This window comes from Angustibacter sp. Root456 (assembly GCF_001426435.1).
Taxonomy (GTDB): Bacteria; Actinomycetota; Actinomycetes; order Actinomycetales; family Angustibacteraceae; genus Angustibacter.
Genome location: NZ_LMER01000019.1, coordinates 55,712 through 105,450, shown reverse-complemented (window position 1 = coordinate 105,450; position 49,739 = coordinate 55,712). Strand labels below are relative to the sequence as shown.

General features: G+C 73.6%; 40 protein-coding genes (1 of these 40 cut by a window edge). 17 read left to right on the top strand and 23 right to left on the bottom strand.

Annotation, left to right across the window (positions count from 1 at the left end):
- Window positions 1-571: 571 nt before the first annotated feature.
- The 8 genes from ASD06_RS13885 to ASD06_RS13850 form a co-directional block, all read right to left on the bottom strand.
- Window positions 572-2,338 carry a glycoside hydrolase family 15 protein gene (locus ASD06_RS13885; RefSeq protein ID WP_056678857.1) on the bottom strand — a complete coding sequence of 589 codons (1,767 nt, stop codon included), beginning with the start codon at window positions 2,336-2,338 and terminating at the stop codon, window positions 572-574.
- Window positions 2,335-3,468, bottom strand: coding sequence for an enolase C-terminal domain-like protein (locus tag ASD06_RS13880; RefSeq protein WP_056678854.1), 1,134 nt, complete (start codon window positions 3,466-3,468; stop codon window positions 2,335-2,337). The genes ASD06_RS13885 and ASD06_RS13880 overlap by 4 nt, the downstream gene beginning before the upstream one ends.
- Window positions 3,468-5,258, bottom strand: a complete 1,791-nt coding sequence (locus ASD06_RS13875) for a thiamine pyrophosphate-requiring protein (protein ID WP_056678850.1) — start codon at window positions 5,256-5,258, stop codon at window positions 3,468-3,470. The genes ASD06_RS13880 and ASD06_RS13875 overlap by 1 nt, the downstream gene beginning before the upstream one ends.
- Window positions 5,251-6,879 (bottom strand): GMC family oxidoreductase, encoded by a 1,629-nt coding sequence (locus tag ASD06_RS13870; RefSeq protein WP_369853757.1) that lies wholly within the window; start codon window positions 6,877-6,879, stop codon window positions 5,251-5,253. The genes ASD06_RS13875 and ASD06_RS13870 overlap by 8 nt, the downstream gene beginning before the upstream one ends.
- Window positions 6,880-6,950: 71 nt before the next feature.
- Entirely contained in the window at window positions 6,951-7,595 is a 645-nt protein-coding gene (locus tag ASD06_RS13865; RefSeq protein ID WP_056678847.1) for a gluconate 2-dehydrogenase subunit 3 family protein, read from the bottom strand.
- Window positions 7,596-7,598: 3 nt separating this feature from the next.
- Window positions 7,599-8,063 (bottom strand): hypothetical protein, encoded by a 465-nt coding sequence (locus ASD06_RS13860; RefSeq protein WP_056678844.1) that lies wholly within the window; start codon window positions 8,061-8,063, stop codon window positions 7,599-7,601.
- Window positions 8,060-8,401: a hypothetical protein gene (locus tag ASD06_RS13855; protein WP_056678841.1), complete on the bottom strand. Its 342-nt coding sequence runs from the start codon at window positions 8,399-8,401 to the stop codon at window positions 8,060-8,062. The genes ASD06_RS13860 and ASD06_RS13855 overlap by 4 nt, the downstream gene beginning before the upstream one ends.
- Entirely contained in the window at window positions 8,401-9,450 is a 1,050-nt protein-coding gene (locus ASD06_RS13850; RefSeq protein ID WP_056678838.1) for an SDR family oxidoreductase, read from the bottom strand. Before ASD06_RS13850 ends, ASD06_RS13855 begins: the two co-directional genes overlap by 1 nt.
- A 57-nt stretch (window positions 9,451-9,507) precedes the next feature.
- Between ASD06_RS13850 and ASD06_RS13845 the strand changes: the two genes are divergently transcribed.
- Window positions 9,508-9,990: a MarR family winged helix-turn-helix transcriptional regulator gene (locus tag ASD06_RS13845; RefSeq protein ID WP_200942214.1), complete on the top strand. Its 483-nt coding sequence runs from the start codon at window positions 9,508-9,510 to the stop codon at window positions 9,988-9,990.
- Here the strand turns inward: ASD06_RS13845 and ASD06_RS13840 are convergent.
- The 3 genes from ASD06_RS13840 to ASD06_RS13830 form a co-directional block, all read right to left on the bottom strand.
- Entirely contained in the window at window positions 9,987-11,114 is a 1,128-nt protein-coding gene (locus ASD06_RS13840; protein WP_056678832.1) for an acetate/propionate family kinase, read from the bottom strand. The two genes, ASD06_RS13845 and ASD06_RS13840, sit on opposite strands and share 4 nt — an antisense overlap.
- Complete coding sequence (locus ASD06_RS13835) at window positions 11,111-13,498, bottom strand: phosphoketolase (protein ID WP_056678829.1); 2,388 nt, start codon at window positions 13,496-13,498, stop codon at window positions 11,111-11,113. The genes ASD06_RS13840 and ASD06_RS13835 overlap by 4 nt, the downstream gene beginning before the upstream one ends.
- A gap of 81 nt (window positions 13,499-13,579) precedes the next feature.
- A complete protein-coding gene (locus ASD06_RS13830; protein ID WP_157371719.1) occupies window positions 13,580-13,936 on the bottom strand; it encodes an ANTAR domain-containing protein in 357 nt (118 codons plus the stop codon).
- A gap of 153 nt (window positions 13,937-14,089) precedes the next feature.
- Here ASD06_RS13830 and ASD06_RS13825 point away from each other — a divergent pair, with 153 nt between their 5' ends.
- Window positions 14,090-14,959: a glycosyltransferase family 2 protein gene (locus ASD06_RS13825; RefSeq protein ID WP_056678823.1), complete on the top strand. Its 870-nt coding sequence runs from the start codon at window positions 14,090-14,092 to the stop codon at window positions 14,957-14,959.
- Window positions 14,956-15,906, top strand: coding sequence for a UDP-glucuronic acid decarboxylase family protein (locus ASD06_RS13820; RefSeq protein ID WP_056678820.1), 951 nt, complete (start codon window positions 14,956-14,958; stop codon window positions 15,904-15,906). The genes ASD06_RS13825 and ASD06_RS13820 overlap by 4 nt, the downstream gene beginning before the upstream one ends.
- Here ASD06_RS13820 and ASD06_RS13815 read toward each other — a convergent pair.
- Genes ASD06_RS13815 through ASD06_RS13780 form a run of 8 tightly spaced genes read right to left on the bottom strand, consistent with a single transcriptional unit; the run spans window position 15,896 to window position 25,248 of the window.
- Complete coding sequence (locus ASD06_RS13815; protein ID WP_235502346.1) at window positions 15,896-16,882, bottom strand: glycosyltransferase family 9 protein; 987 nt, start codon at window positions 16,880-16,882, stop codon at window positions 15,896-15,898. The genes ASD06_RS13820 and ASD06_RS13815 overlap by 11 nt on opposite strands.
- The gene (locus ASD06_RS13810) at window positions 16,879-18,264 is read right to left on the bottom strand and encodes a PfkB family carbohydrate kinase (protein WP_235502345.1); all 1,386 of its coding nucleotides are present in this window, start codon (window positions 18,262-18,264) and stop codon (window positions 16,879-16,881) included. The genes ASD06_RS13815 and ASD06_RS13810 overlap by 4 nt, the downstream gene beginning before the upstream one ends.
- Complete coding sequence (locus tag ASD06_RS13805) at window positions 18,261-18,899, bottom strand: SIS domain-containing protein (protein WP_056678817.1); 639 nt, start codon at window positions 18,897-18,899, stop codon at window positions 18,261-18,263. The genes ASD06_RS13810 and ASD06_RS13805 overlap by 4 nt, the downstream gene beginning before the upstream one ends.
- Window positions 18,899-20,161 carry a glycosyltransferase gene (locus tag ASD06_RS13800; RefSeq protein WP_056679309.1) on the bottom strand — a complete coding sequence of 421 codons (1,263 nt, stop codon included), beginning with the start codon at window positions 20,159-20,161 and terminating at the stop codon, window positions 18,899-18,901. The genes ASD06_RS13805 and ASD06_RS13800 overlap by 1 nt, the downstream gene beginning before the upstream one ends.
- The gene (locus ASD06_RS13795) at window positions 20,161-21,120 is read right to left on the bottom strand and encodes a glycosyltransferase (RefSeq protein ID WP_056678815.1); all 960 of its coding nucleotides are present in this window, start codon (window positions 21,118-21,120) and stop codon (window positions 20,161-20,163) included. Before ASD06_RS13795 ends, ASD06_RS13800 begins: the two co-directional genes overlap by 1 nt.
- Complete coding sequence (locus ASD06_RS13790; RefSeq protein WP_056678812.1) at window positions 21,117-22,130, bottom strand: glycosyltransferase family 9 protein; 1,014 nt, start codon at window positions 22,128-22,130, stop codon at window positions 21,117-21,119. Before ASD06_RS13790 ends, ASD06_RS13795 begins: the two co-directional genes overlap by 4 nt.
- Window positions 22,127-23,608: an HAD-IIIA family hydrolase gene (locus ASD06_RS13785; RefSeq protein ID WP_056678809.1), complete on the bottom strand. Its 1,482-nt coding sequence runs from the start codon at window positions 23,606-23,608 to the stop codon at window positions 22,127-22,129. The genes ASD06_RS13790 and ASD06_RS13785 overlap by 4 nt, the downstream gene beginning before the upstream one ends.
- A complete protein-coding gene (locus ASD06_RS13780) occupies window positions 23,605-25,248 on the bottom strand; it encodes a carbamoyltransferase C-terminal domain-containing protein (protein WP_056678805.1) in 1,644 nt (547 codons plus the stop codon). Before ASD06_RS13780 ends, ASD06_RS13785 begins: the two co-directional genes overlap by 4 nt.
- Before the next feature lie 253 nt (window positions 25,249-25,501).
- On the opposite strand from ASD06_RS13780, the gene ASD06_RS13775 reads away from it, so the two are divergent.
- Together ASD06_RS13775 and ASD06_RS13770 are read left to right on the top strand one after the other, a co-directional pair.
- Window positions 25,502-26,281: a sigma-70 family RNA polymerase sigma factor gene (locus ASD06_RS13775; RefSeq protein ID WP_056678803.1), complete on the top strand. Its 780-nt coding sequence runs from the start codon at window positions 25,502-25,504 to the stop codon at window positions 26,279-26,281.
- A 3-nt stretch (window positions 26,282-26,284) separates the two neighbouring features.
- Window positions 26,285-27,919 carry an NAD(P)/FAD-dependent oxidoreductase gene (locus ASD06_RS13770; RefSeq protein WP_056678800.1) on the top strand — a complete coding sequence of 545 codons (1,635 nt, stop codon included), beginning with the start codon at window positions 26,285-26,287 and terminating at the stop codon, window positions 27,917-27,919.
- Window positions 27,920-27,933: 14 nt separating this feature from the next.
- On the opposite strand, the gene ASD06_RS13765 is transcribed toward ASD06_RS13770, so the two are convergent.
- Window positions 27,934-28,974, bottom strand: coding sequence for a YihY/virulence factor BrkB family protein (locus ASD06_RS13765; protein WP_056678797.1), 1,041 nt, complete (start codon window positions 28,972-28,974; stop codon window positions 27,934-27,936).
- The gene (locus ASD06_RS13760; RefSeq protein ID WP_056678794.1) at window positions 28,971-29,444 is read right to left on the bottom strand and encodes an SRPBCC family protein; all 474 of its coding nucleotides are present in this window, start codon (window positions 29,442-29,444) and stop codon (window positions 28,971-28,973) included. Before ASD06_RS13760 ends, ASD06_RS13765 begins: the two co-directional genes overlap by 4 nt.
- A gap of 218 nt (window positions 29,445-29,662) precedes the next feature.
- Between ASD06_RS13760 and ASD06_RS19445 the strand changes: the two genes are divergently transcribed.
- Genes ASD06_RS19445 through ASD06_RS13745 form a run of 3 tightly spaced genes read left to right on the top strand, consistent with a single transcriptional unit; the run spans window position 29,663 to window position 31,369 of the window.
- Entirely contained in the window at window positions 29,663-30,010 is a 348-nt protein-coding gene (locus ASD06_RS19445) for a DUF2795 domain-containing protein (protein ID WP_200942213.1), read from the top strand.
- Window positions 30,007-30,759 (top strand): SDR family NAD(P)-dependent oxidoreductase, encoded by a 753-nt coding sequence (locus ASD06_RS13750; RefSeq protein ID WP_056678791.1) that lies wholly within the window; start codon window positions 30,007-30,009, stop codon window positions 30,757-30,759. The genes ASD06_RS19445 and ASD06_RS13750 overlap by 4 nt, the downstream gene beginning before the upstream one ends.
- Window positions 30,760-30,817: 58 nt before the next feature.
- A complete protein-coding gene (locus ASD06_RS13745) occupies window positions 30,818-31,369 on the top strand; it encodes a hypothetical protein (protein ID WP_056678788.1) in 552 nt (183 codons plus the stop codon).
- Window positions 31,370-31,456: 87 nt separating this feature from the next.
- On the opposite strand, the gene ASD06_RS13740 is transcribed toward ASD06_RS13745, so the two are convergent.
- A complete protein-coding gene (locus ASD06_RS13740) occupies window positions 31,457-33,121 on the bottom strand; it encodes a RecQ family ATP-dependent DNA helicase (RefSeq protein WP_056678786.1) in 1,665 nt (554 codons plus the stop codon).
- A 200-nt stretch (window positions 33,122-33,321) separates the two neighbouring features.
- On the opposite strand from ASD06_RS13740, the gene ASD06_RS13735 reads away from it, so the two are divergent.
- The 9 genes from ASD06_RS13735 to ASD06_RS13695 all read left to right on the top strand — a co-directional run bounded on the left by ASD06_RS13735 (window position 33,322) and on the right by ASD06_RS13695 (window position 48,109).
- Complete coding sequence (locus ASD06_RS13735) at window positions 33,322-34,758, top strand: cytochrome ubiquinol oxidase subunit I (protein ID WP_056679304.1); 1,437 nt, start codon at window positions 33,322-33,324, stop codon at window positions 34,756-34,758.
- A gap of 25 nt (window positions 34,759-34,783) precedes the next feature.
- Entirely contained in the window at window positions 34,784-35,860 is a 1,077-nt protein-coding gene (cydB, locus tag ASD06_RS13730; protein WP_056678782.1) for a cytochrome d ubiquinol oxidase subunit II, read from the top strand.
- A gap of 1 nt (window position 35,861) precedes the next feature.
- A complete protein-coding gene (cydD, locus tag ASD06_RS13725) occupies window positions 35,862-37,526 on the top strand; it encodes a thiol reductant ABC exporter subunit CydD (protein ID WP_056678780.1) in 1,665 nt (554 codons plus the stop codon).
- Window positions 37,526-39,211, top strand: coding sequence for a thiol reductant ABC exporter subunit CydC (cydC, locus tag ASD06_RS13720; protein ID WP_056678775.1), 1,686 nt, complete (start codon window positions 37,526-37,528; stop codon window positions 39,209-39,211). Before cydD ends, cydC begins: the two co-directional genes overlap by 1 nt.
- Window positions 39,184-41,790, top strand: coding sequence for a cation-transporting P-type ATPase (locus ASD06_RS13715; protein ID WP_056678771.1), 2,607 nt, complete (start codon window positions 39,184-39,186; stop codon window positions 41,788-41,790). Before cydC ends, ASD06_RS13715 begins: the two co-directional genes overlap by 28 nt.
- Before the next feature lie 30 nt (window positions 41,791-41,820).
- Window positions 41,821-43,245: a DUF4389 domain-containing protein gene (locus tag ASD06_RS13710; protein ID WP_056678768.1), complete on the top strand. Its 1,425-nt coding sequence runs from the start codon at window positions 41,821-41,823 to the stop codon at window positions 43,243-43,245.
- Between the two features lie 38 nt (window positions 43,246-43,283).
- Window positions 43,284-44,339, top strand: a complete 1,056-nt coding sequence (locus ASD06_RS13705) for an alpha/beta hydrolase (protein WP_056678766.1) — start codon at window positions 43,284-43,286, stop codon at window positions 44,337-44,339.
- Between the two features lie 55 nt (window positions 44,340-44,394).
- The gene (gene ppdK, locus ASD06_RS13700) at window positions 44,395-47,136 is read left to right on the top strand and encodes a pyruvate, phosphate dikinase (RefSeq protein ID WP_082538049.1); all 2,742 of its coding nucleotides are present in this window, start codon (window positions 44,395-44,397) and stop codon (window positions 47,134-47,136) included.
- A gap of 70 nt (window positions 47,137-47,206) precedes the next feature.
- On the top strand, window positions 47,207-48,109 hold the full coding sequence (locus tag ASD06_RS13695) for a universal stress protein (RefSeq protein ID WP_056678764.1): 903 nt from the start codon (window positions 47,207-47,209) through the stop codon (window positions 48,107-48,109).
- 63 nt (window positions 48,110-48,172) lie between these two features.
- On the opposite strand, the gene ASD06_RS13690 is transcribed toward ASD06_RS13695, so the two are convergent.
- Window positions 48,173-49,739 carry the 3' portion of a bifunctional GNAT family N-acetyltransferase/acetate--CoA ligase family protein gene (locus ASD06_RS13690; RefSeq protein WP_056678761.1) on the bottom strand. It continues 1,136 nt past the right edge of the window, so the window shows 1,567 of its 2,703 coding nt (coding positions 1,137-2,703); the start codon falls outside the window, past its right edge; the stop codon is at window positions 48,173-48,175.

The window sequence follows — 49,739 nt, the reverse complement described above, 5'->3', positions numbered from 1 at the left end:
GCACCCCCACACCCCTGGACGCCGCCAGCGCCCGCGACCTCGCCCACCAGCAGCTCCAGCAGGCCAGCTGGGCCAGCTGGGCCAGCTGGGCCACGGCAGCGCCGTGCAGGTGCTCGTCATCGACGACACCGACGCCCTGACCCACGTCGCGCGCCTCACCGAGCCCGGCGTCGCGCGGAGCCGAGACACGCTCGTGGAGGCCGTTCGCGCCTCCCTCGCCCACCCCCCACCAACCAGCACCGACCGCTACCGCCACCCCACCATNNNNCATCACCCGCCACGTCCACGCCGAAGCCCCCACCTGCACCTCCTACGACTGCGCACGACCAGCCCGCACCTGCGACCTCGACCACGACGACCCCTGGCCCCGCGGCCCCACCGCCGTGGTCAACCTCGACCCCAAATGCCGACCCCACCACCAGCCCAAAACCCACCAGCTGGTGCGATCCCACNCTGCACACCGGCCCCGGCCAAGGACCCCGCCACACCACCTGGACCCTCCGCAACGGCCTGCAGGTCACCACCCGACCCGAACCCCTGCCCGGCTGCGAAGACGACGACTGCTGACCGGCTAACCCCTCGGGGGCGGCGGCCCGGCGAGCCGGCTGGACGTCTCGAGCAGCATGGCGTGCACGAACGCCTGGGGCAGGTTGCCGCGCAGCTGGCGCTGGACGACGTCGTACTCCTCGGCGTACAGGCCGGGCGGGCCGCACGCGGCACGGTTGCGCTCGAACCACCGGACGGCAGCGACCTGGTCGCCTTGGTGCCACTCCGCGAGCGCCATGATGAAGCCGCACAGGACGAACGCCCCCTCGTCGGAGCCGAGGTCGTCGTCCTGGTGGCGGAACCGGTACACGAAGCCGTCGTCGGTGAGGTTGTCGCGCACCGCCGCCAGCGTGGCGACCGTGCGGTCGTCGTCGGGCGGCAACGCACCTCGCACCGGCGGGAGCAGCAGGGAGGCGTCGACCCCACTGATGTCGGCGGCGCGGCGCCAGCTGCGGTCGGTGGCCTGGCAGCGCCGCGTCGTCTCGTCGAGGATCGTGCCCGCGAGGTCGACCCACTGGCGCGCCTCGACCGCGCTCGTCTGGGCCGCCGCCTGGTGCAGGCCGGCGACGCACGCCAGCCGCGAGTGCGTCCACCACCGGTCGTGCAGCTCCCAGATGCCGGCGTCCGGCTGCGGCCACCAGTCCTCGATGAGGCGCACGGCGAGCTCCATGGCCCGGCGGCCGTCGTGGTCGAGCCGGTCGTGCCGCGCCGCCACGGCGAACAGCTGCAGCAGCTCACCCAGGACGTCGAGCTGGCGCTGGCCCACCACCCAGTTGCCCACGATGTCGGAGCCACCCGGGTACCCCGGCAGGTCGAGCCGGCGCTCGTGCGGCAGGTCGGTGCCGTCGACCCGGTACGCCGGTGCGAGGCGGTCGCCGTGCTCGAGCAGCCGCGCGGTGGCGAACGAGACGGCGGCGTCCAGCAGCGGGAACGCACCGCTCACGGCTGCGGCCAGCCCGGCGTACGCCTGGTCGCGCAACCACACGTAGCGGTAGTCGTACGAGTTGTTCTTCTCCGCCCGCTCCGGGATGCCGAGCGTCGCGGCGGCGACCATGCCACCACCGGGCGACGTGAGCCCCTTGAGCACCGCGTAGGAGTGCTGCGCGTCGCGGGGAGCGAGCGTCGACTCGAACGCCGGGGCGTCGTCGCGCCACTCGCGCTCGGTGCGCTGCCAGAGCTCGTCGACGGGCTCGGGCTCCGGCAGCGGGGCGTCGCTGACCTCCAGTACCAGGTCGTGGTGCTGGCCGCCTGGCACCTTCAGGTGCGTGCGCAGCCGTCCGGCGTCGTCGACCTCGACCCGCTCGGCGCCACGCCAGCGCACCCAGAGGTCACCGGTGCGGGCGGTCCAGACGCCGTCGTCGCTGCGGTGCAGCTCACGCAGCGACTGCGCCCCGAAGTCCGTGCGCAGGTCGAGCACGACGCGCATCCGCGCCTCGTCCTCGACCGCGTCGACCCGACGTAGCAGCACCACGCGCTTGGCGTCACCGGGCATCGCGAGCGCCTCACGGCACTCGATGGTCGTGCGGGTGCTCACCCAGCGGCTGCGCCAGATGAGGGTGCCGGGCTCGTAGTAGCCGCCCCACACGAAGGGTTCGTCGGGCGTGACGGCGTAGATGCCGCCCCCGCCGATCAGGGAGGCGAACACCGCCGGGGAGTCCCACCGGGGCGCGCACATCCAGGCGATGTCACCGCGTGGCCCGATGAGGGCACCGCGGTGGCCGTCGGCGATCAGGGAGTACTCGCGCAGCACGTCCGGGGGGAAGTCCTGCCACAGCGGGGGATCGCCGCTCACTGCACGTCTCCTGGGGTCGGGACGACGAACCGCTCGGCGGCGTCGTCGTCGAAGGTGAGCCCGTGACCGGGCCGGTCAGGGTCGGGCGTGACGCTGCCGCCCTGCGGGTCGAGCGCACCGCGCAGCAGCAGCTGCTCGATCCGCACGTGGTCGTGGAACCACTCGATGTGCCGCAGGTTCGGTGCCGCCGCCGCGACGGGTGCGTGCAGGTTGGGTGCGCAGTGGGCCGAGACGTCCAGCTCGAACGACGCGGCGACCGCCGCCGCCCGCAGCCACTCGGTGTAGCCGCCGCAGCGCGTGGCGTCGGCCTGCAGGCAGTCGACCGCGCCGGCCACGCACATGCGCCGGAAGTAGCCGACGTCGGTGCCGTACTCCCCCGCCGCGACGTCGGACGTCGTGTGCTCGCGCACCAGCCGCAGCCCGTCGAGGTCGTCGGACGACACCGGCTCCTCGAACCACGTCACGTCGGCTCCGGCTTGCTGCGCGGCGTCGATGGCCCGCACCGCCTGCTTGGCGGTGTAGGCGCCGTTGGCGTCGACGAACAGCTCGGCGTCGGCACCGATCGCGTGGCGAGACAGCATCATGCGCTCGACGTCGCGCTGGTGGTGCACACCGCCGGGATGACCGATCTTGATCTTCACGCGGGGGATCTGCTGGTCGACCACCCAGCCGCGCAGCTGCTCGGTGAGCCGGTCGTCGTCGTACGACGTGAAGCCGCCGCTGCCGTACACCGGCACCTCGTCGTGGGCGCGGCCCAGCAGGTCGGCGAGCGAGGTGTCGAGCAGGCGCGCCTTGAGGTCCCACAGGGCGACGTCGACCGCCGAGATCGCGTAGCCGACCGCTCCGGCGCGCGTGGCGTTGCGTGCCCGGTGCACCATCGCGTCCCACGTGCCGGTCGCGGCCGCCACGGGCCGCCCGACCACGACCTTGCGCAGCAGCCCGTCGACGAGCGCACCGCAGGCGGCCGGGCCGTAGGTCCAGCCCAGCCCGGTGACGCCTTCGCTGCGCACCCGCACCACGACCATGGTCGTCGACGTCCACTGCGCCGTGCCGTCGGACTCGGGCGCGTCCGTCGGCACGGTCAGCACCGTCGTCCGCAGGTCCTCGACGACGGGCGAGTGCCCCGCCATCAGCTCGAGTGGTGGGGCAGGAGCTCCTGGGCCTTGGTCTTGATGCCCTCCTTGACCACGCCCCAGCGGTCCTCGTCGCCCTTGATCAGCGCCTCGGCCGTCGCCTTCATCTGCTGGAAGGTCGCGTGCGGCGGGATCGGCGGGATGTTGGGGTCGGTGTGGACGTCGAGCAGCGTGGGACGGTCGGCGGACAGCGCCTCGTCCCAGGCCGCACCCAGGTCGTCGGGGTCGGTGAGCGTCCGGCTGGCCAGCCCGAGGCTCGCCGCGAAGGCCGCGTAGTCGACGCTCGGAAGCGTCTGCGACTCGGGGAACTTCGGGGACCTGCCCATGGCGCGCATCTCCCACGTCACCTGGTTGAGGTCGTCGTTGTGCAGGACGGCGACGACCAGCCGCGGGTCCGACCACCGCTCCCAGTAGCGCTTGATGGTGATCAGCTCGGCCATGCCGTTCATCTGCATCGCGCCGTCCCCGGCGAACACCACGACGGGCCGGTCGGGGTGGGCGAACTTCGCGCCGATGCCGTACGGGACGCCGGGCCCCATCGTCGCCAGGTTTCCAGACAGCGAGCCGCGGATGTCGCCGCGGAACTTCAGCTGGCGGGCGTACCAGTTCGCCGACGAGCCGGAGTCGGCCATCACCATGAGGTCGTCCGGCATGCGCGACGACAGCTCGTAGAACAGCCGCATCGGGTTGATCGGGTCGGCCGACACCATCGCCTCGGCCTCCATGTCACCCCACCACTCGGCGACGTTCGACTCGATCTTGGAGCGCCACGAGCTCTCACCCTTGGGGGTCAGCAGCGGCAGCAGGGCGCGCAGCGTCGTGGCGGCGTCACCGACGAGGTTGACCTCGTTCGGGTACCGCATGCCGATGAGCTTGGCGTCGACGTCGATCTGCACGGCCCGCGCCTGCGACAGCCCGGGGTAGAACTGCGTGTACGGGAAGCTCGAGCCGACGATGAGCAGCGTGTCGGCGTCGTTCATCATCTCGTAGCTCGGCCGGGTGCCCAGCAGGCCGATCGAGCCGGTGACGTACGGCAGCTCGTCGCTGAGAACGTCCTTGCCCAGCAACGGTTTCGCGACGCCGGCCTGCAAGGCGTCAGCCACCTGCATCAGCTCCTGCCGCGCGCCCCGCGCACCCTGGCCGGCGAGGATCGCGACCTTCTCGCCGGCGTTGAGCACCTCGGCGGCGCGGCGCACGGCGGCGTCGTCCGGGCTCGTGGTGGGCCACTCGACACCGAGGGACGACGGCACCATCTTGAACTCGTGGCCCGGCGGCGTGTACTCCAGCTCCTGGACGTCGGAGGGGATGATCACCGCGGTGGGCGCCTGCTCGGCGATGGCCACGCGGATCGCGCGGTCGATCACGTTCGGCAGCTGCTCGGGCACGGTCACCATCTGCACGAACTCGGAGGCGACGTCCTTGAACAGCGTCTGCAGGTCGACCTCCTGCTGGTACGCCCCGCCCATCGCCGAGCGCGCCGTCTGGCCGACGATCGCCACCACGGGCACGTGGTCGAGCTTGGCGTCGTACAGGCCGTTGAGCAGGTGGATCGCGCCCGGGCCGGACGTCGCGACGCACACCCCGAGCCGGCCGGAGAACTTGGCGTAGCCCACCGCCTCGAAGGCCGCCATCTCCTCGTGCCGCGCCTGGACGAACTCCGGGTGGTCATCAGCGCGGCCCCAGGCGGCCAGCAGGCCGTTGATGCCGTCACCCGCGTACCCGAAGACCTTCTCCACCCCCCACTCGCGCAGGCGGCCTAGCAGGAAGTCGGCGACGGTCTCAGACATGGTTCCTCCCGGTGGTTGCGGCGGTAGGCGTTCCGGTGCGGATCAGGTGGTCGGCCGCGCGAGCGGCGACCGACATGATCGTGAGGGCCGGGTTGGCCGAGCCCTGGGTCGGCAGCGTGCTGCCGTCGGTGATCAGCAGGTTGGGGACGGCGAAGGCGCGGCCGTAGCCGTCGACGACGCCGTGTCGCTCGTCGGCTCCCATGCGGGCCCCACCGACCAGGTGCGCGTAGCGGTTGAAGGTGATGACCTCGTCGGCCCCTGCGGCGCGCAGGATCGACTCCATCACCTCGGCGGCGGCCTTCATGAGGGCGCGGTCGTTGTCGCACTGGCTGTACGAGAAGTGCGCAACCGGCAGACCGTGCCGGTCGACCTGGTCCGACAGCGTCACGCGGTTGTCGGCCTGGGGCAGGAACTCGCACAACGCACCCAGGCACGACCAGTGCACGTAGTCGCGCATGTACTCGCGCAACGACGGCCCCCAGTGCCCCTGGCCCGTGATGTGCTCGGCCCACGTGATCGGCAGCGGCGAGACGGTCTGGATCGAGAAGCCGCGCTGGTACGGCCGGCTCGGGTCGGTCTCGTAGAACTGCTCGGTCGACACCTCGGGGGGTGGCGCCTTGTACATGCGCACCTCGTCGTCGAACCGCCCGCCCGTCTGGGGTGCGCCCTGCACCATGAGGTAGCGCCCGACGAGGTCGAAGTCGTTGCACATGCCTTGCGGGAAGCGGCGGTTGGCCGAGTTCAGCAGCAACCGCGGCGTCTCGATCGAGTAGCCGGCCACCACGACGTGCGCGGCGCGCTGGAAGTGCTCGACGCCGTCCTTGACGTAGTGGACGCCGGTCGCCCGGCCGGTGCGCTCGTCGTACCCGATGCGCGTCACCATGCAGTGCGCCCGGACCTCCGCGCCGTGCGCGAGAGCGTCGGGGATGTGCGTGATGAGCGGCGAGGCCTTGGCGTTGACCTTGCACCCCTGCAGGCAGAAGCCGCGGTAGATGCAGTGCTGGCGGTGGCCGAACCGACCGTTCGCGATCGCCACCGGCCCGACGCGCGTCTCGACGCCGATCGCACGAGCCCCGCGCTGGAAGACCTCGCCGTTCCCGCCGACGGGATGGGCGTGGTGCGGGTAGGTGTGCGGGTCACCCCAGGGCCAGTCCTCGCCGGCCACCGGGAGCTCACCCTCGATCGCCTCGTAGTACGGCTTGAGGTCGGCGTAGGAGAACGGCCAGTCGGCCCCGACGCCGTCGCGCGTCTGCGTCTCGAAGTCGCTGGGGTGGAACCGCGGGGTGTAGCCGGCGTAGTGGATCATCGAGCCGCCCACGCCGCGCCCGGAGTTGTTGGAACCCAAGGGAACCGGGTCGGACCCGCCGATCTGGCGAGGCTCGGTCCAGTACAGGCCGTGTGAGCCGGCCTCGTCGGACACCCAGTCGCGAGCGGGGTCCCAGAAGGGCCCGGCGTCGAGGGTGACGACGCGCCACCCGGCGCGCGCGAGCCGCTGCGTCATGGTGGCCCCACCGGCACCGGCGCCCACGACGACCACGTCGACCTCGTCGTCGTCGTCGAACCGTCGCATGTCGTCGCGCAGCCGGTGGTCGACCCGCTCGTCACCGTTGAGCGGCAGCAGCCACGCCGAGGCGTTGCGCGCCCGGACGTCGTCGGCCGAGCCGTCGCGCAGCACACCCAGCAGCCGGCCGCTCACGAGTGCACCACCGGGTTCACGGGGCGCTGCTCGCGCACCTCCCACGGCTCCCGGCCGCCGACGTGCGCGTTCTTGTAGCCGCGCGGGTACGCCGGTCCGCTGAAGCCGATCTCGTTCCAGGCCCAGGGATGGGAGTAGAACGCCGTGCAGGCGTACCGCGTCCACAGGCTCCAGAGGCGGTCGGCGCGCAGCCCGTGCCACTCGCCGTCGGCCGCCTCCTGGACGCCCGCCACGATGCGGCTCTGGTCGTCCCACGAACAGTCGGCGAAGCAGCAGCCACGCGAGGCCTGCGCCTCGGCGTCGAGTGCCGCGAGGCTGCGGCGCCAGGCGTCGTCGTCGATGGGCATGTCGTCGTAGTGCCAGCCGTCGGTTTGGTGCTCGGCCAGCCGCGAGTCGACCATCTGCAGCACCGGCACGCGGGGCTCGCTGCGCTGGTCGAGCAGCTGGTCGAACAGCGCGGAGGCGGCGCGGGCCTCGGCGTCGGTGAAGAAGCGCAGGGGCCCGGGGGGACGCGTGCGGTCGAGCACCACGCGACGCGTCTCGTCGTCCCAGTGGTCGGCCTGCGAGAGGACGTCGAAGCCCGGGAAGTGCGTGTCGGTGCCACCGGGGGTCTGCCCAGTGGGCTCGCTGTGTCGCGGCACGGGTCAGCGCTCCCGACGCAGCAGCGACGCGAGCAGGCCCATGCCGCCGACCAGCGTGACGAGCAACGGGGCCAGCAGCGGTGGCCCCATCTCGACGTTGTACCGGGCGTTGTGCCAGCCGCCCGGCTTCTGGCCGATGCCGCGCACGTGCAGGAAGGTGCCCTGCAGGCCGTTCGCCACGATGGCGGCGGACGCGACCGGCAGCACCGTGTGGGCGGCCTTGGCGTTGAGGGCCCCCGCGACTCCTGCGGCCGTCCCCACCGGGCCGAGCGCCACCGGCAGCCACATGAGGCGGTTGCCGAAGGACGCCTTGTCGTGCTCGAAGAAGATCTCGGCCGCCGTCACGGCTGCACCGACGCCCATGAGGGCCGAGAGCGAGCGCTCGAACCGGCCGTGGCGGATGTCGGTGACCGCGCGGTCGACGACGGACTCGACCGTCGCACCGTTCGATCGCTTGAACCAGCTCATGATCGCGCTCCTCTCAGCTCGAGTGCCGCCAGGACGACGGCGACGGCGCCGCTCGTGGCGGCGACGCGGCGGTACCTCGGCGACGTGGCCAGGGCGGCCATGGTCAGGGCGTGCAGGAGGTCGGCGGCGCCGCCGACCCGTCCGGCGACCCGTGGCCAGCGGGCGATGGCCGCGGCCTGCACCAGCTGGCGTGCGCCGAGCACCTTCGCCACGGTCTGCTCGGTGGAGTCGGCCGGGGGGCCCTCGAGCCCGCGCAGCACCAGGTCGGGCCGGGCGGTCAGCACCGTGCCCCAGGCCGCCCCCAGCGTCGTCGCGAGAGCCGTTGCGCCGCTGGGCATCAGTGGCTCCGGGCCGCGTGCCAGGCGTTGCGCAGGCCCGCGACACCAGCAGCCAGTGCACCGGCGGCGACGCCGGCGACGACGCCGTGGTGCTGGCTCGCCCAGAGCTGGTACGACCGGGTGGTCGACTTGTTGTCGAACACGCCGTGCGCGCCGAAGTCCTTGCCGTCCAGGCCGTCTGCCGGGTCCCACAGGTTCACCGGCTGGTCGGGGTCGCGCGGCTGCGACGTCTGCTGGGAGTCGTAGCCGGTGCGGGCGAGGTAGCGGTCGAGCAGCCCGGGTGCGATCGCGTTGGCCACGAGCGTGCCCATGGTGCTGCCGCCCACCCAGTACTCGCGGCGACGCGGGTGGTCGGCGGCGAAGACGACGGCGTCCGCAGCCACCTCGGGCTGGTAGATCGGCGGCACGGGCTGCGCGTGCCGCGGCAGCCGCGACAGCACCCAGGAGAACTGCGGCGTGTTGACCGCCGGCATCTGCACCATCGTCACGCGCACGTTGCTCTTGTCGTGCAGCAGCTCGCAGCGCAGCGACTCGTTGAAGCCCTGGATCGCGTGCTTGGCGCCGCAGTAGGCGCTCTGCAGCGGGATACCGCGGTAGGCCAGCGCCGAGCCGACCTGCACGATCGTGCCGCGGTCGCGCGTCTTCATCCGCTTCAGCGCGGCCATCGTGCCGTAGACGTAGCCGAGGTAGCTCACCTCAGTGACCCGGCGGAACTCGTCCGCGCTGATCTGGTCGAACGGCGAGAACACCGAGGTGAACGCCACGTTGACCCACGTGTCGATCGGGCCCAGCTCGGTCTCGACCCGCTCGGCAGCCGCTTCGACGGCCTTGGCGTCAGCGGTGTCGACCGGGATCGTCAAAGGCGTTCCCCCGGCGCGGCGCACCTCCTCGGCGGCACCCTGCAGGCCCTGCTCACCGCGCGCCAGCAGCGCGACGGTGGCGCCACGGCGGGCGAAGGCCACGGCGCTGGCGCGGCCGATGCCACCGCTGGCCCCCGTGACGACGACGATCTCGGACCGGTTGCGTGAGGGAGTGTGGTTGGCGTCCATGTCCTCCATTCAGCGGCATCAATTGCCGTTGCGCAACTTATGCGCCAGGATGAGCAAGTGAGCCCGAGCTCTGCGCGCACCTCAGGCCGCGGCCCGTCCCGGTCGCAGGTCCGCGCCGTCATGGACGCCTCGCGGGTCCTCGTCGCCCTCATCGCGGAGTCGGTCGCGGAGGTCGACGACCACGTGACGCCGACTCAGATGCGCATCCTCGTGCTGGTGGACCGGTTGCCGGGCGCGAACCTCTCCGCGGTCGCCGAGGCGCTCGACGTCCACCCGTCCAACGCGACGCGGGCCGTCGACCGGCTGGTACGCGCCGGCTTCGTCGCGCGCACCGAGTCCGAGCGCGACCGGCGCAACCTCGAGCTGTCGCTCACCGACGAGGGGAGCGCGCTGCTGCACCGGGTGATGGAGCACCGACGCCGCGCGTTCGAGCGCGTGCTGCGGCAGATGGAACCCGGCGACCGGGAGTCGCTCGCCGGCGCGCTGGACGCTTTCGCCCGCGCCGCAGGTGAGCCCGAAGACAGCCGCTGGGCGCCCTAGCCGGCCACGACCCGCCGGGCCTCCTGGGCGATCTGCAGGTCCTCACGCGCAGCGACCACGTACGTGCGCACCGCCGCACCCGGCGCCGTGACGTCGGTGTCGCCGTCCGCGGAGTCGTTGCGGTGCGCGTCGAGGGCCACCCCCAGGTAGGCGAGCCGTTGCGCCACCCGGCTGCGCACCACCGCGTCGTGCTCGCCGACGCCACCGGTGAAGCCCAGCAGGTCCAGACCGCCGAGCGACGCCGTCATGGCCGCGACCGAGGTCACCAGTCGGTGCACGTAGACGTCGAGGGCCAGCGCCGCCGCCTGCGGGTCGGGACCATCACCGTCGACCAGGTCGCGCAGGTCCTTGCTGCCACCGAGGCCGAGCAGCCCGGACTCGTGCTCGAGCCCCTCCTCGAGGTCGTCGAGCGACAGCCGGTCGTCGCGCAGCAGCCAGAGCACCAGGCCCGGGTCGACCGAGCCCGACCGCGTCGCCATCACCAGGCCCTCGAGCGGTGTGAACCCCATCGTGGTGTCGACCGACCGACCGCCCTTCACCGCGCACAGCGACGCCCCCGCGCCCAGGTGGCAGACCACGGTGCGTAGGGCGGCAGGGTCGACGTCCAGGCCGTCGGCTCGCGCGAGCTCGGCGACGTGGCGTGAGGCGTAGGCGTGCGACAGGCCGTGGAAGCCGTACCGCCGGATCGGCCAGCGCCGCAACCACTCTCGCGGCAGGGCGTAGGTGAACGCCGCCGGGGGCAACGTCGTGTGGAACGACGTGTCGAAGCACGCGACCGACGCGACGTCGGGCAGCACGTCGTGCACCGCCTCGATTCCCTTCAGGGCGGCCGGCTGGTGCAGCGGGGCGAGCTCGACGAGGCGACCCAGCTCGGCGACCACCTCGTCGTCGATCAGCGTGGGGTCGGTGAACTGCGTGCCGCCGTGCACGACGCGGTGCCCGACGACGTCCGGCCGGTCACCGTGCAGGAACACGCGCAGCTCGTCCTCGTCGAAGCCGTGCCGGTCGGCGTGCAGGTCGGTGGTGGCCAGCACCTCGTCGTCCGGCCCGAGCAGCCGCAGCTTGATGCTGCTCGAACCCGCGTTGACGACCAGGACGCTGAGCCCGTCGCCGGCGCCGCTCATGCCTCGGCGTCGTCGTCGGGCAGCTGCCAGCCGGTGACGTCGGCCATGTCCTCGCCGTGCTCGCGGGTGTAGGCGCGGTGCCGCAACCGCTCGTCGACCATGCGCTGGCGCAGCCGGGCTGCGCGCGCGCCAAGCTGCGGCACGCGGTCGATGACGTCGATCACGAGGTGGAAGCGGTCGAGGTCGTTGAGCATCACCATGTCGAACGGCGTGGTGGTCGTGCCCTCCTCCTTGTACCCGCGCACGTGCAGGTTGTCGTGCCCGTGCCGGCGGTAGGTGAGGCGGTGGATCAGCCACGGGTAGCCGTGGTAGGCGAACACGACCGGCTTGTCGGTGGTGAAGATCGTGTCGTACTCCTGGTGCGACAGGCCGTGCGGGTGCTCGTCGGGGTCCTGCAGGCGCATCAGGTCGACGACGTTGACGACGCGGATCCTCAGGTCGGGCAGGTTGCGCCGCAGCAGCTGCGCCGCAGCGATGATCTCGAGGGTCGGCACGTCCCCCGCGCACGCCAGGACGACGTCGGGCTCGCCGCCGTCGTCGGTGCCGGCCCAGTCCCAGATGCCGATGCCCCGCGTGCAGTGGTCGACCGCGTCGTCCATCGACAGCCAGCTCGGCGTCGGCTGCTTGCCCGCGACGATGACGTTGACGTAGTCCTTGCTGCGCAGGCAGTGATCGGCCACCGACAGCAAGGTGTTGGTGTCCGGCGGGAGGTACACGCGGATGATCTCGGACTTCTTGTTGACGACGTGGTCGATGAAGCCCGGATCCTGGTGCGAGAAGCCGTTGTGGTCCTGCCGCCAGACGTGCGAGCTCAGCAGGTAGTTGAGCGAGGCGATCGGACGGCGCCACGGGATGTCGCGCGTCACCTTGAGCCACTTCGCGTGCTGGTTGAACATCGAGTCGATGATGTGGATGAACGCCTCGTAGCAGTTGAACAACCCGTGGCGGCCGGTGAGCAGGTAGCCCTCGAGCCAGCCCTGGCACAGGTGCTCGCTCAGCACCTCCATGACCCGGCCGTCCGGGCCGAGGTGGTCGTCGGCGTCCGAGTGCGCGTCCAGCCACGTGCGGTCGGTGACCTCGAACACCGCCTGCAGCCGGTTGGACGCCGTCTCGTCCGGCCCCATGAGCCGGAACGACTCGGGGTTGCGGACGATGACGTCGCGCAGCATCCGGCCGAGGGCGCGGGTCGGCTCGCTCGTCTCGGCGCCCGGTGAGGTGACCTCGACGGCGTAGTCGCGGAAGTCGGGCATCGCCAGGTCGCGCAGCAGCAGGCCGCCATTGGTCTTCGGGTTGCCGCTCATACGGCGCTCGCCCTTGGGGGGCAACGACCTCAGGGACTCGACCAGGGCTCCCGACTCGTCGAACAGCTCCTCGGGCCGGTAGCTGCGCAGCCAGTCCTCGAGCAGCTTGCGGTGACCGTCGTCCGTGCGCGTCTCCGCGAGCGGCACCTGGTGCGAGCGCCAGGTGCCCTCGACCTGCTGGCCGTCGACGACCGCAGGGCCGGTCCAGCCCTTCGGGCTGCGCAGCACGATCATCGGCCAGCGCGGCCGCTCGACCTGCTCCCCCGACCGCGCGGCCCGCTGGATCTCGGCGATGTCGTCGAGCACCTGGTCGAGCGTGCGCGCCATGAGCGCGTGCATGGTCATCGGGTCGTCGCCCTCGACGAAGTACGGCCGGTGGCCGTAGCCGACGAGCAGCGCCTCGAGCTCGTCCTGCGGCAGACGCGCGAGCACCGTGGGGTTCGCGATCTTGTAGCCGTTGAGGTGCAGGATCGGCAGCACCGCGCCGTCGCGCGCGGGGTTGGTGAACTTGTTCGAGTGCCAGCTGGCCGCCAGCGCGCCCGTCTCGGCCTCGCCGTCGCCGACGACGCACGCGACCAGCAGGCCGGGGTTGTCGAACGCCGCGCCGTACGCGTGCACCAGCGCGTAACCGAGCTCGCCGCCCTCGTGGATCGACCCCGGCGTCTCGGGGGCCACGTGGCTCGGGATGCCCCCGGGGAAGGAGAACTGGCGGAACAGCGCCCGCATGCCCTCGACGTCCTGCCCGACGTGCGGGTACGTCTCGCTGTAGGTGCCCTCGAGGTAGGAGTTGGCGACCAGCGCCGGGCCGCCGTGGCCGGGGCCGGTGACGAACATGGCGTCCAGGTCGCGCTGCACGATCGCGCGGTTGAGGTGGGCGTAGAGGAAGTTCAGGCCCGGCGTCGTGCCCCAGTGGCCGAGCAGCCGCGGCTTGACGTGCTCGGCTGCGAGCGGCTCGCGCAGCAGCGGGTTGTCGAGCAGGTAGATCTGGCCGACCGACAGGTAGTTCGCGGCGCGCCAGTAGGCGTTGATCCGCTCGAGCTCGGTGACGTCCGGGGCGGGCCGCGAAGGGGAGGACGGGGACATGGCGCTCCTCAGGCTGGTCAGGCGCCCACCCTAGGGGCGTCCTGACGCCGGGCGCTGCCCCCGAGCGGGACGTTCGTCCCCTCAGTTCGTGCTGGTCTCCGCGGTCGCGCCGTCGGTGGGCCGCACGGGGTTCACCCCACCGGGCAGGTGGGTCACCCATCGCTCGGCCACCAGCAGCGCGATCTTCATCTCGCGGTCGTCGACCGGCGCCGTCCGGATGCCCTCGGCGGCGTAGCGGGCCAGCGCCTGGGCGAGGTCGTGCACCTTGATGTTGTGGTTGCGCGACATCTCGGCCAGCTCGGCGTAGGCGTCGTCAGGGCTGCACCGGCGCAGACCCATGATCACGCCCTTGGCCTGCTCGATCGGGCCTCGCGTGCGCAGCGCTTCCCTCAGCTGCCCCGCCTCTTCGGCCAGATCCATCCACTGCTGTTCGTCCAACGCTCGTGCCTCCGGGGCAATGAACACCTCGAGGGCACCCTGCTTCTAGAGGGCCCGAGTTCTCCGGCGATGATAGACGACGGCGAAGGCGCTTCAGGCAGGGCCACGGCGGTGCGCACGCGTGCCGCTCCGACTCCTGGGTAACCCCCCGACATGCCCCAACTCGCCACCACCACCGTCGTCATGACCCGCAACCGACGCGACGAGCTGCTGCGCACCGTGCAGCGGCTCGAGGGGCCGGTGATCGTCGTCGACAACGGCTCCACGGACGGCACGGCCGGCGCGGTGGCGTCGCTGCGGCGTCCGGACGTCGAGGTGCTGGCCCTGGGGCGCAACCGCGGTGCCGTGGCCCGCACGATCGGCGCGGCCCGCGCCCGCACGCCCCTGGTGGCCTTCGCCGACGACGACTCGTGGTGGCACCCGGGGGCGCTCGCCGTCGCCGCCGAGGCGTTCGCCCAGCACCCCCGCCTCGGCCTGCTGGCGGCGCAGGTGCGCGTGGGAGACGACGAGCGCGTCGACGCCGTGAGCGCGGCCATGGCGAGCGCGCCGCTGGGTCAGGCAGCCGACCTGCCCGGGCCCGACGTCCTCGGCTTCATCGCCTGCGCGGCGGTCGTGCGGCGCGAGGCGTTTCTGGGCGTGGGCGGTTTCGACGACGTCGTGTTCTTCGCCGGCGAGGAGGAGCGGGTCGCGCTCGACCTCGCGTCGTCCGGCTGGGGACTGGCGTACGTCGGTGACGTCGTGGCCCACCACCTGCCGTCACCCGTGCGCTCGACGCCGGTGGCGCGCCAGGCCCTTATCGAGCGCAACCTCGTGCTGACGGCGCTGATGCGTCGCCCGTGGCCGGTGGTGCGCGAGCGGTGGGCTGCGCGCTCGGCGGCTCGGCAGGAGGGCTGGGGCACGCTGTCGCGCCGGGCCGGCCGGGCGCTGGCCCGGCGGCACGTCGTCCCGCCGCACGTCGAGGCGCGGGCCCGCCTGCTGGAGCGCGGTTTGAGCACGCCGACGGTGGGTATCGACTACCCATGAGCGCGAAGCGAGTCGTGGTGACCGGCGGGGCAGGGTTCATCGGCAGCCACCTGTGCGAGGAGCTGCTGCGCCGCGGGGACGAGGTGGTCTGCATCGACAACTTCCTCACCGGCGGCCCGCAGAACGTGGCCCACCTCATGGACCACCCGCGGTTCACCCTGCTGCGCTGCGACCTCGTCGACTTCGTGCACGTCGGCGGCCGGGTCGACCTGGTGCTGCACTTCGCGTCCCCCGCCTCGCCGATCGACTACCTGAAGCTCCCCCTCGAGACGCTCAAGGTCGGCAGCGTCGGCACGTGGCACGCGCTCGGCCTCGCCAAGGCCAAGAACGCGCGCTTCCTGCTCGCCTCGACCTCCGAGGTGTACGGCGACCCGCAGGTGCACCCGCAGCCCGAGGGGTACTGGGGGCACGTCAACCCCGTGGGCCCGCGCGGCGTCTACGACGAGGCGAAGCGCTACGGCGAGGCGCTCACCATGGCCTACCACCGCGCCGAGGGCGTCGACACCGCGATCGTGCGGCTGTTCAACACCTACGGCCCGCGCATGCGGCCCAACGACGGCCGGGCCATCCCGACCTTCGTGCGGCAGGCACTGGCCGGTGAACCCGTGACCGTGGCCGGTGACGGCTCGCAGACCCGCTCGGTCTGCTACGTCGATGACACGGTGGCCGGGATCCTGGCGCTGGCCGACAGCCACGAGCAGGGTCCGGTCAACATCGGCAACCCCGACGAGCGCTCGGTGCTGCAGATCGCGCACGACGTCATCGACGCCGTGGGGTCGCGCTCGAGCATCGAGTTCATCGACCGCCCGGTGGACGACCCGGGCGTCCGGCGTCCGGACACCACCCTCGCCCGCGAGCGCCTGGGCTGGGAGCCCACCGTCACGTGGGCGGCCGGGCTCGGTCGGACCGTCGCGTGGTTCCGCTCGCTGGCCGCCCTCAGCGCCTGACCGGCGCCGCGAGGTGCTGGGACGCGGTCAGCACCTCGTCGACCGTGACCTGCAGCAGGTGGGGATCGGGTGCCGCACCGTGCGGGTCGCCGGTGCCGTCGCCGTGCCAGAGCACGGTGTGCAGGTCGGCGTCGATGGCCGGACCCCACGCGGACGGCGCCACGGGGCCGAACAGCAGCACCGACGGCACCGCCAGAGCAGTGGCCAGGTGCGCGATACCGGTGTCGCCGCAGACGACGAGGGCGGCGTCACGCACGAGCCCGGCCAGCTGCGGCAGCTCGAGGGTTCCGGCTGTGCTCGCGGTGGCCGGCAGGTCGGCCAGCTCAGCGACCTGGGCGCACAGGGAGCGCTCGGTCGGGCCGCCGGTGATCACGACGTCGTGGCCGCGGGCCGCGAGCTCACGGGCGACCGCGGCGAAGCGATCGACCGGCCAGCGGCGCGAGCCGTAGGCCGCGCCCGGGTGCACGATGACGCGCCCAGTGGCCGGCTTCGGCCGGTGCGGCCCGTCCGGACGCGGCAGCAGCCGCAGGTCGTCCACGCTCGCCTCGGCGCCCCAGGCCCCCACGAGCCGGATCCACCGGTGCACCTCGTGCTCGTCCGGCGTCCACTCGACCCAGGTCTGCGGCACCTCGGCCGCCGGGTCGGGCGGCGCGAACGACAGCACCTGGCCGGGCCGGGCGGCGGTGAGCAGGTCGCGGCTGAGCGGCCCGTTGCCGTGCAGGTCGACGGCGTCGTGCGGGCCGAGTGCGAGCCCAGGTGGCTGGTCGTCGAGGTCGCGTGTGGGCACGTAGCCGTCGACCACCCCCAGGTCCGTCATCCACCGGCCGAGCGCGGCCGGCGCGGCCAGCAGCACCGGGCGCGGCGCGAAGCGACGGCGCAGGCCGCGCAGGGCCGGGACGCCGGTGAGGGCGTCCCCCAGGCCGATGGCCCGCAGCGCCAGCACCGGCTCGCTCTCGCCGACCACCGGCGCCGTCACCGCCGCGCCGCGTCGGCCCGGGCGAGCACCGTCGTGGTCGAGCGGCCGTCGAGCAGCGGGACGATCTCGATCCGGCCGCCGTACGCCTCGACCACGCGAGCCTCCGGGAGGTCGGCGGGCGCGTAGTCGCCACCCTTGACCCACACGTCGGGCCGCAGGCGGCTCAACGTGGCGCTCGGGTCGTCGTCCTCGAAGACGACGACCGCGTCGACGCACCGCAACGCCTCGAGCAGGCGGGCCCGGTCGGCCACGGAGTTCACCGGCCGGGTCGGTCCCTTGAGTCGCCGCACGCCGGCGTCGGAGTTGAGCAGCACGACGAGCTGGTCACCGAAGCCGCGAGCCGCCTCGAGCAGCGCCACGTGACCGGCGTGCAGGACGTCGAAGCAGCCGCCGGTCGCCACGACGGTGCCGCCGCGCGCCCGGACGTCGGTGGGGGCCGGCGTCCCGCCCGGGTGGCACGTCGCCACTCCCCCGGCCGCGAGCCAGGCCGCGACGTCGGTGGAGGCGGCGCGCACGGCGTCCACGAGCTGTGCACCGCGGGCGAGGCCGAGCGCCACGGCCCCGGCGAAGCGATCGCCGGCCCCGCAGGTGTCGACGCCGTCGGCGCACTCACCGGCCGGGGTGCGCACCGGGTCGGCGTCGCCGTCCACGACCACGGCACCGCGATCGCCGTCGGTGACGACCACGGCCTGAGCGTGCCAGGCGTCGCGAAGGCTCTCGCCGACGACGTCGAGTGGGCTGCTGGAGTCGCGCGCGAAGCCTTGGGCCTCAACGTGGTTGGGCGTGGCGGCGCGGACGCCGGGCACCGGAGTCTCGCCGCGCGGGTGCGGGTCCCAGACGATCGGCAGCCGGTGCGCGACGCGCTGCAGCACCGACCGGACGGCGGGGTGCCGCGTCACCGGGCCGCCGTAGTCGGCGACGAGCACCGCGTCGCAGGAGCGCACGAGCCGCTCGAGCGCCACCTCGTCGACGGCGTCGCAACCGTTGTCTCCCAGCTCTTCCAGTGGGTCCACCCCGCCCAGCAGGTGACCGGCGTCGTCGATGCGCACGAGCGACTGACCCTGCGCGCGCACCCTCGTCTTGCCGATCGTCGTGGGCGGTGACAGCACCGGATGCACCCCGACGTCACCGAGCAGCGCGCGCAGGCGGTCGCCGGCCGCGTCGGTACCGATGCCGGTAGCGAGCGTGACGTCGACGCCAGGTCGGGCCGCGAGCAGCGCGGCCAGGCCGGCGCCACCCGGCCGCTCGCTGACCTCGCGGACGTCGACCACCGGCACCGGCGCGTCGGGGGCTACGCGCGCGACGTGGCCGTTCACGTCGCGATCGAGCAGCGCGTCACCGATCACCAGCAGGCGCACCGTGGGCGCTGGCACGTCGCTCACAGGGCGGCGCCGGCGGTGTGGGCGCGCAGGTCGACGGTGTGCGCCGGCTGCTGCGCCAGGGCGCGCTCGACCGCGGCGCACAGGGCGTGCACCGCCACGAGGTGTCCCTCCTGGATCGCCGACGTCGACTGCGCGTCGACGCTGATCACGCGATCGGCCATGCGCGCCAACGGGTTCGGTGTCGGGCCGGTCATCGCCCACACGTCGACGTCGGCGCCGCGCGCGCGCTCGGCGGCGCGCAGCAGGTTGGCGCTGCGCCCGCTGGTCGACAGCAGCAGCAGCACGTCACCCGGGCGGCCGTGCGCCTCCACCTGGCGGGCGAAGACCTCGTCGCCGCCGTAGTCGTTGCACACCGCCGTGACCGTGGAGGTGTCGCCGTGCAGCACGATCGCCGACAGCGGGCGACGCTCACCCTCGAAGCGGCCCACGAGCTCGGCCGTCAGGTGCTGCGCCTCTGCCGCGCTGCCGCCGTTGCCCGCCACGAGCAGGCGGCCGCCGTCCAGGCAGCGCGCGAGCCGGCGTCCCCACTCCTCGACCTCGCGCTCCTGCCGCACCAGGTCAGCCAGCCCGCTCGACAGGTCGTCGAGGTGGTCGCTCAGCGTGCCGTAGGACGAGGTGGTGCGAAGGGTGCTCATCAGGCCTCCTCGGGAGTCGTGCGGTCGAGGCCGCGCGCTCGGATGAGCGCCGGCTCGCGGACGTCGACGGACGACGGCAGCAGCCGCGCGTACACGGCTTCGGTCTCGGCCGCGACGTGCGACCACGCGAACTGGCGACGCACCCGATCGACGCCGGCGCGACCGAGTCGGTGCAGGCGGTCGGGGCGCGACACGATGCGCCGCACCGCCTGCGCCACCGCGGCCGGATCGCGCGGCGGTACGTGCTCTCCGGTGACGCCGGGCTCGACGGTGTCGAGCATCCCGCCGACGGCGGACGCCACCACGGGCGTGCCGCTCGCCATGGCCTCCAACGGCACGATGCCGAACGGCTCGTACCAGGGGACGGCGACCACGACGTCGGCCGCACGCAGCAGGGCGGCGGCGTCGTCCTGGCTCACCGCGCCGAGCAGGTTCACGCGGTCGCCGACGCCGCAGCGGGCTGCGTGCGCGCGCAGCCGGCGCACGTCGGCGTCCTCGCGGCCCGCCGGCGGGCCGCCCGCGACGACCAGCTCTGCGTCCGGCAGCTGCTGCAGCGCCTCGATCGCGGTCTCGATGCCCTTGCGCTCGACCAGGCGGCCCAAGCACAGCAGCCGGGTGGTGCCCGACGTCCACGGCGAGCGCCGCGACCCCTGGGGCGCGAACCGGTCGAGGTCGACGCCGCAGGGCACGACGTGCAGGCGCTGGGGGTCTGCGCCGAGGTCGAGCAGCTCCGACACCTCGTCACGGCAGGTCGCGATCACGGCGTCCAGGTCGTGGACGAGCCGCCGCTCGATGCCGAGCCGTTGCGGAGGGCTGGTGTCCTGAGCGCCCTGGTGGCGGCGCTTGACCACGCCGAGAGCGTGGAAGGTCACGGCGGCCGGCGGCGGGTCCTCGTGCACGCGCAGGGCGTCACGGGTGGCGAGCGCCGACATCCAGAAGTGCGCGTGCACGACGTCCGGGCGCCGTTCACCGGTCCACTCGCGCCGCAACCACAGTGCCAGGTCGGCCATGTAGGGCAGCAGGTCGTCCTTGGGCACGGTCTCGGCGGGGCCGGCCGGCACGTGCACGACCTCGACGCCGGGCGCGAACGCCTGGCGCTCAGGCAGATCGGGGTCGTCGCGGCGCGTGTACACCGTCACCTCGTGACCGCGGCGAGCCAGCTCGGTCGACAACGCGGCCACGTGCACGTTCTGGCCGCCGGCGTCCTCTCCGCCGAGGACGGCGAGCGGGCTCGCGTGCTCGGACACCATCGCGATGCGCATCACAGCATCCCCTCCAGCAGGTCGTCCCAGTCGGTCAGGAAGCGCTGCACGCCGTAGTGCGCCAGCACGTGGTCGCGGGCGGCGCGGCCGCGCTCGGCGGCTTCGGCGGGGTCGTTCACGAGGCGGCGGGCGGTCGCGGCCAGCAGGTCGACGTCGGCGGTGACCAGGCCGGCCTCGGGGGGCACCGCGGTGGGCGCCTCCGTGGCGGCCAGCGCCAGTACCGGGCTGCCCAGCACCATCGCCTCGAGCAGCGACAGGCCCAGGCTGGTCCAGCGGTAGGTGTGCAGGTAGGCGCGGTGCTGCGCCATCCGCTGGTGCAGCTGGTGCTGCGGCAGGTCGTCCTCGTGCCGCCCGTCCGCGAACGCCGCGTCGCGAGCCGCCAGACCCTCGACGCCCATCCCGTAGACGTCCACCGGCACCTGCTCGGCAAGGCGCGCGGCGAGGTCCATGCCCGCCACCCGCCAGCGCCGCACGGGCTCGTTGACGCTCATCGACAGCCGGGGCAGCTCGCCGGTCCAGATCGGGCCGGGATCGAGCACCCCGTGCTCCACGACGTGCACGGGCGCGCGGCCGGTGTCCCACATCGCGCGGTTGAAGTGCGTCACGTGCGCGATCGGGACTCGGGTCTGGTCGGCCAGTGGGTGCCGCCACTCGTCGACGTCCCCGCGGGGGGTGTTGTGCTCGACGTAGACGGCCGGCACGTCGACACCCGCCCGCAGACCGGTCCAGTCCTCGAGCAGCTTGAGGTCGTCCGGCCGCTGCAGCACCACGACGTCCGGCCGCGGGTCGGCGAGCTGCTCGGGCGGCAGCTCGACGACGGACGCCGGCCAGTCCCAGGTGCGCGCGCGACCGAGCCCGTCGGGTCCGCGGTCGGGCAGCACCGGGACGACGTACTCGTGCCGCCCTTGGACGAACGCGGTCGTCCACGAGCCGTGCACGTGCCAGAGCAGGATCCTCATGCGGCGACCTCCCGACGCAGCTGGCGGACGGCGCTGACGACGTCCGCGGGTGAGATGACGGCTAGGCAGGGGTGGCCCTCGACGGGGCAGGTGCGGGCCCGGGTGCCGGCGCAGGGCGCGCGCTGGTCGCCGAGCACGACCGTGGGAACGCCCCAGGGGCGCCAGGCCTCCACCGGCACCACCGGCGCGAAGAGGCTGACCACCGGCGTGCCCACGGCGGCGGCCAGGTGCGCGGGGCCGGTGTTGACGGCGACGGCGCACGCGGCGCCGGCCAGCACTGCGGCCAGCTCGGCGAAGGTGGTGCGACCGGTGAGCGAGACGACCTCGTCACCGAGCGCGTCGGCCAGGGGGCGGTCGACGTCGGTGCCGGTGAGGACGACGGTGTGGCCGTCGGCGCGCAGCGCGCGGGCGACCGCGGCCGCGTGCGCGGGGGCCAGGCTGCGGGCCGGCACCGATGCCGTGGGGTGCAGCACGACGTACTGCTCCACGCCGGCGAGCTCGCGGGGTCGCGGCGGCAGGTCCGGGCGCAGGGCCAGCCGGCCGGTGTCGCCCGCCGACGGCGCGAAGCCCGCGGCGGCGACGAGCGAGAGGTTGCGCTCGACCTCGTGCGGGCCGCCCGGCGGGTGCCGGACGTCGAGCAGCGAGCCCGGGTAGTCGTGGCTCGACGCGACGACGCGGGGCACACCAGCGAGCCGCAGCAGCAGGGCCAGCGGCAGCGGGCTCTGGTGGTCGGAGGTCAGCACCACGGCGACGTCGGCCCGGCAGGCGCGCAGCCGCTCGACGAAGGCCAGGACGGCGGCGCCGTCGAACGGCGGCGGGACGAAGCCGGTCCACGGGCAGGCCCAGGTGAGCACCTCGTCGACACCGGGCAGCAGGCGCGCAGCCTGCTCTCCGGACGGCGCGACGAGCAGGGTCACGTGGTCGCTGGTCGCGGCCGCGGCGCGCACGGCGGGACCGGCGAGCAGCACGTCGCCGTCGCTGTCGAGCCGGGCCACCAGGGTGCGTGTCATGAGCGGCTCCCCAGCAGCAGGTCGACCGCCTCGGTGAGGGTGGCGGCCCGTAGCGGCGCGGCCTCGACCTCCTCGGCCAGGGTCACGGGGGTGGGTACCAGGACGGCGGCGCTACCGGCCGCACCGGCTGCCTCGACGTCCGAGCCGATGTCGCCCACCACGGCCAGCTCGTGCGGCCGCACGCCCAGCTCGCGCGCCGCGGCCTGCACGAGGCCCGGCTGCGGCTTGCGGCACGAGCAGCCGTCGGCCGGATCGTGCGGGCACACCTGCCAGGTGTCGAAGGGGCCGAGCAGCTCCTCGACCCGCGCGTTGACGGCGTCGACCTGTTCGCGGGTGAGCAGCCCACGGCCCACCGCCGACTGGTTGGTGACCACTCCGACGGCGATCCCGTTGTCGCGCAGCCGCTTCAGCGCCTGCGCCGCACCCTCTACCGGTCGCACCTTGTCGGGGTCGCCGTTGTACGGCACGTCCTCGACGAGCGTGCCGTCGCGGTCGAACAGCACGGCCTTGAGCGGAGCGCGCCACGGCGCGGCGTCGCGGTGGCGCCACTCGCCCGCGGCACGGTGCCAGACCGCGGCGAACGGGATGGCTACCGAGGTCAGGAGCATGCGGCGCACCTCCTCGCCGGTGCGCGGCCCCGGCGCGATGCGGCGCCAGGCGAACTCGGCGGTCAGAGCAGCCCACGCCGCTGCCGCCGCGCCCGCCACGCGGCGGTGGCCCGTCGCTCCGGCGAGCAGGGCTGCTCCAGCGACCGCCACCGTCGTCACGTGCTGACCGAAGCGTCCAGGTGGGCAGATCGTGTCGGCGCGCCAGGTCGGGCCGTGCAGCCGGCGCATGAGCGCGTCGTCGGCGTTGCCGCGCTGCTGGTGCAGGCTGGCCCACGGGCCCGTCGGGCGCACGGGGTGCACCACCTCGCGGGTGCCCTTCACCAGCATGGGGCCCTGCTGCGTCACCCGCCACGCCAGGTCGGCGTCCTCGCGGAACGCGCGCGGGAATCGCTCGTCGAAGCCGCCGACCTCGACCAGAGCCGTTCTGCGGTAGGCCATCTCGGCCGTGATCCACGACGCGGTCGCGAGGCCGGCTGTGCCGCGTTCCCAGTCGGTCGGACGCCGACCCGCCGGCAGCGGGACGTGCAGCCGCGCCTGGCTGCCGGCGACGTCGGTGCCGAGCCCGTCGAGGTCGGCGAGCAGGCGCTGCGACCAGTCCTCAGGCAGCAGCACGTCGTCGTCGACGAACACGACCCATTCGGTGGTCGCCGCCTGCCAGCCCACGTTGCGCGCGTGCGCCGGGCCGCGGCCGCCACCGACCAGCGCGCGCGCACCTGGCATCGCGGCCAGGTCCAGGGGGCTGTCGGGCTGAGGACGGTCGTCAACGACCAGCACGGCGTCCGGCTGGTGCGGTTGCGCGGCAAGGGTTTCCAGCAGCGCGGCCAGGCTCGGGCGGCCAAGGCTGGGGATGACGACGGACCAGCCGCTCACTGCGCCGCCTGGGAGTACAGGTCAGCGCGACGCACCACGAAGGGGCCGAGCACCAGGACGTCGACCGGCGCCGAGCCGAACAGCTCGAGGGCGTCCTGCGGGCTGTCGACCATCGGGCGGCCGGCGGTGTTGAGGCTGGTGTTCACCAGCACCGGGAGGCCGGTGCGGGCCTCGAAGGCGTCGAGCAGCGAGGCGAGGAGCGGCTCGTCGCGCCGGTCGACGGTCTGCGCCCGCGCCGTCCCGTCGACGTGCACGACAGCCGGGATGCGGTCGGCCCAGTCGTCGTGCACCTCGTGCACGAAGAGCATGTAGGGGCTGGGCACCTTGCCGTCGAACACGTCGTGGGCGCGCTCCAGCAGCACGAGCGGCGCTACCGGGCGGAACTGCTCGCGGCCCTTGATGTCGTTGAGCAGCTCGAGGTTCTCCTTGAGCCCGGGGTGCGCCAGCAACGAGCGGTGACCCAGCGCCCGTGGGCCGTACTCGCTGCGCCCCTGGAACCACGCGATGACCCGGTTCTCGGCGAGGTCGTCCGCCACGGACGCGGCCAGGTCGTCGGGCCGCTCGTACGGCACGCGCGCCGTCCGCAGCACCTGCTCGAGCTCGTCGTCGCTGAACCCGCGGCCCAGAGCGGCCGAGCCCATGGGATCGCCGAGAGCGTCGTGCTCGCGGGCGGTGTGCAGCGCGGCACCCAGCGCCGTGCCGGCGTCACCAGCCGCCGGCTGCACCCAGATGTCGTCGAACGGCCCCTCGCGCAGCAGCACCGAGTTGGCGACGCAGTTCAGCGCCGTGCCACCGGCCATCGTGAGGTACCGCTCGCCGGTCGCGTCGTGCAGCCACGTGGCGAGCTGCAGCAGCACCTGCTCGAGCCGCTTCTGCACCGTCGCGGCCAGGTCGGCGTGCACGCTCGTGAGCTGCCCGTCGCCGCGGGGGGCGTAGGCCTCCCAGTCGACCTTCTCGGTGACGAAGCCGCCGTCGTCCGTGACCCGCACCAGGTCGGTGAAGTCGGAGAGGTGGCGCGGCTCTCCGTAGCTCGCGAGGGCCATGACCTTGTACTCGTCGCTCGAGCGGTGGAAGCCGAGGTGCTCGGTGAGGTCCTCGTAGAGGAACCCGAGCGAGCTCGGCAGCGACTGCGCCGCGAGCACCTCGAGGGCGCCGTCGACGTAGTGGCCGGACTGGTGCGAGGCTCGCTCACCGCGGCCGTCGAGCACCAGCGAAGCGCACGTGCGGTACGGCCCCGCCAGGGCCGCGCTCGCCGAGTGGGCGGTGTGGTGCGGCACGAAACGCACCTTCGCGGGGTCCAGCCCGGGCAGAGCGTCGGCGAGCAGGGTCGGGGTGCGGCGGGCGAACTCGACGCGCAGGTGGTCCCAGGGGTCATCGAGCGAGAGCTCGTCGGGCGACGCGGTCAGCGCGGGGTCGAACGAGCAGGCGACGACGTCGAGGTCCTCCGGGTGCAGGCCGGCCTCGCGCAGGCACCACGCCGCCGACAGCACCGGCATCTCCCACGCCGAGAAGGGCACGTTCGGCTTCCCGTGCTTGCACCGGTTGAAGCGCTCCTCCTCGGCAGCCGCCACGATCCGGCCGTCGACCACCAGCGCAGAGGCCGGGTCGTGGAAGACCGTGTTCACACCGAGTACTCGCACTGCGCGCCTCCTGAGTCGGGTCGAGGACGTGGTCTGTCACTCGCATACCCGCGGAAGCGCTTGTTACACGCCAAGTAGCGCTTCTCGATGGGCTGCCGCCCGGCCCGGTCGCACTCCGGTCACCACTGACCACGCAACGTCACGCCACTCGTTGAAGGAGCCGCTCCAGTGGCCGGGCGTGGCGGCCCGTGTTGCACTGACAACCCCGGATGGTTCAGCAGCTGCCATCACGCCTTCGACCCACGGAGGACCGATGGACTTCCCCAGCGCGAGCGCCGACGACGTGATCAACTCGCCGGCCGACGTCGACCGCCTCGTCCGCGAGAACCTGCGCCTGGCCCGAGGCGTCGCGGGGCGCTACCGCGAGCGCGGCGAACAGTACGACGACCTGGTGCAGGTCGCGTGCCTCGGCCTGGTGAAGGCCGCCCAGAAGTACCGGCCCGAGGCGGGTTTCAACTTCGCCGCGTACGCGGTACCCACGATGACCGGCGAGCTGCGCCGCCACTTCCGCGACCGCGGCTGGGACGTGCGCCCGCCGCGCCGGCTGCAGGAGCTGCGCGGCCGGCTGCGCGACGCCGAGGACGTGCTGAGCCAGCGCCTCGCCCGCCGCCCCACCACGGGCGAGATGGCCGAGTACCTGGCCGTCGACAGCGACGAGGTCGACGAGGCGCGCATGGCCTCGGAGGGGTACAACGCGATCTCGCTCGACGCGCCCCCGCCGGGCACCGAGGCCTCGGACTGGGCCGGTGCCGACTCGGCAGCCGACGTGCACCTCGCGCACGCCCAGGGCGAGGCGTCGCAGATCGACGACCTCCTCGACGCGACGGCCGTGCGGCCGCTCATCAACCAGCTCACCGAGCGCGAGCAGCTGATCCTCGCCCTGCGGTTCTACGGCGGCGCGACGCAGCAGCAGATCGCCGACCGGATCGGCGTCACGCAGATGCAGGTCTCGCGCCTGCTCTCCCAGCTGCTGCAGCGACTCCGGCTCGCCGCGCTCGGCGAGCAGCCGCTCGCCGGCAGCGGAGTGCGGTGACGCGTGCCTGCACCTGAGCTGGTCGACGCCGTCGTCGTGGGCGGCGGTGTCAACGGGCTCGTCGCCGCCGCGACGCTGGCTGACCGCGGGTGGGACGTCGTGCTGCTCGAGGCGCACGAGGTGGGTGGCGCGGTGCGCTCGCAGCAGCGCGGCGACGCCGTCGTCGACCTCTTCAGTGCCTTCTATCCCCTGTCGGCCGGATCGCCTGTGCTGCAACGGCTTGAACTCGAGGCGCACGGTCTGAGATGGCGACGGGCGGACGCCGTCGTCGCGCAGCCGATGTCACCCGACGACGAGCGCGGCGCCGTCATCGAGCACGACCCGCAGCGCACGGCCGCCGGGCTCGACGCGTGGTACCCCGGCGACGGCGACCGCTGGTTGGAGCTGGTCGCCGAGTGGCGCCGCCTGCGCGGGCCGATGCTCGACGCGCTGCTCGGCCCGTGGCCCCCGGTGGGCGCGGCCGCGCGTCTTGCACGCGCCATGGGCGTCGCGGGCGCGCCACGCATGGCGCGCCTGCTGGCGCTGCCGGCCACCCGCATGGGTGAGGAGCTCTTCGGCGGCGAGGCGGCGCGCCAGCTCATCGTCGGCAACAGCCAGCACGCCGACATCCCACCGAATGCCGCCGGCAGCGGCGCGTTCGGCTGGCTGCTGTGCATGCTGGCCCAGGACGTCGGCTTCCCGGTGCCCGAGGGGGGCGCGGGCGAGCTCGCGCAGGCGCTGGCGCGGCGAGCACGCGCAGCCGGTGCCCGCGTGGAGGAGCACGTGCCCGTCGAGTCGGTCGAGGTCAGCGCAGGGCGCGCGACCGGCGTCCGCACCGCTGACGGGCGCGAGATCCGCGCCCGCCGCGGGGTGCTGGCCGCGCTCGACGTCGAGCTGCTGCTCGGCCACCTCGTCGGGCACTCGCACCTGCCGCGCTCCGCAGTCGACGACCTGCGCCGCTTCGAGCGCGACCTGCCCACGCTCAAGGTCAACTGGGTGCTGCCCCACGCCGTCCCGTGGCGGGCCAGCGCTGCCCGGCGGGCCGGCACCGTGCACGTCGGGCGCACGGTCGGCCCGTCCGTGCGGTGGGCCGCCGACCTCGACTCCGGTCGCACTCCCGACGACCCCTTCCTGCTCACCGGCCAGATGGCCACCGCCGACCCCACCCGCGCACCGGCAGGGCACGAGGTGCTGTGGGCCTACACGCACCTGCCGCGAGCCCTCGTGCACGCCGACGCCGCCACGCTCGAGCGGGTCGCGCGCGAGCACGTGCACCGGGTGAGCGACGTCATCGAGCGATACGCCCCCGGCGCGCTCGACGGCGCGTACGACCACTTCGTGCAGACGCCGCACGATCTGCAGGACGCCGACGCGAGCCTCGTGCGCGGAGCCCTCAACGGCGGGACGGCGCAGCTGCACCAGCAGCTCGTCCTGCGCCCGCTGCCCGGGACGTGGGGGGCCCGCCTGCCCATCGAGGGCCTCTACCTCGCCGGCGCGTCGGCCCACCCCGGGGGCGGCGTCCACGGCTCGTGCGGCCACAACGCCGCCGTCGCGGCACTGCACGACGCCGGGCTGCACGGGCGGCTCACCGCTCCCGTCCGCCGGGCGGCGCGGCGGCGGCTCTTCCCCGACCGCCAGGTCGGCCCGCCCGTCCGCTGATCGACCGAGGGGCGTCAGCGCTCGCGGACGTCGACGGCCTGCTCGCGCAGGGCGCGGGCCTGGGCCACCTGCTCGCGCTCGCGCTCGCGCTTCTTCTCGATGCCCCGGTCGTCGCGCACAGGGAGCTGCAGCTCCTCCGCCGCAGCCATCCCGGCCTGCAGTTGCCGGCTGCGCTCGATCTCCGAGTTCACCTCGGCTCCCAACAGCAGCGACAGGTTCGTGATCCACAGCCACAGCAAGAAGATGATCACTCCCGCTAGCGCCCCGTAGAACTTGCCGTAGTTGCTGAAGTTGGAGACGTAGATGCCGAAGCCGACCGACGCGACGGCCCACACGACCAGGGCGACGAAGGCGCCGAGGCTCATCCAGCGGAACTTCGGCTGCTTCACGTTCGGCGTGGCGTAGTAGAGGATCGCGATGATCACGACCGCCAGCGCGACGATCACGGGCCACTTGGCGACGTTCCAGACGGTGACGGCTACCGAGCTGAGGCCCAGCAGACGGCCGAGGGCCGCCGCGAGCGGACCGGTCACGACCAGGCCGAGCGCGATGAGCACCACGAGCAGCACGGCGACCAGCGTGATCAGCATCTGCAGCGGACGCAGCTTCCAGAACGGCCGACCCTCGTCGATCTCGTAGATGCGGTTCATCGCGCGGCCGAACGCGCCGACGTACGTCGACGCCGACCAGAGGGCGACGAGCACGCTCACGACCAGCGCCGGGCCGGCGGTCGTCGAGGTGCTGAGCTGGGTGAGCGGTCCGCGCACGGCCTCGGTGATCGAGCCCGCTCCGACATCGGACGCGACGCCCAGGAGCGTGTCGACCGTCTGCGGCCCCTTCCCGAACACGCCGATCAGGGACAGCACCGCAGTGGCCGCCGGGAAGATCGACAGCACCGCGTAGTAGGTGAGGGCGGCCGCGAGGTCGGTGCAGTCGTCGTCCATGAACTCGCGGAAGGCGTTCTTGGCCGCGAACTTCCACGAGGACTTGTGCAGGTCGGTGGGATCGGAGGGCTTGCGGGGGCTGTCGGGGTCGCCCGGGCGGTAGCTACTCACGAGTCGTCCTCTCGCTCGGTGCCCGTCGCGGCGCCGCGGCCCTCGGCGATGGCAGCCAGGCGGCGCAGCGACTCGACGTTGCGGTGGTGGAGCAGCGGGTCGATGACGGCGTCGGGCACCTTCGACAGCAGGCCCTCGTACATGTGCTCACGCATCTCGACGGTGCAGCGGCGGTCGCCCGCCGGCTCGATGGTCAAGGTGACCCGGCCGCGTCCCAGCGACAACACCGCCACGTCGAGCTCGATGCTCTCGTTGCGCGACCTCGCGATCACCGTGGTCTTGTCGTTGACCAAGAACGGCCAGGCACCGATGGAGTGGTGGATGCGCGCGCCCTCGTCGGGCCACGTGTCGTCGACGTCACGCACCCGCGAGGCCCCCACGACCCAGGCGGCGTAGCTCCAGCCGTCGGCGAGGACGTCGTACACGTGGGAGGCAGGCGCCTCGACGGTGTAGCGCGTGACAGCGGTCATGGGATGGCCTCAGCTCGGGACGGTGGACAGACGACGGACAGGGACCCTGGCAGCATCCCTGACCCCCTGCTACCCCGCGACCCAGCACGCAAACCGGGCCACCGACGCGACCCACCGTGCAGATCGTGCTGCAGCCGTGACCGGCGTCTCCCGACGACCGCGCATGACACGTCGCGCAGCGGGTACCACCTCAGGAGCCGACAACAGGAGGCGATGACGTGTCAGAACAGCAGTCCGGGCCCGTGGGGCCGCGCGAGGATGACGAGCTCAAGCACGACCACGAGGGGCTGCGTGGCCCCGGCACAGAGGGCAACGAGTGGCGCGAGCAGGGCACACCGCCCGGCATGACGCCGGCCGACGTCGAGGAGCGCTCGCAGCTCGCGCGCTTCCTCGACCCCTCGGCCTTCCCGGCGTCCGGCGAGGAGCTGGTGGCGGCCGCTCAGGCCAACCAGGCGCCGGACGTCGTGGTCGACCGGCTGCGCCGGCTCCCTGCCGGTGAGCAGTTCGAGAACACCCAGGACGTAGCCCGGGCCGCCGGGCTCGGGACGGAGGAGCGACGCACGTGAGCACCCACGACGACATGACGGGACGGGTGGCCGTGGTCACCGGCGGCGGCAGCGGTCTCGGCCGGGCGACGAGCATCGAGCTCGCCACCGCCGGGGCGCACGTCCTGGTGGCCGACGTCGACGCCGACGGCGCGCGGACGACGGTCGACCAGGTCGCGCAGGCCGGCGGCAAGGCGGAGGCGGTGCAGCTCGACGTCACCGACTCGGGCGCGGTGGACTCCTTCTTCACCGAGGCCTTCACCCAGCACGGCGCCGCCCTGGACTGCCTGGTCAACAACGCCGGCACCGACCGCGGCGCCAACGTCACCGAGGTCAGCGACGAGCAGTGGCACCAGGTCTTCGCCGTCAACGTGCACGGCCCGATGTACACCTCGCGGGCCTTCCTGCGCGGTGTGCTCGAGGCCGCGTCCGAGCGCGAGCGGCCAGCCGACATCGTCTCGGTGGTGTCGATCTCAGCGCTCACGGTGGGGGCCGGGGCCGGTGCGTACAACTCCTCGAAGGCCGCGCTGCTCAAGCTCACCGAGGTACTGCAGACCGAGGTGCGCGAGCAGTCGATGCCAGTGCGGGTCTGCGCGCTCAACCCGGCGGCGATGCACACGCCGATGATGGACCAGTGGAACCTGCCGGCCGAGCGGATGATGGAGCCGTCGGTGGTGGCAGGCCTGGTCCGCACGGCCGTGACGCTCGACCCGCGCGTCGTGCTGCAGACCGCCGTACTCACCCCGCGCGTGGAGTACTACCCGCGCTGATGGCGCTCGGCCACCGAGCCGGCCGCCGTCCCTTCCCCACCAACGTCTGGAGATCCCCTTGTCTCGCAACACCATCAGCCGCTCGCTGCACGACCTGGGCCTGTCGGCCTGGTTCGGCGGCACGCTGGCGAACGCCGTAGCCCTCAACGACGCCGCCGGGCACGCCGGTGACGACTCCGCGTCCGGCCGCGTCGCCAACGCCGGATGGGACGCCTGGACGCCGGTGAACGCCGCCGCGATCGGCGCGCACCTCATCGGCTCCGTGGGCCAGGTGGTCGGCAACCGCGGACGCATCGCCGGGCAGCGGGGCGTGGGCACCATGTCGGTGGGCAAGACGGCCCTCACCGCCGCTGCGCTGGGCGCCACCGCCTACAGCCGGGTGCTGGGCCGGCGCGTCTCGCACCAGCGCGACGTGCCCGTCGGTGACGGCACCAACCCGAGCTTCCAGACGCCTGAGCCGGTGGCCAAGGCTCAGCAGCAGCTCAAGATCCTGCAGTGGGTCGTCCCCGCGCTCACCGGCGCGCTCGTCGTCGTCAGCTCGTTCGCCGGCGAGCAGGAGCGGCCCAGCGAGGTCTCGCGCGGCCTGCTGGGTCGCGTCACCCGCCGCTGACCGTCCCCCTGCGGCAAATTCCCCGGAACTTGCACGCCTGCACCCCCTCAGGCGTAAGAGTTCCGGGGATCTTGTCGTGTCGGGCGGTCAGCCGGCGTCGGTGAGCAGACCCTGCGTGGCGACGGTCTCGCGGTCGAGGGTCTTGTAACCCTCTGAGTCGAAGAACACCGTGAGCCGGTCGGCGTCCAGGCTCATCACCGTGCCGCCACCCCACTCGGGGTGCTCGACCCGGTCGTCGACGGCGAGGTCGTCGTCCGGTCGAGCGACCTCGGCCCCGTGCGTGCGCGCCGCTGAGCCGCGGCGGCAGGTGTCGCAGTGGCCGCAGTCGGCATCGAGCTGCTCCCCGAAGTAGCCCAGCAGGTAGCGCCGTCGACAGCCCGTCGTCTCGGCGTAGCCGCGCATCATCTCCAGTCGCGAGCCCGCTCGCCGCCGTCCGGCGTCCGACTCCTCGGCCGCGCGCCGGACGGCGTCCCGCACCGTGACAGAGTCCTCCACCAGGTGCACCTCGCGCCCGTCCAGTTCGAGGATCCCGCTGTCCTGCAGCAGATTGAGGGCTCGCACGACGCGCCGACGGGTGGCGTCGACCTGCCCGGCCAGCTCGGCCACCGTCAGCGGTCGCGTCGCCTTCACCACGGCGGCGACCACGGCGCCCAGCAGCGCCGTGTCCGGTCGACCAGCGGACTGGAACCTGCGCAGCCCGAGGTCCTCGGCGCGGTAGAACAGGACGGCCTCGGCCGGCTCGCCGTCCCGGCCGGCCCGGCCGATCTCCTGGTAGTAGCTGTCGACGGAGTCGGTCACGTGCGCGTGGACGACGTACCGCACGTTGGGGGCGTCGATGCCCATGCCGAAGGCCGAGGTCGCGACGACGACGTCCAGGGCGCCGTCGAGGAACGCCTCGTGCACCGCCGTCCGGTCGACCGCCTTGCGGCCGGCGTGGTACGGCTGCACGCGAAGGCCCCGCTCGTGCAGGCCGTCAGCGAGCTCGAGCGTGTCCTTGCGGGTCGAGGTGTAGACGATGCCGGGGCCCGGCGCCGACGTCACGTGGTCGAGCATCGCGCTGCGCTGCCGGTCGGCGTCGCTGAACAGCTCGACCCTCAGGTCGATGTTCGGGCGGTCGAACCCGGCGACGACGACCGCGGGGTCACGCAGCCGCAGCCGCGCGCGGATCTCGTCGCGCACCGGCGGGCTCGCAGTGGCCGTGAGCGCGACGACGGGCGGGTCGCCCAGCCGTGAACGCAGGTCGCAGAGCCGCAGGTAGTCGGGACGGAAGTCGTGCCCCCACGACGAGACGCAGTGCGCCTCGTCGACGACGAGCAGCGACGGGCCGGAGTCGGCGAGGCGCGTCACCACGTCGTCGTCGGCGAGCTGCTCGGGTGACACGAAGGCGAACTCGACCTCGCCGTCCCGCAGCCGCCGCCACGACTCGCGGACGTCGGCCGCCCGGCGCCCGGAGTTGATCGCCACCGCCTCGACGCCGTGCGACCCGACGCGCTCGAGGGCGCCGACCTGGTCCTCCTGCAGCGAGATGAGCGGGCTCACGACCACGGTGGTGCCAGCCCGGGCCAGGCCCGCGACCTGGTAGACGGCCGACTTGCCGTGCCCGGTCGGCATGACGACCAGCGCGTCGCGGCCGGCGACGGCGGCCGTCATCGCCTCCAGCTGGCCGGGGCGCAGGTCGGTCCAGCCGAAGGTCTCACTGGCGATCTTCTGGGCGCGCGAGCGCGCCGACGAGAATGAGGTGACGTCGGACACAGAGGCCTTCGCTTCAGGTGGCCCACCGGGGGCGTGGGATCCGCCGGGGGCTGAAGCGGCCTGCCTCCGAGCCTCGCACGCCCCCGCAGCTGCGGCGACCGCAAGTGAGGACCAACGTCCCTGGGCCGGCTCAACCCGGCGCTCCTACGGTCGAGCCGGCGGCCGGACCGGGCCGCCATCGGACTGTGGAGGAGCACCTCGTGGACGCGCTGGACCTGGCCCGGTGGCAGTTCGGGATCGTCACGGTCTACCACTTCATGTTCGTGCCGCTCACGATCGGCCTGGCCCCCCTGGTCGCGATCATGCAGACGATCTGGGTGCGCACGAACGACGAGCGCTGGCTGCGGCTCACCAAGTTCTTCGGCAAGCTCTTCTTGATCAACTTCGCGATCGGCGTGGCCACCGGCATCGTGCAGGAGTTCCAGTTCGGCATGAACTGGAGCGAGTACTCGCGCTTCGTCGGCGACGTCTTCGGGGCCCCGCTCGCCATCGAGGGGCTCGCGGCCTTCTTCATCGAGTCGACGTTCCTCGGCCTGTGGATCTTCGGTTGGGACCGCCTGCCACGCAAGGTGCACCTCGCGACCATCTGGCTAGCCGCCCTGGGCACCTGGCTCTCGGCCTACTTCATCCTGGCCGCCAACTCGTTCATGCAGCACCCGGTGGGCGTGCGGTTCAACCCCGAGTCCGGCCGGGCCGAGCTGACGAGCATCTGGACGCTGCTCACCAACTCCACGACCCTCGCGACGTTCCCGCACACCGTGTCCGGCGCGCTGGTGGTGGCCGGTACGTTCGTCGCCGCCATCGCCACCTGGTGGGCGGTGCGGGCTCACCGGCGGTCCGACCTGCACGTGGCGGACACGTTCCGCGTCGCGATCCGGCTGGGTCTCGTCGCGCTGATCGTCGGCGGCGTGGGCACCGCCCTGTCCGGTGACGCGCAGGCCAAGCTGATGTTCAAGCAGCAGCCGATGAAGATGGCCGCCGCCGAGGCGCTGTGCCGCACCGAGGACGGCGCCGGCTTCAGCCTCTTCGCGGTCGGCGACGTCGAGAACCGCTGCGACGTCCGGCAGGTCACGATCCCCGGTCTGACGTCGTTCCTGGCCACCGGGTCGTTCGACTCGACCCTGAAGGGCGTCAAGGACCTCCAGACGGAGTACTCCGCCAAGTACGGGCCGGGCAGTTACGTGCCGATGCTGCCGGTCACGTACTGGTCGTTCCGGCTCATGATCGGGTTCGGCGCCGTGAGCGCCCTGCTCGCGCTGGCCGGCCTCTGGACGACGCGCCAGGGACGCACTCCCACGGACGCTCGGCTGGGTCGCCTGGCCCTGTGGGCGATCCCCGCACCGTTCCTGGCCAACGCGTTCGGCTGGATCTTCACGGAGATGGGGCGCCAACCCTGGGTCGTCGCACCCAACCCGTCGGGGGTCGACGGCGTCCGAATGCTCGTGCGCGACGGCGTCTCCAAGGTGTCTGCCGGCACGGTGCTCACCTCGCTGGTGTCGTTCGCGGTGGTCTACGGCGTGCTCGCCGTCGTGTGGTTCGGGCTGATGCGCCGCTACGCCGCCGAGGGCCTGCCCGACGTCACCACGACGGAGGTCCGCGACGAGGACTCCGACAAGCCCCTGTCGTTCGCCTACTGACGCAAGGAACCTGGAGCTCACGACCATGGAACTCACGACCGTCTGGTTCCTCCTCATCGCCGTGCTGTGGACCGGCTACCTGGTGCTCGAGGGCTTCGACTTCGGCGTCGGCATGCTGTTGCCCGTGGTGGGCCGCGGGGCGGACTCCGCCGGCACCGACACGCACCGACGGGTGCTGCTCAACACCATCGGCCCGGTCTGGGACGGCAACGAGGTGTGGCTGCTCGTGGCCGGTGGCGCGACGTTCGCCGCCTTCCCCGAGTGGTACGCCACCTTGTTCTCCGGTTTCTACCTGCCACTGCTGCTGATCCTGCTGGCGCTGATCGGCCGCGGCGTCGCCTTCGAGTACCGCGGCAAGGTCGACGACCCGGCGTGGCGCCGGCGGTGGGACCTCGTGATCATCGTGGGCTCGTTCCTGCCGTCGTTGCTGTGGGGCGTGGCGTTCGCCAACATCGTGCGCGGGGTGGCGATCGACGCAGACCGCCAGGTCACGTCGTCGCTGTTCGACCTGCTCAACCCGTACGCCCTGCTGGGCGGCCTCACGACGCTCACCCTCTTCGCGCTCCACGGCGCGGTCTTCCTGGCCCTGAAGTCCGGTGGTGCGGTGCGCGAGCGGGCCGGCCTGGTCGCGGCCCGGCTCGCGCCCGTCGCGCTCGTCGTCGCCGGAACGTTCGCCGTCTGGACCCAGCTGGCCCACGGCAAGGGGTGGACCTGGGCCGCCGTGGTCGTCGCCGCCGTGGCCCTCCTCGGTGCGGTCGCCGCCACCCGGGTGCGGCGCGAGGGCGTGGCCTTCGTGCTGACGACCCTCGTCATCGTCGCGGCGGTGGTGCTGATCTTCGGCAGCCTGTTCCCGAACGTCATGCCGTCGACCACCGACCCGGCGTTCAGCCTGACCACCAGCAACGCGGCCTCGACGCCGTACACGCTGAAGGTGATGACCTGGATCGCCGTCGGCCTCACGCCGTTCGTGCTGCTGTACCAGGGCTGGACCTACTGGGTCTTCCGCCAGCGGATCAGCGCCGAGCACATCCCCGCGCACACTGGCCTACCCGGACGCCGACGCCTTCCCGCCCAGCGGGGCGTCCCCACGCAGCGACACTGACATGCGCCCCCTCGATCCCCGGCTGCTCCGGCATGCGCACGCGGCGCGCGGGTACGTCGCGCTGACCGGCGGACTCGGGGTCGCGACCGCCGGACTCGCTGTGGCGCAGGCGTTCCTGCTCGGTGGCGTGATCAGCGCGGTCGTGGCGGGCGCGTCGACGGCCGAGCAGACGCGGTCCCTCGCCTGGCTGGCCGCCGTCGTCGTGGCCCGCGCAGCCGTCGTCTGGGCTCAGGAGCGGTACGGCGAGCGGGCGGCCGTCGCGGTGGTCGCCGACCTGCGTCACCAGGTCACGGCGCGAGCCGTCGCCCTGGGGCCGGCCTACCTGGACGCCGCCACTCGGACGTCGGTCACGACCCTCGTCACCGACGGGCTGGAGGCGTTGCGGCCGTATCTGTCGAGGTACCTGCCTCAGCTGGTCATGACCGCGCTGGTGACGCCGGCCCTGCTGCTCGCCGTCCTCACGCAGGACCTCATCTCGGCGGCGACGATCGCTGTGACGATCCCGCTCGTCCCGGCGTTCATGGCTCTCGTGGGCTGGATGACTCAGGCGACGGCGGCGCGGCGCCTGGTGACCATGCAGCGGCTTGGCTCGCAGGTGCTCGACCTGCTGGCCGGCCTGCCCACGCTGGTGGCGCTCGGCCGCGAGCGCGGTCCGGCCGCTCGGGTGCGCGAGCTCGGCGAGGCGCACCGTCAGGCCACCACCGCGACGCTGCGCACGGCGTTCCTGTCCGCCCTGGTGCTCGAGCTGCTCACCACCCTCTCGGTGGCCCTGGTGGCGGTGGGCGTCGGGCTGCGCCTGCTCTCGGGGCACCTCGACCTCCGAACCGCCCTGGTGGTGCTGATCCTGGCGCCCGAGGTCTACCTCCCGCTGCGCCAGGTGGGCGCGCAGTTCCACGCCAGCACCGACGGCCTCGCTGCCGCTGACGCGGCGTTCGCGGTGCTCGACCGCGCGGTGCCTGGGACGGGTTCGCAGTCGGCCCCCGACCTGAGCCACGCCACCATCGAGGTGCACGGCGTGCGCGTCGACCACCCGGGACGCCGTCACCCGGCACCGCACGACGGCTCGCTCACCCTGCGCCCCGGTACCGTCACCGCCCTGGTGGGCAGCAGCGGCTGCGGCAAGTCGACGCTCGCCGAGGTGGTGCTCGGCCTTCGTTCGCCCGATGCCGGTGCGGTCACGGTCGTCAGCGCCGATGGCACACGCACCGCGCTCGCCGACGTCGAGCGTCGCTCCTGGCTCGCGCAGTGCGCCTGGCTCGGGCAGCAGCCGCTCGTCGTGCCGGGCACCCTGCGCGAGAACGTCGCGCTGTTCGGCCGCCTCGACGACGCGCAGCTCGCGGCGGCCGCCGACCGGGCCGGTCTCGCCGAGGTGGTCGCGAGGCTCCCCGACGGCTGGCAGACACGCCTCGGCGCAGGCGGTGTCGGCCTGTCGGCCGGCCAGCGCCAGCGGCTCGCGCTGGCCCGCGTGCTGGCCAGCCCGGCGCAGCTCGTGGTGCTCGACGAGCCGAGCGCCCACCTGGACGCCGACACCGAGCGCTACGTGCAGGACGCCGTCGCCGAGCTGCGGGCTGAGGGACGCACCGTGCTCGTCGTGGCGCACCGGCCCGCGCTGGTGGCTGAGGCCGACCAGGTCGTCGACCTCTCTGCACTGCCGCAGGTGGCGTGATGGCGCTGCGCCGGGTGGTCGCCGCCCTGGAGCCGTCACCTGGCCGCGTGCTCGGCGCGGTGGCCGCTGGAAGCGCCGCGCTGGGCAGCGCCGTCGCGCTGGCGGCGGTGTCGGCCTGGCTGATCTCACGCGCCGCCGAGCACCCACCGGTGCTCGACCTGTCGGTGGCCGTGGTGGCCGTGCGGGCGCTCGGCATCTCGCGCGGCACCTTCCGGTACGTCGAACGGCTGGCCTCGCACGACGTCGCGCTGCGAGGTGTCGTGCGGCTGCGCGAACGGCTCTACGAGCGGCTCGCCTGGGCCGACCGCGCAGTGGTCAGCGGGCTGCGCAGCGGTGAGCTGCTGTCGCGGGTCGGCGCGGACGTCGACCTGGTGGCCGACGTCGTCGTGCGCGGTCTGCTCCCCTTCGCGGTCGCGGCCGTCGTCTGCACCGCGACGATCACGCTGCTGGCGTGGGTGCTGCCGGTGGCGGCGACCGTCGTGGGCGTCGCGCTCGTGCTGGCGCTCGTCGCCGCCCCACGACTCGCCGCGGTGGGCGCAGGACGCTACGAGCGGGCCGCCGACGGCACCCGCGCAGAGGTCTCGGCTCAGGTGCACGCCCTCCTGGACGGCGCCACCGAGCTCACGGTGGCTGGGCGGGTCGACGAGCGGTTGGCGCTGCTGCGCGAGGTCGACGCGCGCCGGGGTCGCGAGCTCGACCGCGCTGCACGTCCCGGCGCCTGGGCGGCCGCCCTGAGCGCCCTGCTCACCGGGCTCGCCGTCGTCGGCGCCCTCGCCGTCGGGGCGGCGGCCACGGCGTCCGGCCGGCTCGACGGCGTGCTGCTGGCTGTCGTGACGCTGACGCCGCTGGCCCTGGTGGAGGTCGTCGCGCCTCTCCCCGCGGCCGCGGTGGCCGTAGTGCGCGCGCGCGGGGCGGCCGAGCGGCTGACCGCCCTCCTGGACGCCCCACCGGCGCACAGCGCCGCCGAGCGCCCGGTGCCGACCGGGCCGCAGCACCTGCGCGCCGACGGCGTCGACGTCGGCTGGCCCGGCTCGACGCCGGTGCTGCGCGGGGTCACGCTCGACCTCGAGCCGGGGCGGGTCGTGGCCGTCGTCGGCGCGAGCGGCGCGGGCAAGTCGACGCTGCTGCGCACTCTGGCGGGGCTGCTGGAGCCGTTGCGCGGCAGCGTGTCTCTGGACGGCGTGGCGTTGGCCGACCTCGATCCCACCGCCCTGCGACGCACGGTCACGCTCACCGCCGAGGACGCGCACCTGTTCGCCACCACGCTGCGCGACAACCTGCTCGTCGCGCGTGGCGACGCCACCGACGACCAGCTCTGGGCGGCCCTGCGGCTGGTGCACCTCGAGCCGTGGGCCGCCGCCCTGGGCGACGGCCTCGAGACCGTGCTCGATCCGGGGTCGGTGTCCGGAGGCGAGCGCCGGCGGCTGCTGCTCGCGCGGGCGCTGCTCGTCGGCAGCGCCGTGGTGCTCCTCGACGAGCCGGCGGAGCACCTCGACCCGGTGCTCGCCGACCGCCTCCTGCGCGATCTCGTCGGCGCGGCCCGGGCTCGCGGGGTCACCATGGTCGTGGTGACCCATCGCCTCGAACCGCTCGACTGCGTGGACGAGGTCGTGACGATCGAGGCCGCGCAGGTCACCGCGCACAGCACGGAGGGGCGGTGGACGTCGACCAGCGCGTTGGTCTGAGCGACGCGGACGCCGCGGCCCGGCTCGCCGCGTCCGGGCCCAACCTGCTGCCTCGTCCCCCTCGGGTGCACCCGCTGCACCTGCTGGGGGCCCAGCTGGTGCACTTCTTCGCCGTCATGCTGTGGGTCGCCGCCGGCCTGGCGCTGCTCGCCGGGATGCCCGCGCTGTCGGTGGCGATCGCCGTCGTCGTGCTGCTCAACGGTGGCTTCTCGTTCGCCCAGGAGTACCGCGCCGACCGAGCCGCCGAGCGGCTGGCCGACCTCATGCCGGCACGAGCGAGGGTCCGGCGCGACGGCCGCACGCGGGTCGTCGACGCCGCGGAGCTGGTGGTCGACGACGTCGTCGTGCTCGAGGCCGGTGACCGCGTCGGCGCCGACGTCCGGCTGCTAGGGGGATCTCGCATCAGCCTGAACGAGGCGATGCTCACCGGAGAGAGCGCCCCCGTCGTTGCGGCAGAAGGTGATCCGGCGCACGCCGGCACCTACGTCGTCGAGGGTGCCGCGACGGCCGTCGTCACCGCGATCGGCGTCTCGACGCGGCTGGCCGGTATCGCGACGGCGACCCAGAACGCCGTCCGGCCGCGCAGCCCGCTCGCCCGTGAGCTCCATCGCGTGGTGCGGGTGGTCGCCGTGGTGGCCGTCGCCGTCGGCGTGGCGTTCTTCGCGGTGTCCCTGCTGCTCGGCAAGGGTGGGTCCGAGAGCTTCCTGTTCGCCGTCGGCGTCACGGTCGCCCTCGTGCCCGAGGGCCTGCTGCCGACGGTGACCCTGTCCCTCGCCCGCGCGGCGCAGCGGATGGCCGGCCGCCACGCGCTCGTCCGGCGCCTGGAGTCGGTCGAGACGCTCGGGTCGACCACGTACATCTGCACCGACAAGACGGGCACCCTGACCCTCGGGGTGATGTCGGTGGTGGAGGTGTGGACGCCGGACGGCACCGTCACCGTGACGGGCGCCGAGTACGCGCCGACGGGCGTCATCACCGGCGTGGCCGCGGCCCGGGTGGCGCTGCACCGCGCTGCCACCAGTGCGACGCGCTGCGCGCCGCACGCGCACGCCGCCACCAGTGCGACGCGCTGCGCGCCGCACGCGCACGCCGTCGAGCGGGGCGGCACCTGGCTGCCGGTGGGTGACCCCATGGAGGTGGCGCTGCACGTCCTGGGTGAGCGCGCTGCCGTCGTCCCCTCGCCGCTGCCGCTGGCCCAGCACCCGTTCGACCCCCGGCGGCGGCGGTCGTCGGTGGTCGATGCGGAAGGCGTCCACGTGATCGGCGCCCCGGACTCCGTCCTGCCCGTCTGCCGCACCTCCCACCCCGACGCCGACGCCGCCGTCGACGCGCTCACCCGCCGCGGCCTGCGAGTGCTCGCCGTCGCCCACCGCGCGGCGACGCCGCCTGACGAGTCGCCCCACACCTCGAACGCCGCCGTCGAGCGCGACCTGCAGCTGCTCGGTGTCATCGCCCTCGAGGACCCGCCCCGACCGGACGTCGCGGACGCCATCGCGTCGTGCCGCCTGGCCGGCATCCGCATCGCCATGGTGACGGGCGACCACCCGGCCACGGCCCTGTCGATCGCGCGCGAGGTGGGGCTGGTCGGCGGCGAGGCGCTCGTCGTCGCCGGCGACGAGCTGCCCTCCGACGACGGCGCGCTCGGTGAGCTGCTCGACCGCGACGAGGTCGTGGTCGCCCGGGTCACGCCCGAGGACAAGCTGCGCATCGCCCGCGCCCTGCAGGCGAGGGGGCACGTGGTGGCGATGACCGGTGACGGCGTCAACGACGGCCCGGCGCTGCGTACGGCCGACATCGGGATCGCGATGGGCGCCTCGGGCACCGACGTCGCCCGCGAGGCCGCCGACATGGTGCTGCTGGACGACCACTTCGGCACGATCGTCGCCGCCGTCGAGCTGGGCCGGTCGACCTTCGCGAACATCCGCCGGTTCCTGACGTACCACCTCACCGACAACGTGGCGGAGCTGACGCCGTTCGTCGTGTGGGCGCTGTCGGGTGGCTCGGTGCCGCTCGCGATCACGGTGCTGCAGGTGCTGGCCCTCGACATCGGCACCGACCTGCTGCCCGCACTCGCGCTGGGCGCCGAGCAGCCGAGCCGGTACACCATGGTCGGACGGCGGCGGCAGCGTTCCCTGATCGACCGGTCGGTGGCGGCGCGCGCCTTCGGTGTGCTCGGGCCGGCAGAGGCCGCCGGGTCGATGGCGGCGTTCATCGCGGTGCTGTTGCTCGGCGGCTGGCACGTCGGGGTCGCACCCTCGGCCACGCTGCTCGCCACGGCGTCCGGCACGGCGTTCACCGCCATCGTGCTCGGGCAGCTCGCGAACGCCTTCGCGTGCCGCAGCGAGAGCCGCTGGGTCGGTCGCACCGGCCTGCGCGGCAACCGGTTGCTGCTGCTCGCCGTGGCCGTGGAGCTGTTGACCCTGCTGGTGTTCCTCGTCCTTCCCCCGTTGCCGGAGCTGCTCCGAGGGCAGCTGCCCACCCCCGTCGGGTGGGGCCTCGCGCTGCTCACCCCGCCCCTCGTGCTGGCCGCCGACACCGCCGCCAAGGCGGCCCGACGACGGGACGTTCGCCCTCAGTGAGGGCCGACGCGGCGGTCGCACCGTGGAGGTATGACGACGGCCACCACGTACCCGACCGCCCCGCCGGCGCCGCAGACGCCGGGCTACCCGGTGCACGTCGACGCCGACAGCGAGCCGGCGCCGTCGCGCTGGCTCTGGCTGGTGAAGTGGCTCCTGGCGCTGCCGCACTACATCGTGCTGGCGTTCTTGTGGGTGGCGTTCGTCGTCCTCAGCGTCGTCGCGTTCTTCGCGATCGTCGTCACCGGGCGCTACCCGCGGGCGATCTTCGACTTCAACGTCGGGGTGCTGCGCTGGTCGTGGCGGGTCGCCTACTACTCCTACGGCGCCCTGGCCACCGACCGCTACCCGCCGTTCACGCTCGACGACGTGCCCGACTACCCGGCACGGTTCACGGTCGACTACCCCGAGCACCTGTCACGCGGTCTGGCGCTGGTGAAGTGGTGGCTGCTCGCGCTGCCGCACTACCTCGTGGTCGGCGTGTTCTTCGGGTCGGGGGCGTGGATCGCCTACGAGGCGAACGGCACCGAGCGCTGGGTGTGGGGCAGCGGCCTCGTGGGCATCCTCGTCCTCGTCGCCGCGGTCGTCCTCGCCGTGACCGGCCGCTACCCCCGCTCGGTGTACGACCTGCTGCTCGGAGTGAACCGCTGGTCGCTGCGCGTCGCCGCCTACGCGTCGCTGATGACCGATCAGTACCCGCCGTTCCGGCTCGACCTCGGGGCGCACGAGATGCTGACCAGCGCCCCTCCCCCCGCACCTCCGGCCCCGGCCGAGACTCCGCCTCCGGCCCTGGCCGTGAACCCCCCGCCGCCGCACCCGCCGCACCCGCCGCTCGATCGCTGGACGGCAGGACGCGTCGTGAGCGTCGTCGTCGGCGTCCTGCTCGCACTGGCCTCGCTCGGCCTGCTCACCGCGGGCTTCGCCGGCGTCGTGGCCGACCGCACGATGCGTGACGGCGGCGGCTACCTCATGACGCACGTGGGCCCGGTGACCAGCAGCGGGTACGCGGTCGTCACGGACGACGTCCTCATGGAGGGCTCGAGCGCCGGTGGCCGCTTCTGGCCCGCTCGCCTGCTCGGCGACCTGCGGGTCACCGCCACCCAGAGCGACCCCGCGACGGCGGTGTTCGTCGGCGTCGCGCCCGCAGCGCAGGTCGACGACTACCTCGCCGGCGCGGCGCCGCGCGTGCCGCCGGGCGACCTCGACATCTGGGTGGCGCAGGCCAGCGGCACCGGCCAGCAGCAGCTCACCTGGACGCCCGCCCGGGGCAGCTGGGCCCTCGTGGTGATGAACTCCGACGCCAGCCGTGGCGTCGACGCCGACCTGGACGCCGGCGCGACGCTGCCCGCGTTGCCGTGGGTCGGCGGAGCCCTGATGCTGCTCGGCCTGGTGCTGCTCGTGACCGGCACGCTACTGGTGGTGCTGCCGGTGCGCGCCGCGAGCTCCGGCCCCGCCTGAGGGCCGTCGTGACGGGGCGGGGTGCGAGGCGGGCGGCCGTGACGCTCGGTGCGGCGACGGCGTCCGGTGTCCTGGTCGGTGCCAGCGCGGCCGTCGCCGTGCCGCACGCGGCGAAGGACGGCGTCACCGCCCTCACGGTGGCGAGCGGGTCGGCGCTGGTGCTGTCGCTGGTGCTGCTCGTGGCCGCGGTAGCAGCCACCGGCCGGCTCGTCCGCGGCTGGCGCGGCGTCCTGGCGGCGTGCGGCGCGACGCTCCTGGCGCTACTCGCGGTCGACGTCGTGGTGCTGCCGGTCGCAGCCTCCACCGTGCCCGCGACCGCGGTCGGACGCCGTACACCGGCGGCAGCGGGCTTGGCGTTCACCGAGGTGACGACGACCACGGAGGACGGCGTCCGGCTGGCAGGGTGGTACCTGCCGTCGACGAGCCGCGCGGCGGTAGTGCTGCTGCACGGCTCAGGATCGACGCGGTCCGCGGTGCTCGGCCAGGCGATCGTGCTGGCGCGCAGTGGGTTCGGCGTGCTGGCGCTGGACGCGCGGGGACACGGGCGCAGCGAGGGCCGGGCCATGGACTTCGGCTGGTCCGGCGACGCCGATGTCGCCGCGGGGGTGGCGTTCCTCAGCACCCGCCCGGACGTCGACCCGCACCGCATCGCGCTCGTCGGGCTGTCGATGGGCGGTGAGGAGGCGATCGGCGCGGCGGCCACCGATCCGCGCGTGCGCGCCGTCGTCGCCGAGGGTGTGACCGGCCGGCAGGCGGCCGACCTGCGCTGGTTGTCGGACGCCTACGGCTGGCGGGGCGCAGCCCAGGAGGGCATCGAGGCCGCGCACACGGCCCTCGCCAGCGCCCTCACCCGGCGGCGCCCACCGACGTCCCTGCGCGACGCCGTGCGGCAGGCAGCGCCGCGGCCCGTATTGCTCATCGCGGCCGCAGAGGTGGCCGACGAGCAGCACGCCGCGGCCGACCTGAAGCGGGCGTCACCGGCGACGGTGCGGGTCTGGGTCGTACCCGGCAGCGGACACACCGAGGGCCTGCGCACCGCACCCGACCAGTGGCAGCAGCGGGTCGTGGGCTTCCTCACCACCGCCACGCGGTGACGGCGCGGGACCTTCTGCCCGACCCAGATCCCGGTCCGCGGAGCAGAGTGCAGACATGACCACCACCGCCCGCACGCACCGTGCCAGCGTGCCCCCTCAGCACTCACCAGCCGGCGCCGCACCGCTCGTCGTGCGGTTCGAGGACGGCAGCCGCGATCAGGCAGACCTGTTGGGCGGCAAGGGCGCCAACCTCTGCGAGATGACTCGCCTCGGACTGCCCGTGCCGGGCGGCTTCATCCTCACCACCGAGGTGTGCCGGACGTACATGGCGTCCGGTGAGCTGCCGGCCGGCGTCCTGGCCCAGGTGCGTGACCAGCTCGCGCGCGTCGAGGAGCGCCACGGGCTGCGGTTCGGTGACCCGGTGCAGCCGCTGCTCGTGTCGGTGCGGTCGGGGGCGCGGTTCTCGATGCCCGGGATGATGGAGACGGTGCTCGACGTCGGGCTCAACGACGAGACGGTCGTCGGGCTCGCCGAGCGCTCGGGCGAGCGGTTCGCGTGGGACTGCTACGCGCGGCTCATCGGCATGTACGGGCGCACGGTGCTCGGCGCGGACGCCGAGCGGCTGGCCCGGGCCACCGACGAGGTGCGCCGCCGCCACGGCGTGGCGCACGAGAGCGAGCTGGATGCGGACGGCCTGCGGGACCTGGTGGCGGCCACGCGGCGTGAGCTGGTGGCGGACGTCGGCAGCGACGTCCCGCACGACCCGCAGGAGCAGCTGGAGTCGGCGATCCTGGCGGTGCTGCGGTCGTGGAACTCCCCGCGGGCCCGCCTCTACCGGCGCCGCGAGGGCATCCCCGACACGCTGGGCACGGCCGTGAACGTCATGGCGATGGTCTACGGCAACGCCGGTGCGGACTCCGGCAGCGGCGTCTGCTTCACGCGCGACCCCTCGACGGGAGCCCCTGGGGCGTACGGCAACTACCTCACGAACGCCCAGGGCGAGGACGTCGTCAACGGCAGTCGCGACGCCCTGACGCTCGACCACCTCGCCGAGACCCAACCGGCCCCGCACACCGAGCTGCTGCGGCACCTCGAGACGCTCGAACGTCACTACCGCGACGTGTGCGACGTCGAGTTCACGGTCGAGCGCGGGCGGCTGTGGTTGCTGCAGACCCGCATCGGCAAGCGGACGCCGGCCGCCGCCTTCCGCGTCGCCCGCGACCTGGAGCGCGAGGGCCTCATCGACCTCGACGAGGCGATCGTGCGAGTCACCGGCCCCCAGCTCGAGACGCTCATGAACCCCCGGTTCGTCGACGCGGGGCAGCACGACGTCCTCGCCACGGGCCACGCGGTGAGTGCGGGCGCGGCCGTCGGCGAGGTGGCCCTGGACGCCGAGACGGCGGCGCGGCGGGCGGCGGAGGGGCACGACGTCGTGCTCGTGCGCACCGAGACGAGCCCCGACGACCTCGCCGGAATGGTTGCGGCGCAGGCGATCGTGACCTCACGCGGTGGCGTGACATCGCACGCGGCGGTCGTGGCGCGCGGCATGGGACGCACCTGCGTCGTCGGCAGCGGCCTGATCATCGACCTGGCGGCCCGCACCGTCACCGGGCCGGACGGCGTCAGCGTCGCCGAGGGCGACGTCGTCTCCGTCGACGGCGCCACGGGCGAGGTGCTGCGCGGCCGGCTCGACGTGCGCCCGAGCCACGTGGCCTCCGCACTCGAGACGGGTGACGCCGCGCCCGACGACATCCTGTCGAACGCGGTGCTGGACCTGTTGCGGCACGCCGACTCCCGCCGCCGGCTCGAGGTCTTCGCCAACGCCGACAACGGCCCGGACGCCGCCCGCGCCCGCCGCTACGGCGCGCAGGGTGTCGGACTGTGCCGCACCGAGCACATGCTGCTCGGTGAGCGCCGCAAGATCGTCGAGGACATCGTGCTCGGCGTCGGCCGCGATGCCGCGATGCTGGCCTTCGAGGACCTCCAGCGCGAGCAGGTGCGCGACGTCCTCGCCGCCATGGACGGCCTGCCGGTCGTCATCCGGCTGCTCGACCCGCCGCTGCACGAGTTCCTGCCCGACCTCGTCGAGACGTCGGTCGAGCTGGCGCGGGCCGAGGCCGAGGGCACGGCGACACCCGAGCAGGAGCGCCTCATGGCGGCGCTGCGGCGCTGGTCCGAACGCAACCCCATGCTGGGTCTGCGGGGCGTGCGCCTCGGCATCGTGATGCCCGAGATCTTCGCCGCCCAGGTGCGGGCGGTCGCCGACGCGGTGCTCGACCTGCGAGCGGAGGGGCACGACCCCCAGGCGCACCTGATGGTGCCGCTCGTGGCGGACGTCGCCGAGCTCGAGAACGTCCGCGAGCTGGTCGGGCGCAGCCTGGCCAACGTCAGCGCGCGCCGCGGTGTGCCGGCGCCGGCGATCCCGCTCGGCACCATGATCGAGCTGCCGCGCGCCGCGCTCACCGCCGGCGAGCTGGCCGGCCGGTGCGAGTTCTTCTCCTTCGGCACCAACGACCTCACGCAGACCACCTGGGGGCTGTCACGTGACGACGCGGAGTCCGGGTTCCTGCCGACGTACCGCGAGCTGCGGATCATCGACACCGACCCGTTCTCGACCATCGACCGCGACGGCGTCGGGCGGCTGGTGAGCATCGCGGTGCACGAAGGGCGGGCGGCGCGTCCTGACCTCGGACTCGGCGTGTGCGGCGAGCAGGGCGGCGACGCCGAGTCGGTGCACTTCTTCCACGACCTCGGCCTCGACTACGTCTCGTGCTCGCCGCCGCGGGTGTGCGCGGCGCGGCTCGAAGCCGGGCGGTCCGCCGTCCTCGGTGCGGTGTCGGGCAGCGACACCCGATGACCCACGCACGGGCCGATCGGCGCCAAAGATCATCAGCAGCAACGAGTTCCAGCGGACTCAGGAGGACGCCATGACACTCCCCCTCACGCGGCGGACCCTCGCCGAGCACCACGACCTCGCGCTGGCTGACGCCGTCGTGGTGGGCTTCGACGGCAGCTGGCACAGCCGGCCGGCGGTCGAGCGCGCCGCCGACGAGGCAGCGCAGCGAGGCATGCACCTCAAGCTGCTGTCGCTCGTCACGACGGACGTCGACACGTCGCTCAGCCCGCACGCGCAGGACCTCGACGAGCAGCAGCGGATGACGATCGCCCGCACGATCGCCGAGGACGTCGCCGAGCAGGTCGTGAGCGCGCGTCCCGGCCTGCTCGCGACGGTCGACGTCGTGGGCGTGCCCGACCCGGACGCGGTGCGCGAGCACCTCTCGACCTGCCGGCTGCTGGTGGTCGGCGACCGCGGCGGCCACGGCGCCCGGGCGTTCCTGCTCGGGACGACGAGCCGCGAGCTGGTGCGGTCGGTGAGCTGCCCGGTGCTCGTCGTCCCGGACGACTGGCTGGCGCAGGAGCCGGCCGCGCAGGGAGCGATGTCGCACGCCGTCCTGGTGGGCGTCGGGCGGGGCGCGGAGGCGGCGCACACGCTGCAGGTCGCGGCCGCCGAGGCGCAGCGCAACGGGGCGCACCTGCTGGTGCTGCACTCCTACGCGGGGGCGCCAGGGGAGTCCCCCGAGGCGCGGCTCGAGCACGGGCGAGAGGTCGTCGAGCAGGCTCTGACGAGCGCCGCCATCGACCCCGCGGTGCACGTCACCACCGTGTTCACGCCCGACCCGGCCGCCGAGGCGCTGCTGCTGCACGCGAGCCGCACCCGGCTGCTCGTGATCGGCTCGCGCGGCCCCATCGCGCTCGCGCGGCTGTCGATCGGGTCGGTGAGCCGGCAGGTGCTCGACGAAGCGACTGCGCCCGTCCTCGTCGTCCCCTGACCCCAGCGGCCCCCCTCCCCTCGTGCACTTCGGATCCGAACCGCACGGTGGGGCGCGGGGAGGTCAGGTGGGGAGGTGGCGCACCACCGGCCCCCAGGGCACTTCTGCCGGAGGTGCCACGCGCACGCGGGCGTCGACCACCAGCGGCGGCCCGGAACCGACGAGCACGGGGTTGAGGTCCAGCTCGGCCACGTCGAAAAGGTCGGTCACGAGCTCCGACACCCGGCTCACCAGCTCGTACAGCCGGGCCGAGCCGACCGACGCCGCGCTGCCCACGATCCCGTCGGAGCAGCGCAGCGAGCGCACCATCGCCTCCACCTCGACCATCGGCGCCGGCGCCAGGGCCCACGCCCGGTCAGGGTCGACATCGGTGTCGACGCCGCCGCGGCCCACCATCACGAGCGGCCCCCAGCCCGGCTTGCGGGTGCCCCCGATGATCACCTCGCGCCGCCCGAACACCATCGGCTGGACGACGAACCCGCGCACCTCGTCACCCAGCCGCTCGACCATCTCGTGCGCGGCATCACGCACGTCGTGGGCGCTGCGCAGGTCGAGCGCGACGGCGCCGCGTGCCGTCTTGTGCACCAGCGACTCGCCAAAAGCCTTGAGCGCCAGCGGTGCGCGCAGCGTCGCGCTGGCGTCGGCGGCGTTCTCGGGCGAGTCGGCCTCCACCGTGGGTACGAGGTCGACGTGGTAGGCGCGCAGCAGGTCACGCACCTCGCGCGGCTCCAGCCAGCAGCCCTCGGGACGGCGCAGCAGCGCCCCGCGCACCACCTCGCGCGCCGTCGCGGCGTCCGCGCGTGGCACCGGGTCGGCCAGTGGTCGCGCCTGCGCCTGCTGGCGCACCCACGAACCCCATCTCGCCTGCCCGGCAAGTGATCGGACGGCGCGCGCCGGGTCGTCGAACCACGGAACCCGCCCGCCCTCGCGCCCGCCCTCGCCGGTGATGCACAGCACCGTCGTGACGTCCGGGTGCGACGCCGACGTCCGGTCGACCACGGAGCGGATCAACGCGGTCGGTAGCTGCTGCAGAGGCGTCAGCGCGAGCAGCAGCGCGTCCACGCCGGGGTCGTCCATCACCGTCGCCATGGCCTGCTCGAGGACGTCGGCACCGGCCGAGGCGGTCATGTCGACCAGCTGCCCGGACGACGCCCCCGGCGCGAGCAGCATGTCGAGCCGCATCAGCGTGTGCTGCGTGAGCTCCGCCGCCACCAGCCCGCTCTCCGACAACGCGTCGAGGGCGAGCACGCCGGGTCCGCCGGAGTTCCCCACCACCGCAACGCGCAGGCCCCGCGGAGTGCTTTGGGTGGCGTGCAGGGTGGCGATGTCGGCGAGCTCCTCGAGCGATGCGACCCGGGTGATCCCGGTCCGCCGGCACAAGGCGTCGACCGCCGCGTCGTCCACGGCAGCGGCGCCGGTGTGGCTCCGCGCGGCCACCCGCGCCGCCACCGAGCGTCCGGGCTTGAGCAGCAGCACCGGCTTGCGGGTCGTGGCCTCCTGCGCCACGCGAGCCAGTGCGGACGGGTCGGCGAGGCCCTCGAGGTGCAGGGCCACGACACTCGTCTCGGCGTCCTCGGTCGCGTAGGCGAGCAGCTCCGCCGGCCCGACGTCGGGTGCGTCGCCGAGCGTC

What these genes read in the sequence shown, in the direction of transcription:
- ASD06_RS13880 (WP_056678854.1), bottom strand. Translation starts at nt 3,468, where the DNA reads ATGGCGGGGCACTCGCCCGTCGTCGAGGACCTGCGGACGACGGTGCTG.
- ASD06_RS13875 (WP_056678850.1), bottom strand. Translation starts at nt 5,258, where the DNA reads ATGTCTGAGACCGTCGCCGACTTCCTGCTAGGCCGCCTGCGCGAGTGG.
- ASD06_RS13860 (WP_056678844.1), bottom strand. Translation starts at nt 8,063, where the DNA reads ATGAGCTGGTTCAAGCGATCGAACGGTGCGACGGTCGAGTCCGTCGTC.
- ASD06_RS13855 (WP_056678841.1), bottom strand. Translation starts at nt 8,401, where the DNA reads ATGCCCAGCGGCGCAACGGCTCTCGCGACGACGCTGGGGGCGGCCTGG.
- ASD06_RS13850 (WP_056678838.1), bottom strand. Translation starts at nt 9,450, where the DNA reads ATGGACGCCAACCACACTCCCTCACGCAACCGGTCCGAGATCGTCGTC.
- ASD06_RS13840 (WP_056678832.1), bottom strand. Translation starts at nt 11,114, where the DNA reads ATGAGCGGCGCCGGCGACGGGCTCAGCGTCCTGGTCGTCAACGCGGGT.
- ASD06_RS13835 (WP_056678829.1), bottom strand. Translation starts at nt 13,498, where the DNA reads ATGTCCCCGTCCTCCCCTTCGCGGCCCGCCCCGGACGTCACCGAGCTC.
- ASD06_RS13825 (WP_056678823.1), top strand. Translation starts at nt 14,090, where the DNA reads ATGCCCCAACTCGCCACCACCACCGTCGTCATGACCCGCAACCGACGC.
- ASD06_RS13820 (WP_056678820.1), top strand. Translation starts at nt 14,956, where the DNA reads ATGAGCGCGAAGCGAGTCGTGGTGACCGGCGGGGCAGGGTTCATCGGC.
- ASD06_RS13805 (WP_056678817.1), bottom strand. Translation starts at nt 18,899, where the DNA reads ATGAGCACCCTTCGCACCACCTCGTCCTACGGCACGCTGAGCGACCAC.
- ASD06_RS13800 (WP_056679309.1), bottom strand. Translation starts at nt 20,161, where the DNA reads ATGCGCATCGCGATGGTGTCCGAGCACGCGAGCCCGCTCGCCGTCCTC.
- ASD06_RS13795 (WP_056678815.1), bottom strand. Translation starts at nt 21,120, where the DNA reads ATGAGGATCCTGCTCTGGCACGTGCACGGCTCGTGGACGACCGCGTTC.
- ASD06_RS13790 (WP_056678812.1), bottom strand. Translation starts at nt 22,130, where the DNA reads ATGACACGCACCCTGGTGGCCCGGCTCGACAGCGACGGCGACGTGCTG.
- ASD06_RS13775 (WP_056678803.1), top strand. Translation starts at nt 25,502, where the DNA reads ATGGACTTCCCCAGCGCGAGCGCCGACGACGTGATCAACTCGCCGGCC.
- ASD06_RS13760 (WP_056678794.1), bottom strand. Translation starts at nt 29,444, where the DNA reads ATGACCGCTGTCACGCGCTACACCGTCGAGGCGCCTGCCTCCCACGTG.
- cydB (WP_056678782.1), top strand. Translation starts at nt 34,784, where the DNA reads ATGGAACTCACGACCGTCTGGTTCCTCCTCATCGCCGTGCTGTGGACC.
- cydD (WP_056678780.1), top strand. Translation starts at nt 35,862, where the DNA reads ATGCGCCCCCTCGATCCCCGGCTGCTCCGGCATGCGCACGCGGCGCGC.
- cydC (WP_056678775.1), top strand. Translation starts at nt 37,526, where the DNA reads ATGGCGCTGCGCCGGGTGGTCGCCGCCCTGGAGCCGTCACCTGGCCGC.
- ASD06_RS13710 (WP_056678768.1), top strand. Translation starts at nt 41,821, where the DNA reads ATGACGACGGCCACCACGTACCCGACCGCCCCGCCGGCGCCGCAGACG.
- ppdK (WP_082538049.1), top strand. Translation starts at nt 44,395, where the DNA reads ATGACCACCACCGCCCGCACGCACCGTGCCAGCGTGCCCCCTCAGCAC.
- ASD06_RS13695 (WP_056678764.1), top strand. Translation starts at nt 47,207, where the DNA reads ATGACACTCCCCCTCACGCGGCGGACCCTCGCCGAGCACCACGACCTC.